This window comes from Belliella aquatica (assembly GCF_014637795.1).
Lineage (GTDB): Bacteria > Bacteroidota > Bacteroidia > Cytophagales > Cyclobacteriaceae > Belliella > Belliella aquatica.
This window is the reverse complement of sequence record NZ_BMFD01000011.1, coordinates 57672-115342: the sequence shown is the minus strand read 5'-3', so window position 1 is coordinate 115342 and position 57671 is coordinate 57672. Positions and strand designations below refer to the sequence as shown.

Here is a 57671-nt window from a genome sequence, read left to right as displayed (position 1 = left end):
AGGATCCGTAGATTTTTGTAAATTTTCAAATGTATCCTCTGAGTAATTTTTCCCATCGATCAGCATGATGACCCGATTTGAGGTGATTCGGATACAATTCATATCGTGGGAAATGATTATCGAGGATGCATTATATTTCTTTTGTACTGTGACCATCAACTCCGATATTTCTCTTGATGTAATCGGATCTAGACCAGTCGTGGGTTCATCGTAGAGAATTACCCTAGGTTTCAAAATCAATGACCTCGCCAAAGCGACTCTCTTTTTCATTCCGCCTGAGAGTTCTGAGGGCATCATATCGATCGTATGTGCTAATCCCACATCAGTCAAAGCTTCAATAACAGCATGCTCCGCTCCCATTTTCCGCTGTTCCCTACTCCAATGCCTTCTCAAGGGAAATTCAAGATTTTCTCTTACTGTCATGGAGTCATAGAGGGCATTACTTTGAAATAGAAATCCTATTTGTGCCCTTAACTTGTCCACCTCGTCTTCATCCATGTCTTGTATGGATTGATCCAAGATTTTGATGTCCCCTCGATCTGCTTCTATCAAATTGATGATGCACTTGATTAATACTGATTTTCCCGAACCTGATTTCCCTAAAACCACCATATTTTCTCCAGCTTTTACTGACATAGAGAAATCCTTTAGCACGTGATTACTCCCAAAGGATTTATAGAGATTCTTAACTTCGACGATTGAGTTATTTCCCATAATTCTCTATGTTAAGCCTAATAAATCAGTCACTTGAACAGCGATCAAATCAATGATAAATACCAAAAGAGAAGCGACTATTACTGCTGTGGTGGCAGATCGGCCGACACCCTCAGTTCCTTTTTTGGAGAAATAACCCATGTAGCATCCAATTATACCAATGGCAAAGCCAAAGAAGAAGGTTTTGATCATAGAAGGTATAATATCTCCGAAACTCATGGCATCAAACACTTGAAACCAATACAAGTCCCAACTGACGCTTCCTCGGATATTGACCCCTAAATAGCCGCCATACAAGGAAATAGCATTAGCCAAACTGCTCAAAACTGGAACCATCAATGTAGCAGCCATTACTCTGGTCACGACCAAGTATTTGAATGGATTAGTACCAGAGACTTCCATAGCATCAATTTGCTCCGTTACGCGCATGGAACCTAGCTCTGCTCCTATTCCAGAACCAATTTTTCCTGCACAAATCAAGGCTGTAATTACCGGCGCAATTTCTCTGATTAAGGATACTGACACCATCGCAGGAAGCATAGATTCTGCACCAAATTCCACTAAGGTTGGCCTCGACTGTATAGTCAATACTAAGCCCATAATAAACGCTGTAATGCCAACCAGAGTCAAGGTTTTGAATCCTATCCAATAACATTGATTGAGAAATTCCCTGTATTCTTGTTTTGGCTTGATCACCTCTCGAAAAAACCTTCCCGCAAACTTGGAAATGTTCCCAATTTCAATCAGAAAATTGCTTTCTTCTATTTTGAATACTTTATACATCAGTTTTTTTACTTGAACCTAAAGATCAATAGATTAGATGGTAAATTTAAAAGCTGAAATCAGCTAAAAATATGATGTTTGTCATTTTTGTATTTACTGTCCGAAAAAATACGATTTGCTGTTCGAATTAGAACAGTAAGATCAACATAAAATTTATAAGATATTGATTTTAGGGTCTTTAAACATTTGGTCTTTAACTTGTACTCAATCGTTTAAACTGTAAATTTTGCGCTATGCTCACTTTCTTACTTTGGTTGATTTTATTTATCATTTGTTGGCCGATTGCGATTTTGGCTTTGTTTCTTTATCCCATCGTTTGGCTATTGTTGCTTCCCTTTAGATTATTGGGATTTGCGATAAACCTTTCCTTTGATTTAGTAAAAAACATTTTTTTATTACCCTTCAGGATTCTCGGAGTGCGATAGATCAAAATTTTTACCACCAAAGGAATTCTGGATCTGAATTTTATAATTTTTTTGTAGATTAAGCCAATAAAACTTAATCACTATGAAAAAGCATTACGGTATCATTTTGCTGCTACTCTTTTTTGGTTCTTTGGTCACAAAAGCACAGCAGCTTGATCAGACATACAATCAAAAAATCAAAGATTTCACCACTGATAAGAGATTTTTACCTCAATCACTTCTGGATGTAGCCGACCACCCTAGCATTCCTTCACCCTTGAAGCATTTTGGACATATCATTGGAGCTGAGGGACAGGTTCATGGCACGGAGGAGATCTACGCTTATTACAAAAAACTTGCTGAAACCTCTTCCATGGTTCACATGCAGGAAATGGGCAAGACTGAAGAAGGAAGAATATTCTATCTGATCGTGATTGGAGAAGAAAATGCGATAGCTAATTTGGATCGATATAAAGCGCAAACAGCCTTATTGGCAGATGCTCGAAAAACAAGTCCGGAACAAGCTGAGAAAATTATCGCAGATGCCAAACCAATCTACTACCTCAGTGCGGGAATGCATGCAACTGAGATGGGTGCTCCTGAAATGTTGATGGAATTAGCTTACAGGCTGGTGACATCAGAAGCTGAACAAATCAAAGATATTAGAGAAAATATCATTACAGTAATCAACCCGATCTCCGAACCGGATGGCTGGGATAAACAAGTGGATTGGTACTATAGATTTACCAAGGGAAGGGAATTGTATGATGATGGCTTCCCAAGATCAGTCCCTTATTGGGGTAAATATGTTTTCCATGACAATAATAGAGATGGCCTACAAGTATCTCAAGCCATCACCAAATCTATTTTTAAGGGGTTTTTTGAATTTCACCCAACGGTTATGTTGGATTTGCATGAATCAGTTCCATTGCTCTATATTTCTACAGGTACAGGACCTTACAATGATTTTGTAGACCCAATTACACAAAGTGAATGGCAAGTAATGGGAAATCATGATGTTGCAGAAGTCGCCGCACAAGGCATGCCGGGAGCATTTACTTGGGCATTCTATGATGGATGGTGGCCTGGTTATGGGATTTGGGTAGCAAATAATCACAATTCCAATGGCAGATTCTATGAAACTTATGGCAACGCAGGTGCAGATACTTATTTAAGAGACCTTTCCACTTCTAGCTTTGCGGGGGATTTGGCTACTTCCAAAGAATGGTACAGACCCGATCCTGCAACTCCGCAAGTTCTTTGGTCTTTTAGAAATAATATCAACTACACCCAAACAGGTGTTATTGCTTCACTTTCCTATGCTGCATCAAACGGCAAGCAACTTTTGAGAAATTTCTACAAGAAAGGTTTCAATAGTGTCGAAAAAGGAAAAACAGAAGGGCCAAGAGCATTTACAATTCTTAAAGAACAACGCGACCCAGCTATGGCTGCGTATCTCGCAAATCAGCTGATGATCCAAGGTATAGAGGTTCATGAATCTGAAAAGGACTATTTAATCCTTTCAGAGCAGCCTTATCGAAATCTCTTAGTTTCTTTGATGACACCTCAATCCTACCCGAAAGATGCGAAATTCCCTCCTTATGATGCGATTGCATGGACACTCCCCAACCTTTATGGTGTTGAAGTAAGTTCTTTAGATGATGTGTCAACATTAGAGTTGTCTGCATATAATCTTCTATCTGAAGAAACAAAATATATAGGGAAAATAGAGGGTAGCGGAAATACTTACATTTTACCCTATCATGCTCAAAATACTGTTCTTCCTGCTTTATATGCATTGAAACAAGATAATAAAAATGCGGAAATAGCAGTTTTGAAAAAATCAGAAGAAATCAATGGTAAATCCTATCCTGCAGGTTCTATTATCATCACAAAAAGTAATTCCAATCAAATCAAGAAAATATCTGAGAAGTTTGGGCTTGATTTTGAATGCAGTTCAGCTAATTTCTCGGTATTTGACCAAAAGTCAGTAAATCTTCCTCGCGTAGCCATATACCATACTTGGTACAATACTCAGGACGAGGGATGGTCAAGATATACTTTTGAGCAGCGAGGAATTCCATATACTTCGATTGACAAAGATGATCTCAAATCTGGCAATTTGAAATCAAAATTTGACGTGATTTTGGTGCCAAGGGTGAGAGGAAATGCCAAATCTTTTGTCAACGGTGTGGATAGCAAATTCGGTCCTATGCCTTACACCAAAACTGCAGAATTCCCTAGCCACGGTTTCCCATCGGCTACAAATGATATGACTGGAGGACCAGGATTTGGTGGAATTGAAAATTTGAGAAAATTCGTCCAAGAAGGAGGTCTTTTGATCGCTTTAGAAAATAGTGCATCCATTATGGCTGAACTTGGATTAGCTCCAGAATTGAGTCCTGCGAGTTCAGGAAGTTTATTTCATCCCGGCTCTATTGTGATGGCAAAAATCAGAAGATCAGACTCTCCGATTGTCAATGGCTATCCCGAAGAGTTCTCCATCTTTAGAGGAAATGGTCCGCTCTTGCAGACGAATAAATATAACAGAGACCTGATGTTGATACAGTATGGTTTCAAACCACTGAAGGACGAAATTCCCTATGATGGACCAATCATGGGAATGCCAGATAAACCTAAGGTAGACAAGGATGAAAAAAGCGATGGGAAAACAAAACCCTATGTCGTGGCAGGAATGGTCAGAAACGAGCAGGACATAATCGGACATGGTTCTGTTTTCAATGTCCCTGTTGGCAAGGGAAATGTACTAGCATTTACATTCGATCCACTTCACAGATATTTAAATCACCACGATGCACCCATGGTTTGGAATACCTTGATCAACTGGGATGGACTGAGATAAGATTTTGAAATGATAATCAGTTAATTGGTTTTGTATTAGATTAAGAAAAATGCCTAGCAAGTAATATCAGCTGGGCATTTTCTTTATAAAAAAGTTACCAGTCTACATTTCCTCTATTCTGTTTCTTTTGGGCATTAACTTTTTTGGCTTTGATACGGCTTTCAATAGCACCTTTGCTTGGTTTTGTAGCTTTTCGGATTTTCTTTTTCTCAAATGCTTTCAATAAAGCATCATAAAATTTCCGGATTGCGAGTTCCTTATTCTGAAGTTGAGAGCGCTTTTCTTGACTCTGAAACATGATTTTGCCTTCATTATCAAGCTTATTTTCCCATTTGCTGAGCAGGATAGATTTCTCTTCCTCACTGAGCACTTGCGAATTATGAACATCAAAAAATAACTGAATTTTTGAATTTACTTTATTCACATTTTGACCTCCTGGCCCTCCGCTTCTGGAAGCCTGAATTTCAAACTCTGAATCAAACAAACGTGATTTAATTTTCTTATTGATATGCATATTAATTCTTAATCTCTCTTCTTTAAAGTTCAAAAAGCCAAATAAAGTTACATTTTTGTAGAAATAAGCTGAAATTCACTCAAAAATTTGATTTGTATTACACCAAATGTCCTAGGTCAATTTTCAATTGATCAAATTTGAATTTAGCTTTAGCCTAAGAAATAAGCATCATTTAAATTTTAGCCTTTTCCATTCATGATCAAGATTATTACTGCTACAAAAGACCAGCTTATTGAGGTTCAAAAAATAGCGCATATCACCTGGCCAAAGACATTTTCTGATACCTTGACTCCGAGTCAGATTGACTATATGCTAGAGTGGATGTATGATTTGGAAGCTTTGGAAGCGCAAGTCACAGATAAAAATCATGTTTTCTTACTTGCTGAAGAAGAAGGGAAATATGTTGGTTTTTGCTCCTATGAACTGAATAGTGCTAACACCGGAAAGGTTAAGATCCATAAGCTCTACCTACTTCCTGATGTCCAAAGAAAAGGAATTGGTAGACAATTGATTGCCGAAGTCGGGCTGATAGCTCAAAAGCATGCTTACGAATTTATCTATCTGAATGTCAATCGATTCAATTTAAAAGCTATTCAGGCATACTTAGCCATTGGTTTTTATGAATCCAAAAGAGAAGTAATTGATATAGGAAATGGTTTTATAATGGATGATATTGTGATGGAAATGAAACTTTAAAAAATTAAAATGCAAAATTATAAAAATCATGCTCAGTATTACCCATTACATCATTTTGTGATGGCACCCTTAACATTGGGTTTATTTATTTGGTCTATCGTTCGGTTATTTTCGGCATTTGGAACAGATGAAATTAGCATAGCCCTCTTTCACTTTTTGATTGCCTTGATATTATTGATACTTCCCCTGTTGGCAAGACTATATGCACTGAAGAATCAAGATAGAATCATCCGAATGGAAATGAGACAGCGGTACTTTGAACTGACTGGCAAACCACTGAGGGTTCTTGAGGAAAAGCTAAGACTTTCGCAGATAATCGCTTTGAGATTCGCTTCTGACGAAGAGTTAATGGGTTTAATTGACGAAACGATTTCCAAAGATCTAAGAGCAAAAGAGATCAAAATGAAGATCAAAAACTGGCAAGAGGATAAAAGGCGAGTTTAATAAAAAACAGCTCCAATCTAACACAGGTTGGAGCTGAATAATAATTAACCCTAAATATTTATTTTTTAAACTCCACTGTAGGCACTGAAACCTCCATCTATCGGAACCACAATTCCAGTAACAAAAGAAGATTCGTCTGAAACAAGCCAAAGTAAACTTGAGACCAAATCTTCTGGTTTCCCAAATCTCCCAAGAGGCGTGTGTTCTATGACTTGAGTTCCTCTAGCAGTCAGACTTCCATCTTCATTGGTGAGTAAGCTTCTATTTTGTTCTGTAAGGAAAAATCCAGGAGCAAGTGCATTGACTCTAATTCCCATTTTGGAAAAATGTACAGCTAGCCATTGAGTAAAGTTGGAAATAGCAGCTTTGGCACCACTATACGCGGGGATTTTAGTGAGTGGAGTAAATGCGTTCATTGAGGAAATATTGATGATTGAGCATCCATTTTTCCCTACCATATCTTTCGCAAATATCTGAGTTGGTAAAAGAGATCCTATAAAATTAAGATCAAACACAAACTTGATTCCTTCTGTGTCCAAATCAAAAAACGTCTTTAAGTCTTCATTTTCCAAATCACCTTCTTCTAAAAATGGCTTTGCAGTAGTTCCCATAGGATGGTTTCCTCCCGCTCCATTGACCAAAATATCACATGCGCCAAGTTTATCCAAAACAATTTGATGTGCTTCAATCAAGCTGGTTTTTTGCAGAACATTTGCTTCAACCCCAATTGCCTCACCACCTTGTTTTTTTATTTTTTCTGCAACTTCTACAGCTCTATCTGTATTCAAATCTAGAATAGCAACTTTAGCTCCCTCCTTTGCTAAGGCGTATGCTAAAACCTCACAAAGAACTCCTCCGCCTCCAGTGATTACGGCAACTTTTCCTTTTAAACTTTGATTCGATTTTTCCATATTCTCTCAAATTTCTATGTGCAAATAGTATAAAAATGATGCTGAGGGCAATTGGAAATGGAATATTGTACGGAATCGATTTCACAAAATGGATTGTGTCGATGTCCATAAATGACAAAAACTCGCAATCGATTTCGTAACTTAGAACTGAAAAGTGAATATTTTAGAAGACTATTGGCAATATTGAGTATTTAAACCTTATGAACTCAAAATAGAAAGATGAAAAAATTAAAAACAATGGCACTTTTGATTGTTACAAGTGTCTTCCTTTTCTCTTGTAATGGAAGTGAAAGTAATCAGACTTCTGATAATTGGAGAGATTTATTCGATGGAGAGACTTTAGATGGCTGGAAATCAGTCATGGGAGATGCTACATTTGAAATTAAAGATGGAGTAATTGTTGGTACCGCAGTGGCCAATACTCCCAATACCTTTTTAATCACAGAGGAAATTTTTGGTGACTATATTCTGGAAGTTGACATCATGATCAATCACGAATCTTCAAACTCAGGTATCATGACTCGCGGTCAATTCGATCCAAGTGCGCGAAACGGAGAAGGATTGGTTTATGGTTATCAGATCGAATCAGACCCAACAGAGAGGGCTTGGTCTGGTGGACTTTATGATGAAGCAAGACGAGGTTGGCTCTATCCATTAGATCTGAATCCAAATGCCAAAACAGCATTCAAAATGGGCGAATGGAATACTTACAGAATAGAAGCTATTGGAAATGAAATCAAGTCATGGATAAATGGACAAGAAGTAGCATACGTCGTCGATGATATGGACTCAAAGGGATTTATCGGGCTTCAAGTTCATGCTATCTATGATGAAGCACATGCAGGTGAAAAAACTTCTTTTCGAAATATCAGAATTCAAACAGAAAACCTCGAACCAAAAGCTTTTAAAGGTGATGTTTTTGTGGTCAATACTGGTTTGAATGAATTGACTGAATTAGAAAAGCAAAATGGTTGGAAATTACTTTTTGACGGTCAAAGTTCTGATGGATGGGTTGGTGCATACAAGAATACTTTCCCGGAAGAAGGTTGGAATATCAAGGATGGCATTTTAACAATCGAAGGAACTGATGGTTCGGAATCTACAAATTTTGGAGATATAGTAACAACTGATTCATTCAGTGCATTTGATTTAGCATTTGATTTTAAAATAACCGAAGGGGCCAATAGTGGAGTGAAGTATTTTGTGACTTTATCCGAAGGGAATACTGGATCAGCGATTGGTTTAGAGTATCAAATATTGGATGATGAAAGACATCCTGATGCCAAGATGGGAAAAGATGGGAATAGAACTTTGGCTTCTCTTTATGATCTTAAAACAGCAAATAAGCAACCTAGATTTGTTCGCAAACCTGGAGAATGGAATCAAGGACGAGTTGTGGTACACCCAGACAATAAAGTGGAACATTTTATCAATGGAGTAAAAGTATTGGAATATGTTAGAGGTTCTGAAGAATTCCGACAATTAGTGAAAAACAGCAAATACCATGTGTGGGAAAACTTTGGAGAAGCAGTCGAGGGTAAAATTCTTCTTCAGGATCATGGCAATGAAGTCAGCTTCAAAAACATTAAAATCAAAACCCTAAAATAACCTATTCAAACATGAGTAATAAATCATCATCCCGTAGAGATTTTATAAAAAAAACCACCCTCCTATCTGCAGGCATTTCCTCTTTAGGGTCATTGGGTTTTTCCGCCAAGAGTTATGGAAATATTCTAGGAGCTAATGATAGAATAAACGTGGCGATTATTGGACTTGGTAGAAGACTTGAGGCATTTATTCCACCTTTAAGCGACGAGAAAAGTAATATCAATTTGAGTTATCTCTGCGACGTGATGAAATCACAAAGAGAAAATGCTGGTAGCATTTTCTCCAAAAGGCTCAATTACTCACCCAAGCTAGAAAACAGCTTTTTTAAGGTTATTGAAGACAAAAGTGTAGATGCTATTATCAATGCTACTCCAGATCATTGGCATGCGCCTGGTACTTGGTTAGCATTAGAAGCTGGCAAAAATGTCTATGTAGAAAAGCCATGTAGTCACAATCCCCGTGAAGGTGAATTGCTCGTAGAGTATCAAAAAAAATATGGAAAGGTAGTTCAAATGGGTAATCAACAACGCTCCTCTGACCATACTATTGAAATTATTAAAGAAATTCATAATGGAGTGATTGGCAATCCCTATACAGCCACGGCTTTTTATAGTAACGGAAGAAAAGAAGTTCCTATTCCTACTCCAGCATCTCCTCCTGAGGGATTAGATTGGGAATTATACCAAGGTCCATCTCCAAGAAAAGGCTATATGCATGATACTTGGGATTACAATTGGCATTGGTATGGATGGGATTTTGGTACAGCAGAGACGGGTAATAATGCCACCCATGAACTTGATGTTGCTAGATGGGCACTTCAAGTTGACTTCCCTAATCATGTTGCAGTAGATTCTGGAAAATATCACTTTTCAGAAGACGGATGGGAAATGTACGATACTATGCTTGCTACATTTAAATTTGATGATAATAAAACCATCATGTGGGATGGAAAAAGCAGAAATAATTACAACATGTACGGCTCAGACCGGGGAACAATAATCTTTGGTACCAAAGGTTCTGTCTTTGTAAATAGAGGACTCTACAGATTATTTGATGTTGATGGAAAGTTAATTAAAGAAGTCAAATCTACAGGAAAAGAAGGAAGCACAGGTTTAGGCGGTGGTGGAGATATGAGTTCCCAGCATGTGATCAATTTCTTGGACAGTATAAGAGGAAAAGTGACTCAACGATCACCAATTGATGAAGGGGCAAAAAGTACTTTACTTTGTCATTTAGCAAATATATCTTCTAGAATCGGTGAGAATTTCGATTGTAATACAAGTAATGGACACATTTACAATCGAAAAGGAATGGCTTTGTGGTCAAGAGAATATGAAAAAGGTTGGGAGCCGAAAATATAAAGCTTTAGATTTTCCGCATTGACACTAGGATGTAATTTTATCACAAATAATCTTAAGGATAGTTGTCAACTAGGCACACATGTGTCGACAGCTAAGTATCCACAGTACTTCAAATATAGGAACTAGATTATTTTTAATGGCAACTAGTTTAAAAATGGATATACATTTAAAACTTTATATACTTTTTATAACCTTGACGCTTTTAGAAAAAGTGTCAAGGTTTTTTTATTATTTTGAACTTTCCCTTTCAGTAAAAACTGATGGAATCGTCACAATTTTATCCTCAAGATCCGGCTGATTCTTTTTTGTTAATTTTTTAATCAAGAGTTTCGCACATTCTTCACCAATTTCATAAGCAGGCTGAGAGATTGTAGTCAAAGGAGGATGAAGTAAGTCCGCAATTTTCATATTAGAAAAACTCACCACTCGAACTTGCTCAGGAATTTTAATGTGGGTTCTAGACAAAGCTCGGTAAGTTGCCAAGGCCAATTTCTCCACTGATGCAAGTACACCGTCGGGTCGGTCAAGCTTATAAAATATACTTTCTAAGAGTGCAATATTTTTTTCATCAGAATGGCTGCATTCTATGACCCAATTTGCTTCAAAAGTTATATTTTTCTTTTTAAGTGCATCCTTAAATCCTCTTAATCTTTCTATACCGTTTGAGTTTTCATTAGAGAGCATTAAGAATAAGATTTTTTTACACCCTTTTTCGATCAAATGGACTGTACCCTGATAGCCTACTTCATAATCATTGGTAATGAATTTTGTGGTAGGGAAATTGGTGGAAATTCTATCAAAAAATACAACAGGCGTATTTCTTTTCTTTAACTTATCTATATGATCTGACTTTTGGTCAAATCTAGAAATTGACATTACAATAGCATCAACTCTCCCACCTATTAGCAAGGAAAGAATGTTTTTTTCTTGTTCGGTATCTTCATTTGAATTGTAAACAAGTAAATGATATCCATAAGCTCGAGTGACGGATTCCATTCCATCAATGACTTGACTGAAAAAATTATTGATCCGCTCAGGAATAATGACACCTATAGTTTTACTTTTTTGTTCTCTGAGACTTCGTGCATATGGATTAGGTTGAAAATTCAATTCCTCTGCTAAAGCCAATACCTTCATTTTGGTAGCATCACTAATTTCATGACTGTCATTCAAGGCTCTAGAAACTGTAGAAGGAGCTAGATTCAGTTTTTGAGCCAAGTATTTGATTGTGATTTCAGCCATTTCGTTTTAATATTTAAGCAATAAAGGATTCAAATATGATTAATTTTTCGGAAACGATTGCACATAAAAATATTAAACTGTAGCTATTTAAGGCCTTTTTTTGCGTAAAATTAAATGTTAATAATTTGAAACACAAAGACTCAAAATACCAAAAGCAACTTGATAAAATGAAGAAAGAAATATACAAAATGGAGCAAACTATGCGCTGGTATGGTTCTAATGATCCTGTAAGCCTGTGGGATATACGGCAAGCTGGTGCCACTGGCGTTGTTTCTGCCTTACACCATATACCAAATGGTGAGGTTTGGAGTAGAGAGGAAATAAAAACTAGAAAAAATGAAATTGAAGCTGTTGGTCTCAATTGGTCAGTTGTTGAGTCTATTCCAGTACATGAAAATATAAAAACCAGAAGTGGGAATTTCAAAGTCTATATAGAAAATTATAAGCAAAGTATTCAGAATCTGGCTGCTGAAGGAATTCATACGGTCTGTTATAATTTTATGCCGATTCTCGACTGGACAAGAACCAATCTCTTTTTTGAACTACCAAACAAAGCGAAGGCGTTAAGATTTGAGAAAAATGCGATCGTTGCTTTTGATGTTTATATTTTGAAAAGGCCAGGTTCTGAAAGTGATTATTCGGATGATGAATTATCAAGAGCACTTCAATATTTCAAAAATATTAGCGAAGGTGAAAAAGAAGAGCTCATTGCAAATATATTGAAAGGTCTTCCTGGTTCAGAGATAGGTTTTACATTAGGACAGTTTCAAGACGCATTGGATACGTATAGCGGCATTGGGAGAAAAGAACTAGAAGAGAATTTAAAGTTATTTCTTAATAATATTGTTCCAACTGCGGAAGAAAATAAAGTTTTTTTAGCGATACATCCTGATGATCCTCCTTTCGATGTTTTCGGATTACCACGTGTGATGAGCACCTCTAGAGACATAAGAAGACTCATATCAGGCAATCCAAGTGCATACAATGGTATTACATTTTGTACAGGTTCTTATGGAGTATTAGCCGAAAATGACTTGCCCACTATGGTGAAAGAATTTGGAGATCGCATTCATTTTATTCACCTCAGAAGTACTAAAAGAGATGATTTAGGTAATTTTCACGAAGAAAATCACCTAGATGGAGATGTGCCAATGGCAAGCGTTATTGCTGAATTGATTGTTGTTCAGCAAAAACGTCAGAAGTCATTGCCTATGCGTCCTGACCATGGTCACCAAATGCTTGATGATCTCAAAAAAACCACAAATCCTGGCTATTCAGCAATAGGAAGATTAAAGGGCTTAGCAGAAATAAGAGGTGTGGAAGAGGGAATTCTGTTTTGTAAATATTAGAATTTATACCGCTCACAAAGAATTAATTCAGATGCGAGAAATTTCTAAGTACCTTACTTTTCCAAACCTAAAACCAAATTAACCTTGAAAAGAAGAGATTTTATGAAAGCTGGAGCTGTGCTTGGTTTAAGTACAGCAATTCCTGCTTTTTCCATTCATCAACACTTAAAAAAGAATTATAAAGTAGGAATACTCGGCTATGGCGATCGAGGTTCGGGCCTGCATGGCGTATTATCTCAGATGCCCGATCAATTTACTGTAACAGCTATTTGTGAAACTTTAGATTTCAGGGTTCAAAATGCAAGAAAAAAGGGCTTGGATTCTAAGATTAAGGTTTTCAAGGACCATAGAGAAATGGCCGATTATAAAAATGTAGATGTCATAATGATAGCTACACCGCTTTCCATGCATTTTGAACATGCAAAAACTGCTTTACAAGCTGGTAAACATATTTACCTAGAGAAAGCCATGACCCATACAGCTGAACAAGCTCTAGAACTTCAAAAAATTCACCAACAGCTTCCAAAGCAAGTTATTCAAGTGGGACATCAATACCGATATTCACCACTCTATTTTAAAGTGAAAGATTACATCCAATCCGGCTATCTTGGAGAAGTTACACAAGTAGAGGCAAGATGGGACAGAAATCACAATTGGAGGCGTCATGTGCCAAGCCCTGAGTTGGAAAGGCAAGTCAATTGGAGAATGTATGAGGAGTACTCAGGAGGTTTGGTTGCAGAACTCCTCTCCCATCAAATGGACTTCGTTCATTGGGCTTTTGACACAGTCCCAAGCAGTATTTATGCAACGGGCGGTATTGATCATTTTAAAGATGGTCGAGAAACTTTTGATAATGTCCAAGCGACAGTTAGGTATAATGATGCAGGTATAATTGGCAATTATGGAGCTACATGCAGCAATCAATACGAAGGATATATTTTTAAAATTAAGGGAAATAAAGGAACAATTTCGCTTTTGATGAATGACGGATATTTCTATCCTGAGCCAGAGCATTTAAAAGAGTTGCAACAAGTAGATGGCGTATCTGGCGCAACTAAGTTAGAATGGTCAGATAATCGAAAAGGTATAAAATTAGTGACAGAACCTCTCAAAGATGGTACTTTTTACGCACTTCAAGACTTATTTGAATGTTTGGAAACTGGACGTATTCCGTACTCAAATGTAATGAATGGTGGTAATACAGCAATAGCTGTAGCAATGGCAAATAAATCTTTGAAAGATGGTCTCCCTCAAAGATGGGTTTGATTTGAATGTTCTAAAAGTAAAAAAACTTTTCAAAGTAAAAAGGAGGAGTAAAAACTCCTCCTTTTTTATAAAATTTAATTTCCTGAATACTGATCCCAGCTTAATTCTGCTTGAGGATGAGGAAACTGCATAAATATTGTCCCACTATCATAAGAAGTAGGGATTTCGTCTAACTTGTCATATCTTCTTGCATCAATCCAGCGATGTCCCCAAGGTTCTGCCCACAAGGAATATCTTCTTTGATAAAGGATTTCATCAATCAAAGCAGCTCTTGTGGTAAGTCCAGTGTAAGGACCGATTCCAGCTGCATTTCTGATAATATTGATCGCTGCAACAGCATCTGCGAATTGATCAAGGTTAGCATGTGCTTCTGCTTTCAGTAATATCAATTCTTCATTTTTAATGAAAGTAATTGACGTTGTATTGCTAGGCCATCTTGCATCTTGATGTGTTCCAGTCAAAGTACCTGCATCAGTAGAAACAGTTACAGGATTTGTTCTCAGAAAGAATTTAGCTAATCTATTATCATTCGGAGTAGCATCATCTAAAACTGAAGGGTGCACAACAATAATTGTGTTTGTAGCAGCATTTGGCACATAGAATAGTGGGTTAAATGCATCTGGTGGACCTACATATGGATGTGCTGGTCCAGCAGTTAAGCTTCCATTGAGATTCATGAACGAAGCGTTTAAAGCAGTTAAAACACCAGGCCAGTCTTTTCTATATGCATTAGCTCTTGCCAAAATAGCATTATTTACTTGGCGTAATCCTGCTATTGTGTTGAATTGTGCAAATCCAGGAGTCAATTTAAAAGGGAAATTCCCTGTTCCCGCAGCCGCGAAATCAAGTTCAGCAGCATCAAGTACATTTTTGACATGATCCATAGCTTCATTATAAGGCACAAATGGTCCCGGATTCAATGGATCTGTTACATCAATTCTAATTCCATTTTCATAAACAAAATTTGCAGGAATCATAAATTGGTATCCTTGAATCATTTTAGCAAATCCACTTACAGCTCTTCTTTCCGATTCTGTCAAGATAGATGCATTTGCAGCAGCAGATATCAAAACGTTAGCTTGATTTATAGCTTGATATGGCGCCGCATAGGAACCACCACCTGTATTTCCAAAACCAAAGTAAGAATTATCAGGAACTCTTCCATTCTGACCAAGCCAGTCGGTCTGAAATCTTGGATCAGATCCATTCAAATACCAAATTTCTCTTCCAAAAGTATTCCATGCCTGTGAGACGTTTGTAACATATCCTCTATGTCTAGATTCAAGTCCAGTAAGAACAAATTGAATCTGAGGTTTTGTGGCATTATTAGATACACTCGATACAGATGGGTTGTTTGGATCTTCAATATCATCCAACTGCAAAGGATTACATCCCCAAACACCCATTCCTATGAGTATTGCAAGGGTCATATATAAATTAAACTTTTTCATTTTTCTTCTATTTTGAGATTAAAAATCAAGTGTCACATGGAAGAAAATTCTTCTAGGAGTAGGATAAGGAGCTATATCCACATTGTTTGCAACAGATTGAGCACCGAATGTTGATGTTTCTGGATCATAGCCTTCATATTTTGTGAATAAGAATACATTATTTGCCGAAACGCCCAATTTGATATTTTCTAAAGAACCTCCGAAAGTACTTGCTACTGTTGCCTTAGGAACAGTATAGTAAATACCAATTTCTCTAACTTTCACAAAAGATGCGTCTTGAACCCATCTTGCAGCATTGTTATGTGGAGCAGGTGCTCTTTGTCTTCCATTTGGAATGCCATCACCATTGTCATCATCAAACCAGCCATTTGTAGTACCTCCACCATCAGACAAGAAAGAGGTTAAGTTGATATTGTCTCCACCTTGTCTCCAATCCAAAAGGAATGAAACTTCAAGATTCTTCTGAATACTAAATGTATTGTAGAACGACATATTGAATTTTGGTTGGGCATTTCCCCAAACGGTAAATCCTCCTGGAACACTTGGGTCAGCGGGTGTTCCCACGATGGTAGTTGGTGCAAAGCCTTCTGCATATAAGAAAGTACCTAGACCAGCACCAAAAGCTCCTGCAGTATATGTTGGAATTCCTAATCTAGTAAGAAGTACTCTATTCTGCCAGTATAGAACTCTTGAGAACCATCTAAAATTTGACTTGTCTACTACAGTTCCAGAGATCCCTAATTCAAAACCTTTATTCTGTAATTCAGCTTCGTTGCTAGGTGTTGTATTGACACCTGCGGCAGGAGATAAATTCAAGTTTTGGATGTTGTTCTGTGTGTTTTTGACGTAATAGGTAGCCTCAATACCGATTCTATTATTGAAGAATCCAGCATCTACACCAAACTCCAATTCTGTCGCAGTCTCAGGAAATATCCCTTCGTTTCCAAATTGAGTAGAAACTACAGAGCCTAGTAAGCCCCCAATATTGGCACCTATCAATGGTGTATAAATACTTCCAAAAGCTACTGGGCCAGCCGTCTCTCCATATGCAATTCTTGGCTTTAACTGATTCACAAAGCTTGAACTGAAGAAATCAAAATTGGCAAGATTTATTGCTAAGGAAGCTCTTGGGAATGCATAAAACTTATTTGCATCACCATTTAAAGTAGACTTATCCCATCTGATACCTAATGTACCGATCACTTTATCATCCCAATTTGCTTCTTGTTGTAAAAACACACCTGCTTCTTGGATTTCACTAACAAAGTTTTCATTGATTTCTTGGACATTCGCTTGTCTTAAATTAGTTTGACCAGGAACTAAGCCTCTACCTCTATTGAAAAGAGAGCTATTGTTGAAGTCTAATCTTACTAAACCAGCTTGAGAGTTCATATTCACACTACCCAAATTCCAATTGTAGATTAAGGCTGCTTGGAAGTTTGTATTGAAACTTTCTTGCTTGCCGATCAAAACATCTCCAGGATTTGCTGAAGCTGCTTGAGATTGTAAAAACTCTGGTAAATACACCATGGTAGAGTTTTGTAAAAAATCTAACCCACCTGCAATGTTTGCTTTCAAAAAGCTTTTGCTTGTTTTCAATAAATCAATATCCAAGTTAAAAGCCTGAACAAATCTGTTGACTTCTGAAGTGTTCACAGCATTATCTGTCAAAGCAACTGGATTTTCAGCGAAATATGGGTTATTAGGATACACACCATTCACCGGTCTCAAATCGAAGTAATTCGGAACATATGCAATACTATATCCTATACTTGCCCCTGAATTGTTTTGATTTCCTGTAAAACCTCTATCTGTTTGTGATTTGATGTAGTTTGAAGAAACACCCAATCGAATATTGTTAGATATTTTGTGATCAATATTTGCTCTTATTGAGTATCGGTCAAAACCTGTGTTTTTTACTGTACCATCCTCTGATGTAATATTACCTGAGACAAAGAACTTTGTTTTATCGGTTCCTCCTGTTACCGTCAACCTTGTATTACTCAAGAGTGCAGTATTATTATAGAAATAATCCTCGTAATCAATTTTATCTCCTTGTCTAAATCTTTCTAACTCAATTTCTCTTCTGTTATTAGTAGCAGGAAAGAAAAAATTGATTTTCTCTTCGTTCCAATCATCAACACCTAACAACCTTAATGGCTGAGCAAATCCAATGTCTTGAGAGAGGGAAACTTTGGTTTTACCTTCTGTTCCTCTTTTTGTAGTGATAATGATTACCCCAGCATTAGCTCTAGTTCCGTAGATAGCTGCGGCTGAAGGCCCTTTCAAAACCTCAATGGATTCAATATCTGCTGGGTTAAGATCTGCAAGTCTATTCGAACCATCATCTTGATTTGCTCCACCTGCACCAGTGACAGCAGCTCGGCCAGTTCTTTGGAAAGAATTATTGATATAAACACCATCTAAAATTATTAAAGGTTGTGAAGCTCCTGACAAACTTGAAATTCCTCTCAATTGAATAGAAAGTCCACCACCTGGAGCACCACCATTGGAACGGATAGTTGCACCTGCAATTTTACCATACAAAGCACCGTCTGTTGTTTGAATAGTTGTCGTTCCCGTCAATTCTTTTGCGGAAACTGAAGAAACAGCATTTGCCAAGTTGGACCTTTTCACAGAAGATGCCAACCCAGTGATAACGACTTCTTCGAGGTTAGTAGCATCTTCTTTTAGTTCTACTTGTAAAGTGTTGTTTGAAGGACTTACTGTAAATGTTTGACTAAGATAGCCCAAAGAAGAAATTACCAAAACAGTCTCGTTGTTACTGTTAAGGTTGAGTGTAAACCGACCGTCAAGATCAGCTACTGTACCTGTTGTGGTATTTCTTACCAAAATGTTTGCCCCAATTAGAGGCTCTCCTGTTCGGCTATCAGTAACGATTCCTGTAACCGTGTACTGAGCAAATGACCACCCAACCGAAAGGAAGAGCAAGACAATTGCCGCCGAGAGTTTGTAAGTTTTTCTCATAAGTTATTGGTTAAAATTTAAAATGATAGTAAATATATCAAAAATGCTGTTCATAAAAATTTCAAATGAAAAAATTATATGAATGAAAAAAACCTCTAGAAACATTTGACTAAGTGATCAAACTAAAAATACTTATTCATAAGTGATATATTAATAAAAATATGCGTTTTTTATAAAAAAGTATACTTAATATTGATCAAATGATAATTTGAATAAAGGTTATTATTACTAAAAATATATATATGCGCTTCTGTAAAAAAAAATATTATGAAATAGAATAAGTTATTTTTACCTAAAGAATGTTACCGTTGGTAGTCGATAACCAATTCCAATATACCATTCAGAAATCCTATGAATTATCTAATATTGAATAACTCACATCATCTATCAAGTTTCATTTAGATAGATTATGATAACTCTTATCTCTTCAAAAAATCAAATCTTTTTGAAAACCAAACAAGTCCTATTAGGAAGGTAAATTTGAATGTTACCCTTTTTATCGGTAGGATAATTCATCGACTTATCGATTCTTTTGAATCCCCCAAATTCCGTATCGTCAGAATTAAGTATAATTTGGTATTCTCCTGCCTTTGGTAATGCTATTTCATAACCAAAGAATGATTCAGAAATATTGAAACTGAAAACAAAAATTAAATCTCCTCTCTCAAAAGCAAGGACTTTCTTCTCAGCATCTAAAAATATCTGTTTGGCACGATCAGATTTCAACACCTGATATTCATCTATAAGTTGAATCATCTTCTTATCCCATAATCCAAGTTGGCCGTATTTCAAAGATTCATTATCTGCTAATGACCATTGACGACGAGCATATTGGTAACTCCAATTATTTCCTTCTCTTGGGAAATCGACCCATTCGGGATGGCCAAATTCATTCCCAATGAAATTAAGATACCCTTCACCTCCCAAACTAATGGTAATGAGTCTTATCATTTTATGTAGTGCAATCCCTCGATCGACAACAAGGTTTTTGTCATCAATTCCCATATTGAAATACATTTCCTTATCCATCAGCCAAAAAGCAAGCGACTTATCCCCCACCAAAGCTTGATCGTGAGACTCTGCATAGGCAATAGTCTTTTCTTTTTTAGGGCGATTGGTCAATTCATGCCACATCTCAAACATGTCCCAATGTTCATCTGGCTTATGCTTGAGGGTTTTTATCCAAAAATCAGGAATACCCATCGCTAATCGAAAATCAAATCCTATACCACCATCTTCACATGTTCGGCACAAACCTGGCATTCCACTTACTTCCTCAGCAATTGAAATCTTATTTTCTGAAAATCCATGAATCAGGGTATTTGCAAGCTGTAAATAAAGCAAAGCGTCTTCATCTACACCTTCGTTGAAATATTTATCAGGGTGATCAAAATCGGTATGTCCATGATGGAGATAAATCACAGATGTAACCCCGTCAAATCTAAATCCATCAAAATGAAACTCTTCCATCCAATAGCGGATATTAGAAAGTAGAAATTGCTGTACTTCTATCTTTCCATAATCGAAAAGTTTGGAATCCCATCCTTCATGATATCCTTTTGGGCCCGAATGGAAGTATTGATTTTCAGATCCATCAAATTCGTTGAGACCTTCATTAATATTCTTTACGGCATGAGAATGGACAATATCCATTATTACCGCAATACCCATTTCATGGGCTTTGTTGACTAAGAATTTTAAATCTTCTGGAGTCCCAAATCTTGATGTTGGTGCAAAGAAGTTCGAAACATGATATCCAAATGATCCATAATAAGGATGCTCCATGATTGCCATCATTTGAATAGTATTGTAGCCAGCAGCTTTGATTCGCGGAAGAATATTTTCAGCGAATTCTAAATAGGTTCCTACTCCCTCTTTTTCTTGGGCCATCCCTACATGACACTCATAAATTAAAGGATGCAGTTTGTTTTTTTCGGGCGAAAAAGTCTGATCACTCCATTTAAAATCAACTTCTGGAAACCATAATTGACCCGCAAAATCATGATTTTCTGGGTTTTGATCAACTTTTCTGATGTAAGCTGGGATTCTATCGTATGCGCCATTATTTGCTTCTACATGGACTTTAATTTTGCTGCCATGTATAAAAGAATTTTTGTATTCTTCAAAAGGTAAAAATACTTCCCAATCTCCTCTGTAATTTCTTTTCATGGGATGGCTATACCGATTCCAATGATTGAAATCACCCATCAAAAATAAATTATGTGCCTGAGGTGCCCATTCTCTATAAATCCAACCATTCCTGATTTTTTCAAAATGAATCCCATAGTATTCGTGAGACCTAGCAAATTCTAGAATATTTCCACTGTGAGCATTGATATCTTGAATAGCTGACTGATAGGTTTTGAATCTTTCGTAAATGGCTCCTGCGTGAGATTCGAGCCAAGATTCGTCTTGGATTAAAGGTAGTTTTTTAGCGTCTTTCACAAAAAATTGGGTTTGTTTGAAATCTAATTTAGATAAAATTGAATTTCTAACAACATAAAATTTCTCATTCCTTCAAAAATTCTAAGTAATTATCAAATAAAAAAATAGATCATTGCAGAAGCACAGATGTAGCCAAACAAAAAACATAAAAATATAGAACCTCCTAGTGCAAACTTTCGATGCTCTGGCTCTTGCTTGTGATGAAATACATGACTAAGCTTTTTGATGTACCTGTCAGGAACAATTGACAGGAAAGCTAAACCGTACACTACGGTTAATAGCGAGAGTGAAAATAGGGTTTCCATACGTTGATTACTAGGGATAAAGCAAAGTTAACATTTATAACCAATTGAAAAAGAAAAGAGTATAATATTTGCTAAAAGTAAAAATTTAGGTAATTAAAAGATGAATGCCTTTGCTTTTTGAAATAAAAAACTAAAATATATAAACTAAGTTCATTATTTAAAATGAAACATTTCATACCATTAATAGGTCTACTTATATTCCTTTTTAAGTCAATCATCTTTTTCTAAAGAATTAAGCTTTTGACAAAGTGGTAGATTCTCGGATGACTAACTCAGTTTTTATTTCAACGGTCTTCAAATTTTCTACATCATGATTGCCAATCATTTCTATAAGCAGGTTTGTAGCATCTACACCCATCTGAAACCCGTGCTGTTCGACGGTGCTGAGCTGAGGGGTAGAAACTCTTGATAGCATCCAGTTACTGAAGCCAATCAAACCCACATCTTTTGGAATATGATACCCTTTTTCTTTTAAATACCGAAGTACGCCAAGCGCAACCAAGTCTGTAATACAAAAAATAGCGTTTGGCGGGTTTTTACTTTCCATTAGCTCTTTTGCAAAATCATAACCCTCTTGATCAGAGATTTTTCTACATACTTTTACCCAATCAGGATCTGATTCTAAGTTATGGTCCTGAATTGCTTTTAAATAGCCAGCACATCTCTCTGAAGAATTTTTCACATCCTCTCTTCCTCGTATGTGTGCTATTCTAGTATAGCCCTCGTCGATTAAATGTTTAACGGCCGAATATGCGCCATCGAAATCATCTACTATGACTTTTGGGGTTGGTAAATAATCAGTGATTTTATCAAACTGCACAACAGGCTTGCCTTCATTCAAAAATTCTCTTAAATGATCTCCTTCCACTGTTTCATTTGAAATGGAAATCAGGAGTCCATCTACACTGCTATTTAGCATAGCTCTGCTAGCAAGAATTTCGTCTTTCAATATATCATTTGATTGAGAGACTAATAAGTTATACCCTTGTCTATTCGCTTCTGATATGGCTCCACTAATCACTGTAGAAAAAAAATGGTGAACTAATTCAGGCACGATCAAGCCGATATTAAATGTTTTATTTTTTCTGAAATTTACCGCTAAAAAATTTGGCACATAGTTATGAGTCTCTGCATATTCTTTAACTAATTTGATGGTCTCTTCAGCAATATCAGGATGCGCCTTTAATGCTCTTGAAACTGTAGAAACTGATATGCCTAATTCCCTACCTATATCCTTTAAGGTTAATTTCTTTTTGTCATTCATCATTTTGAGTCTTGTAAGACTATAATATTATTAATTTATGAATTATGATCCAAGGAGTATTTTTACTATCAAGAAATATTCTAAATAGCATCCCTGCAATGGTTTGTGCAAACGATTGCGAAAATGCAGCATTTGTTAAATAACAATTTATTCATTTTCTTTTCATGCCTTTTGTTCTGAGTTGTAATATTTATTCTAAAAGGCATAAAATTACACTCTTTCAAATTCATTCATAAACCAATTAAAAGCTAATTTAATGAATACAGACTTAATTAGTAATCTTGATTTTCTTATCATGATTGTTTACTTAGTTGGAATGATTTTCTATGGATTGTACCATTCCAAAAGAAGTAATTCTGAAGATTATTTCCTTGCCGGCAGAAGTATGACTTGGCCTATAGTTGGTATTTCACTTTTTGCAGCGAATATATCAAGTACCACATTGATTGGTTTGGCAGGTGATGCATACAGCACAGGTATCTCTGTTTATAATTATGAATGGATGGCTGCGGTAATTTTGGTTTTCTTTAGCATATTTTTCTTACCATTTTATCTTCGATCAGGAGTATACACCATGCCTGAATTTTTAGAAAGAAGGTATGACAGAAGAAGTAGATATTATTTTTCATTTATCACCTTAATTGGAAATATTTTAATAGAAACTGCTGCAGGTCTTTATGCGGGTAGTTTGATTTTGAAATTAGTATTTCCAGAAGTTAGTATGACCGTTATCATTTTGATATTGGCATTTGCTGCAGCTGCTTATACTATTCCTGGTGGACTTTCTTCCGTTGTTCATACTGAAGTTATTCAAGCGATATTGTTATTTATTGGATCATTAATCTTAACCTATGTAACCTATCAGGCTGTGGGAGGATGGGAAAACGTCATGGCAGTCACGCCATCAGAAATGGTGAGCTTAATTCGGCCTATCGATGACCCATCTGTTCCATGGACTGGTTTACTATTTGGTGTTCCTCTTTTGGGATTCTATTTCTGGGCAAACAACCAATTTATGGTTCAGCGTGTCCTGACAGCTAAGGATTTAAATCACGGCAGATGGGGTGCTTTATTTGCGGGTTTATTGAAATTGCCGGTTTTATTCTTCATGGTATTTCCAGGAACTATGGCTAGGGTCCTCTATCCTAACTTAGAGAATCCTGACACTGTATTTCCCACTTTGGTTTTTGACCTATTGCCATCAGGCTTGATCGGACTATTGATGGCGGGTTTGTTGGCTGCTATGTCCTCTAGTATAAGTGCAACTTTGAACTCTGCTTCTACTCTAATCACTATGGATTTTGTGAAAAATCTTAATCCAGGCTTAAGCAGTAAGCAATTGGTTCGTGTGGGACAATTCGCTACCGTCATTTTGGTACTCCTGGCAGCCGCATGGACTCCACAGATCGAGAAGTTTGATTCCCTATTCAAATACCTTCAAATGGTTGTCGGATTGATTGCTCCTCCTGTAGTTGTTGTGTTTATCTGGGGTATGTTTTGGAAAAAAGGCAATGCAGATGGCTCTTTTTACAGCTTATTGTCGGGTTTTGTTGTAGCTGTTGTTTTGATTTTATTAAAAGTCTTTATGCCTGAAATTGGAATTAGCCAATGGCATTTCTTACATACAGCGCCAATGTTATTTGTGTTTTGCTCTGTTGTATATGTGATTGCAAGCATGCGAGGTACTCCTCCAAGCGAAGAGGCTATTAGAGATTATACTTGGAATAATAAAATTTATACAGATGAAACAGCTTCACTGCAAGCACTTCCTTGGTATAAGAACTATAGAATTTTGTCCGTTTTCTTATTGATCATCACATTTATCATTGTATGGATTTACAGATAGCCAACGAAAAAGCATTAGAAATTCTAAGAAAGTCCTCTCATCCAAAAGGTTTTCTTGCTTCTGCTTTGGCCAAAGACAACTATCAAAGAGTTTGGGCTAGAGATGGGGTGATTACTGGCCTTGCTGCACTTTCTACTCGGGAAGAAGATTTGATTGAAACCTTCCGCCAAACTCTAATCACCCTCGGTGAACATATCAGTCCACAAGGCCATGTGCCTTCTAACGTTGGTTTGGAATCAGGGGAAGTAAGTTATGGTGGATTGGCAGGGCGAGCAGACACAGGAAGTTGGTGGATCATTGGTCTTTGCCTCTATTCAAAAATTACTGGAGACAAGTCCCTTCTTGAAAAGTATGGGCAAGAGATAAGCAAGATTCATGCATTGTACCATGCCTGGGAGTACAACAACAAAGAGTTGATTTATGTCCCTTTGGCAGGAGATTGGGCAGATGAGTACATTCTAAGTGGCTATGTATTATATGATCAGGTTTTGAGATATGCTGCGCTAAAACTTTCAGCAGAGATGTATGGTACTGAAGAATGGAAAGAAAAAGCAGATAAAGTAAAACATGCTATTCATCAAAACTTTATTTTATCTGAAGAATGGAAAAATACTGGAATTCACCCTATTGCAAAAAAGTATCTAATCAATTCCCATCATGATAAACCCTATTTCCCTGCATCTTTTAATCCTGCTGGATATCAGGACTATTTTGATGCGTTTGGAAATGCCTTAGCGATAATATTCAAAATTCATCCCAATCCAGAATCTTGTATTCAATGGACTTCACAAAATATTGGAACCCTCGTGCCAGCATTTCATCCTGCTATCGGAGAAGCTGATTCTGACTTTTCACTATTGAAACAAAATTATCGGTTTGAGTTCAGAAATTATCCTCACGAATTCCACAATGGAGGAATTTGGCCTATGGTCAATGGTTTTTGGGGGTTGGCGAATTTTATTTCCTTGAGTAAAAATGAAGCTGAAGTTATTTTAGATGATTTAATCACCCTGAATGCAAAAGATGATTGGGGATTTAACGAGTGCTTTCATGGGCAGACCTTGCAACCCTGTGGTGTACATGCCTGCACTTGGAGTGCAGCAGGTCAATTGTTGTTGAGTAATAGTTTAAGTAAAGGGTTTTACCTATTAGATTGAGATGAATAAAGAATTTGATATTGTAGTAGTTGGAGAACTTTTGGTAGACCTTATCGGTCACGAAATCCGAGATGAAATCTTTAGAACACATTCTTTCAGAAGATTCCAAGGTGGTAGCCCAGCAAATTTGGGAGCAAATATGACCCGATTAGGAAAGAAAGTCATGCTAATCTCAAGTGTGGGAAAAGATGGGATGGGTGAATATTTGATTCACGAATTGGAAAATCTTGGGCTATCGATTAGCAACATAAAGGAAAGAGATTCGCATCCTACCAGTCTAGTATTGCTGTCACGATCTCATGGAACTCCTGATTTTATTGCTTACAGAGAAGCAGACCGACTTATCCACTCAGAGGATATACAAGATGAAATGCTCTCAAAAGCTAAACTCTTTCATACCACTTGTTTTGCTTTGAGTAAGGAACCTGCACAGTCTTCAATACTCGATGGAGCTGATAGGGCGTATAAGCTTGGTGTTCAGTTGAGTATAGATTTGAATTATGCACCAAGCATTTGGCCTGATCATGCAGAAGCGCTCCGCGTTGTAAAGCAATATTGTAGCCTTTCTCCTTTTGTAAAAGTGAGTCAGGATGACTGTAATAGAATTTTTCAAAGAGAAATCCCTGAGCAAGAAGCGATCGAAATAATTAAGTCTTGGGGAGCAAAACTCATTTGTTTTACCAAAGGAAAAGAAGGAAGCCATCTCAGTTTGGAAGATAACCGAAGCATCATTGTTCCTGCTGATGAAGTAAAAGTCATGGGTGACGCTACTGGTGCCGGCGATGCTTATTGGGCTGGATTTCTTTCCGCTTGGCTTGAAAAGAAGGACTGGGTTTCTTGTGTAAAAGCCGCTTCAAAAATGGCTGCTTTCAAATTGTCAACAGATGGACCATTACCTGAAAAAGTTATATTAGATTAGCTTTTCCTTGTTGAATCCGTTTATCTTTGATTTGATGAGTGGGAAAACTATGGCAATGGATATCAATTGTGATTTAGGTGAAGGAATGCCTGATGATGCTTTATTGATGCCTTTTTTGGCAAGTTGCAATATTGCATGTGGGGGACATTTTGGAGATAGGATGACGATGCAAACAGCCATCCTTTTAGCCAAAGAACACAATGTGAATGTTGGTGCCCATCCCTCCTATCCTGACAAGGAAAATTTCGGTCGCAAGAGTCTAAATCTAGAATTTGAATTTCTTGAAGATTCCTTGATTAGTCAAATCCATGATTTTCAAGAAGTCTGCCTTTCTCAAAATGTAGATTTTCACCATATCAAGCCCCATGGTGCACTTTATAATGATCTGGCAAAGGACGAAAAGCTTGCAACTTTTTTCCTAAAATTGATACAAAAGTATTTCCAAGATATTCCTCTGTACTGCCCACCAAATTCAAAGATTGCAACACTAGCTCCAAACTATGGTGTTAAGACAATTTTGGAAGTATTTGCTGACAGAAGCTACAATGATAATCTTACCTTGGTCGCTCGGTCACATCCAAAAGCTCTTTTGACCAGTATAGAAGAAGTGGAAGAGCATCTACTTCCTATGATTTTTGAGAAAAAAATACGGACGATATCAGGCCAACTGATTTCAGTTGAAGCTCAAACAGTATGTGTTCATGGGGACAATCCTTCGGCTTTGGCTATCCTGAGAATGATTCGCTCAAATTTCACTTCTTGACCAGATGAAGAAATCCTATTTTCAAATCTCACCCAATTTGATAGAAATCCGATGGCCAAAGGAAATTTCTGATGCTATCCTGTTGGAGCAGTTAACATGGAGAACTTTTTTAAAGAAAAATCATGCTGATAGAATTCTTGAAATCAGAATTGGGTTCAATACGCTTTCTATTCTTTTCGATAAAAATATAAGTATCACTGAATGGGCTGATCTCTATAATGTTTTACAGAATTTAGAATTAAATCAAACTATATTATCTCAGAGTATTTGGAAAATCCCAGTGTGCTACGGTGGTGAATATGGTTATGACTTAGAAAATTTGTCAAGAGAAAAGGATATTTCTGAAAAAGACTTGATCCAATTACATCAAGCAAAAACATACAGACTTCATTTTTATGGGTTTTTGCCAGGATTTATGTATTTGGGTGGTTTAGACCCCAAATTAGAAAGTCCAAGGAAATCTATTCCAGATAGAAATATTCCCACGGGTTCGGTTGCTATTGGAGGAAATCAAACAGGAATATATCCCATGGAAAGTCCCGGAGGCTGGCATGTAATTGGGAGAACACCTCTCCGATTATTTGATGTAGAAGGTGAAGAACAAGTAATTCCAAAACAAGGAGATTTAATTATTTTTGAAGAGATAGATCAAGCCGATTTTAATAGAATTGAGCAACTTGTTCAACATGGTCAATATCAATGGAAAAATGCTTAAAACGCCTTCATATATACACTTTGTAAAGTCAGCGGGCTATTGTTCTGTTCAAGATCAAGGTAGGTTTGGATTTGCTGACTTAGGGGTTCCATATTCAGGCGCGATGGATCAGTTTTCCTATACCCTCGCCAACAAGCTATTGAGAAACACCGAAGATTCGGCTGTTTTGGAAATTGCGATTGCTGGGCCAACCATGGTATTTGAAATGGCAACTAGAATTGTATTTACTGGGGCTCAGGCCGATATTTTTCACAATGGAAATCCCATTCAGTTAGGACAAATCATCTCCTTGAATGCGGAAGATGAAATAATGGTTGGCAAAATTATCCGTGGACAATGGCTTTATATGGGAATCGAAGGAGGCTTGGAAACCCCAATTTTTATGGAGAGTAGAAGTTGGTATGCAGGTATCAGCACTTTCTCAAAAATTCAAAAGGGTGATACAGTCTGTTATCTTTCAGAAGAAAAATTCAAGGGGAATACCCTTTCACATCCCAAATTAACGAGCACATGGTTTGAAGAAGAAAAAATTAACGTTTACAAAGGTCCTGAATGGGAATCACTACCCGATAGACTCAAAACACAAATCCTATTTACAGCTTTTGAAATTTCTCGAAACTCCAATCGCATGGGAATCCAACTTGAAGAATTTATACCCAATCAATTGGATCAATTACTGACATCGCCCGTCTATCCAGGAACAGTTCAGCTTACTCCTGCTGGAAAATTGATCGTCTTGATGCGGGACGCACAAGTTACGGGCGGTTACCCCCGGATTTTCCAACTCTCCGATGACTCTGTAAATATAATTGCGCAAAAAAGTTTTGGTCAAAAAGTAAAGTTTAGTATTATCGATTCTTAATAATTTAATTGTTTAAATTGAGATTATAAATTGATATAGAAACTCCCACTTTTAAACTTTTCAATAATTGCAGTATGAAAGTATTAATTAAAAATGAAATTGATTTTTTGAGATCATTACCACAGACAAAAAGAATCAGATATTTTAGAGGTTCAAAAATTCAAAAAATTATTTTAGTACTATTATTCTATCTAGTCCTAGATTTTTTAATTGCATTACCACTTGCTTATTTTTTGGATTTAATATTTCCAAATCTAGAAGATGCTTATTTGTTAGATATTGATTTAGACATAAGTGGATTTTTCTTGATAGTAATTTTCGCTCCAATTTTAGAGGAGTTGATTTTCAGGCTCCCACTTAAACTTTCCTTATGGAGGTTTCATTTTTTTCTTCTAGTAGTTGCACTCAGTTGCTTTATCATTGATCCTTACTTTGGTTTTGCAATGTTAATATTCTGGGCTATTTCAATTAATTTATTTTTGAGTAAAAAGTATTTTAACTTTATTAAGCTTAAGTGGCTCAAGTACAGAGTAGCGATATTTTATTTTTTCTCGTTTCTCTTTGGAATTGTACATGCTTTTAATTTTGATCCTGAGTTTTTGCCCTATTACGCATTTTCAATCATCTTTCTTCCTCAATTGATTGGAGGAGTTCTGTTGGCTGTAATAAGGCTTAGATTTGGTTTTTTTTATGCGCTTCTTTTACATTCAACTTTCAATGGAATCTTAATGCTTGTAGAATTTCTTACTGAAACCTAATATTATTTTCCAATACCAAAATCAATCTTTATATTGATCATTATAAAACCTAAAAACCTGAATATGAATTCTCAACTAGAAAAACAGATTGTGGAACAAGGGATGTCCCTTGAGAATGTAAAAGAACAAATTCACAATTTTAAGAACGGTTTCCCATATTTACCGATCGTTTCTGCTGCTAAAATTGGTGATGGTATAAAAGTTTTAAGTGCTGCTGAAATTCAAGCTTTTCAAGAAATCTATCCAGCAAAAGCTGCTCAAATTGAGGTGGTGAAATTTGTTCCTGCGAGTGGGGCCGCTTCAAGAATGTTCAAGGATCTTTTTGCTTTCTTAGATGGAGATGGAGACTTGTCCAAAAGTACTTTTACGCAAAAATTCATAGACAAGCTTTCCAATTTTGCATTCTATTCAGATTTGGATGAAGTGTTGAAGCAAAATGGCAGCAGCATCAAGGAAGCACTTGAGAAGAAAGATTACAAAGCTATTGTTAGTGCTTTGCTGAATGATGATGGTTTAGCTTACGGAATTTTGCCAAAGGGATTGCTGAAATTTCATCATTATGAAGATCATGATCGCACTCCCACTTACGAGCATTTCATAGAAGGAATACAATATGCCATAGGTGAAGATAATTATGTGAGATTACATTTTACAGTTTCTCCAGAACATGAGTCAAAATTCAAGGAAGAAGTACTCAAAATCAAAAGACCTCTTGAAAAGGAGTTCAATGTAAAATTTGAAGTGACGTATTCTCAGCAGAAAAAGTCAACAGACACCATTGCTGTGAATATGGATAATACACCATTTTTGGAAGAAGATGGAAGCATCCTTTTCCGTCCAGCAGGCCATGGAGCATTATTAGAAAACCTGAATGAAATCGATGGAGACCTTATTTTCATCAAAAATATTGATAATGTAGTTCCAGATCGACTCAAAGAAGAAACCAAGAAATATAAAATCGCTGTTGGTGGTTTGTTGTTAGAAATTCAAGAAAAAGTTTTCGATGCTTTAGAAAGACTTGAAAATAGTTACTCAGAAGCCGATTTGAAATTTGCTGAAACAGTGATTGCTCAAGATCTTGATGGTAAATTGAGAGAAGATTATGAAAGTCTTGAGGCAAAAGAGAAAGGGAAATACTTATTCCAAAAACTAAACAGACCTATCCGTATCTGTGGGATGGTCAAAAATACGGGGGAACCTGGAGGTGGACCTTTTTGGGTCAAAGAAGATGATGGATCGCTGACCTTACAAATTGCAGAAACAGCACAAATCAACCTAGATGATGAAGCACAGAGAGAAATCATGCAGTCTTCTACCCATTTTAACCCTGTAGATTTGGTGTGCTCTATAAAAGACTACAAAGGCAAAAAATTTGATTTGCTGGCTTTTCGAGATATGCGAACAGGTTTTGTAACAGAAAAATCCAAAGGTGGTAGAGATCTAAAAGCGCAAGAATTGCCAGGCTTATGGAATGGTGCGATGGCAGGTTGGAATACAGTGTTCGTTGAAGTTCCCCTGATCACATTCAATCCTGTAAAAACAGTGAATGATCTTCTTAGAGATGAGCATCAATAGATTTATAAAAACTTAATTAACCTCAAGTCAATAGTGGGTTTACTAATTGACTTGAGGTTTATAGTTATTAGTGATCTTCGATTTGGGATTAGTACACAAAAAGATAAAAAATATCATTTTTTATGTGAAGAAGATATTACTTAACTTATCTTCAATTACTTGAGGCAAGATTGAGTTTATAAAAAGTCACAAAATCCTCTTCAACTTCGAAATAATCTTGATTTTTCAAGGCTAGGATTTCACCTTTATTATTAACTACAGAAGACCAAATCAATCCTTTTGGTAAAAGGATATCCTTTTGAACAAGCTGATGGTCATTGTCAAATACAGCTGCGTATCGAGGAATATTATATATAAAATCCATCCATTCAGTTCTGTTTTCAGGATCATAGTTTCTTGAAATTTCTTCTTCTACACCTTTAGTGTAAATGACAATTACATCATTTTTTCTTCTATAGAGTTTTTCTACTTTACCAAAAATGATATTCCCTTTTTGTTCGTACCATTCATGATAATCTTTCATTGGAACTCCGGGCATTGGAATGGCATCTTCAATATTTAGGTTTACCTCTTTGACAAATTCAATCTCCCCTTCTCTTTCTTGATAGACAAAGTATTTCATCTCGGCTAGAAAGAATACTATCCATTCATCTTTTGACTTGATTATTGTCGGAGGAATTAGATTAAAGTAAAGCCCCTTATCATAAACCGTGTTTTTTGGGAAATTCATCGTATTTCTAACTTCCACCGAAACCGGATCAAACACTTCTATAAGTGGACTTTTATAGTTGTGTTCCAATAAGTCAATAAGATCGTCCCAATCGATTTCCTCTCTTTCAGGTCGACTATAAGCATAAGAATTCCCAATTTTGTAGGCTGGAAAATTGAGCCCGTTAAAAAAGTAATAATTTTCAGGAATTGAAATTCGGTTTTCAATTTCACCATCATTTGAGAATTGTATCAATCCTTTTTGTTGTTCCATGATAGTGAATTTACCATCTAAAAAACCAATTCCCATTGCCCAGTTAATCGCATTTGGACCCTCTGTTGGCATTTTAAATTTATTATGGATTGTCCCTAAATCATCAAAAAGCACATAATCATCATTGGAATTCCATCTTCCCAAATACAATCCAACATCTGAATTATAATCAAACAAGAAGAGGTTACCTAAATAATCAACTCGTATGGAATCAATAATTGCTAATTGCAGTTCTGCATCCTCAATGCCTTTTTCGTTTTTGGATTTACAGGCAAAAACAAATAACAGTAGCAAGAAAAGTAAGTATTGATTTTTCATATTGGAAAAGTACTTCATACCACTAAAAATAAAAACATAATAAATCTTAAAATCTAAATCAGTAAAGTCTCTGATTACTAAAACCTAGTCTTCTTAATTTGACTTTGCAAATATTCCTTCAGCTCACCTCCTTCTATCACTTGAATTTCCCCAGGTAAACCAAGGATAAATCGTGCGATTCCAGGAAGTTGTGGAATATCACCTTCGAAGAAATATTGATTTCTGTTTTTAGTCTGAATGTAAGGTTTAGCGTCAGGATATTCCTCCATCATCAATTGATAAGCCCTTTTGCTTAAACTCAAATGAATATGGAAATTATTCTTGCCAGAAAAGCCAAATAAACCCTGCTCTAAATGTTCATGTTTTTCTGTAAATCCAAAATTGCTTGTTGTCAGCTGAACATCACCAATTCTCTCTATTTTAAAAACTTTCATCATCTGACTTTCAATTTCATAAGCATGAATAGAGTCGAAATTTTTGCTAAAAGAAACGGGTTCTACAAGTCTATCCATAATGGAATCACTACTTGGTGAATAGTAATCTTTCAATATCACCTGCTGTTTGTTTTTAATGGCATCTACCAAAAGGTCCACAAAACGGCCTAAATTGGCATTAAAAAGTTGATTAATACTCTGCTGAAAATCTGATCGAATGGTGATTTTCTGAAGAATCGAGTCTTTCAAAAGGTTTTTCTTAGGCTGCTTTTTAATCAAATTTGCAACGAAACTGATTTCTTCCTCCGAGAATGTGCCGAAATTATATTCATCAGGATTTTCTATTCTATCGACGATTTTGAATTTGGAGTGTTCCTTGACTACATCAAAGCCTAGAGCCTCCAAAAGTTTGAAGTAACGGTAAATAGTCCTCGTATCAGTTCCCAAAGTTTCAGCTAACTTATGAACTGGCTTACCAATATTACTTCTTAGTAAGTTTATTAACTTAAATATCCTGAGAATTTTTTGTTGCTCTACTTGTGATGCCTCTGCCATAATTTCTATTTAAGTCCAAAATATACAGCTTTCCAAAAGAACATATATAAAAATGACACTATATGTCAAACAAAATGATGTGATAAACACATCATTTTTAACTACACATAAACCCACTAATTAAAATCTATTTTTTTCTTCTTCCAGTCGCAAAGACACGGTTCACATTAAAACCAATTCTAAATTCTTCACCAATTCTTCCGTTATTGGATGCTAATAAATATTGTTCATTTAGTGCTTGCGAGGTTACAAAGTACATTTGAAACACATGACCACCTGCTTCTATATCTATACCTACACCCACATTACTTCTCAAATCACTATTAAGGTTTGGGATATACTGAAAAGTCAAGGATGACTTTCCTGTTATTTTGTACTTACCACTCAAACCCAATGCTAAGTATAAATTTTGATCACCATCTATCAAGTAGATAGGATTTGGATCATTAAAATAAGCCATCATTGGTGAAACTTGTAAACTTATTTTATCTGAGAATTTTCTAGCAATCATTATTTGAGCAGCATAACTTGTTCTATCAGTGAAATTAGGATTAGCTTCTTGTAAAAAAGTATAATCAGAAGTATTCACACCAGCTCCCCCCATCAATGAAAGTGAAAATGGTATTTTATTATCTTGTGTTTGCGTCAATAAATGATAACGACCATAAAGATTGTAAAATTTATCTCTACTAGAGCGAGAAGCTGCGAGAGAGAATTTGTCACTCAAAGCATACTCAAAGCTGAACTGTATGTTTGCACCATTGTCTAGACCATATAAATTTTGAATTCCGCCATTCAATGGACCAAAAGTGTGCATGATAGCAAAATGCAGCGTTTTTTTATCTAGGGGTTCCACAGTCAACAAATTGATGTGTCTAGGTGCATGAAAAATTAGTTCTACTTCTTGAGTTTCTGAAGCTAATTTTCTTTCCAATTGAGCAAAGGCAGGTTGCGCAAGGAGTAGTACAAGGGCAATAAATCTAAATTTCATGGATTATTTTTTAAGGTTTACTGAAAGGGTGACAGTTTGTTCTTCTGCTAATTCATAGAATACTACCTTAGGAATATCAATATTGTAATCTGAAAGTAATACTTTGAATTGTGCATCTAACTTAACTTCATTGACAGATAGAGCTGTTAATTTACCTGGAACACTTATTTCTCTTTCGACACCATGAATTTTGAATTTTCCAACTGCTGTTACATTTTGACTCTCTCCTGGCTTTAAAGAAACTACTTCTTTAATCTTTCCAACAAATTCTGCAAATGGATATTTTTTTGTTTCGAGATAATTTTCACGCATGTGTCTATCTCTCAAACCAATTCCTGTTTTAAGTGTGTTGAGATCAATGAAAAAATCCAAAACGTTTTTTTCAAGATCAATCAATCCATTCAATTTTGCTGATTCTCCAGTAAACTCATTCAAGGAAGCCTTTGACAAGAACTCCACATTACCTACCTCTGTCTTATACACTTGTGCAAAAGCATTCCTTGAAATTGTTAGAATGAAAAGGAATAAGAAAAAAACGATTAAATTTTTCATTATGACCTATTTATTGTTAAAATATCACCTGATCTACTGGTATCAAAAGAAGCTAAAGGTCTATTCGCCGGACCTTGTACAACTGCACCACTGGTTGTAAACCTTGAACCATGGCAAGAACATACAAATTCATTATTATTCAATGACCAATTCCTATCACATTGAGAATGTGTACAAACAGAGGTTAAAGCATTAAAACCATTACCTGTGTTTACTACTAGCATCTGTGCAGATATAACTAAGACCCATCCCCCTGCATTATTTAAGGAAGTTGCTTGAGTTAGATCGATTACTACAGAATTATTATTCACAGTAATACCTGTTGATGCAGCCGGCGGATTATTTGGTGCCGGATTTGAAGGATTTGTATCTTCATCACTCGCACATGATGTAAAAAAGCTTACACCAAACATAGACATCACTGCAAGTGAGCCTGTTTTCTTGAGGAATTCCCTTCTTTCTTTCGACAGATTTCCTGATTTGTTAGTAATAATTTGTTCCATACCCACAATTACGATGTTAAAGTTTCTTTTGGATTGAAACTTTAACAAAAAATTATTGTGGAATGTTTAAGATAAAAGATTAAACAAATTTAAAAGTGCTTTCTATTTAAAATTTCAGATAAAATAATCGCATCTTTAACGGATCTTGGATCAGATAGTATTCTCTGATATCTATTATTTTTAGCTTTTTTTCGTTGTCCTCCTCTTGTTTCACTTACTCCAAGTCCTGTCAATGAGGAACTTAAGCTAACTTGCTCGTCTAATGTTTGTAATTTTGGAGTTTTAAGGCTGGAATCAGAACCTGTGTATTGATTGTATTTACTATTTTCTAAATCTCTTTTTTCGAGTTTATCAGAACTAGTTTGGTATTTTTCAGGCTCAAGCTTTGGAGTTTTTACAACACGTTTTCTTGACTCAATAACAGTACCCTGACCTGATTGCTCTAAATCTCTTTCTCTCTCTTGCTGACCACCTCTGATTTCCTTGAGCAAATCTTCAAAAGAAGGTGGTCTTTGACCTGTCTCTGACTCCTGCTCTCGATCAGGTTGATTGATATCTTCACTCTTCTTACCCTTCTTAATTGCGGTATAGATGAAGTAAATAATCACTGCTACTATATAAATTATATTTCCTGCGTCCACGTTTTTTCTTTTTGATGATTCTAATATAGTTATAATTTTGTTTCTTGTTCAAGAATTAATCCGAATAAAGCATGCTACTAAGTAAGCTAGAGATAAAAGGCTTCAAAAGTTTTGGTGATAGAATGGTCATTCATTTTGACAAAGGAATCACCGGTGTCGTTGGTCCTAATGGATGTGGTAAATCCAACGTGGTAGATGCAATTAGATGGGTACTAGGTGAACAAAAGTCTAGAATGCTCCGCTCTGATAAAATGGAGAATGTGATTTTTAATGGGACTAAAACAAGAAAACCTACCAATTTGGCAGAGGTTTCTCTGACTTTTGAAAATACAAGGAATTTACTTCCTACAGAATATACCCACGTAACCATCACAAGAAGATATTATAGAAGTGGTGAAAGTGAATATTTACTTAATGGCATTGCTTGTAGATTAAAGGATATCACCAATTTATTTATGGATACCGGAATCAACTCCAATAGTTACGCTATTATTGAGTTGAAGATGATCGAAGAATTGCTCAATGATAAGAATAACTCTAGGAGAGATTTGTTCGAAGAGGCTGCCGGTATTTCGAAATTTAAAGCAAGAAAAAAAGAAACGCTTCGCAAGCTTGAAGATACAGATGGAGATCTGGATCGTGTAGAAGATGTGCTTTTTGAAATTGAAAAAAATCTCAAGAGCTTAGAAAAACAAGCCAAGCAAACAGCAAAGTATTTTGAAATCAAGCAAGAATACAAGGAAGCTAGTATCAATCTAGCCAAGAAATCTGTAGCCAAAAACAGTGAAGCATTGGTTCAGTTGAGTAAGAAAATCGAGACTGAGAATGACAATAAAGTCATGATCAATGCAAAGGTTGCCGAAAAAGAAGCCTTTCTTGAATTTAGTAAGACTGATCTGATTCAAAAGGAAAAGCTACTTTCTTCTAGACAAAAGACGCTCAATGATCATGTGAATAAAATTCGTCAGTTTGAATCTGACAAGAAAATAAAGAATGAAAGATTGAGGTTTTTGGAAGACAGGGCTCAAAAACTCAGAGAACAAATCGACACTGACCGGAAGTCAAATGATCGTGCTGGATTTAGTATCAGATCACTTGAGCAAGAATTAGAAAGTGCTAATAAAATGCTTTCTGAAAAAGAAATCATCGTCGAGCAACTTCGAGAAGCATACGATAATCAAAAGTCATCCCAGACTGAAATCCAGGAAAAACAGAAAGAAATAAGCAAAGAGTTTGCCCTCAAAAAAGATACTGTATACCAACTTTCCAAGGATCAGGAAATCAAACAAATCCAGCTTTCTACACTCAAACAGGAATTAGAAAAAACAGCTACTGATGACAATAGTCAAGAAGCTAATCTGGCAGATTTTGAAGATAAATTGCATTTGATCAAAGGAGAATTGGATCAAAAAACTTCCGAATTATCTCAAATCAAAGCCAAGGAAGAAGATCAAAATCAAAAGATCGAAGAGCATACTAAAGTCATAGAGATGATAAGGGAGGAAGTCACCCAAACCTCTCGTAAACTAGATGCAAAGCAAAACGAATTTAATCTTACCAAATCTTTGGTAGAAAATCTTGAGGGTTTCCCTGAGGCGATCAAGTTCCTTAAGAAAAATTCAAATTGGGGTAAGGATACTCCCCTGCTTTCAGATATCCTCACCACTGATGAAAGATATCGCGTAACGATTGAAAATTACTTGGAAGGCTACATGAATTATTATGTAGTAGACACCCAAGACCAAGCTATTATGGCTGTTAACTTGTTGAGTGATTCAGCTCGCGGAAAAGCCAATTTCTTTGTTCTAGAACATTTTGATAAGTTCCAAGCCTCACAAAACAAGCTGTTTTCAAATGCGATTGCAGCTACCGAGATCATTGAATTTGACGAAAAATATTCCAAACTAATTAGTTTTATTTTGGATGACGTCTATATCGTCAAAGGTGAATACCATGATTTTCCTATAGATTCAAATGCTATTTTTATTACAGAAAGTGGGAAATTTACCAAACGAAAGTTTAGTATTTCTGGTGGTTCTGTAGGTCTATTTGAAGGCAAAAGAATCGGTAGGGCAAAGAATCTTGAAAAACTCGAAAAAGATATCAAAGAACTGAATAAAAAAGTCAGTTCTACTAGGTCCAACTTGGATAAAAAAATTAGTGATTTACTCAAAATCAAAGAAGTAAGTTACAAAAGCAAGATTGAGCTACTTCAACAAGAGATTAGTGAAATCAATCAGGAGTACGTATCTGTTCGTACAAAAAAAGAGCAACTCAGCGAGATGCTTTCTTCCAATGCCAATAAGAGGGAGGATATTTTGGAGAGGATCGAAGAACTTCAAGAAAGTCTTTCACATATTGTTCCTCAGTTGGAAAATGAAAGAGCAAAGTTTGAATATCTAGAAATAGAAGTAGAAACTCTAACCGAACAGCTTCAAGGTGAGTCTGAAAGTTTATCTCAAAAATCCGCTGCTTTCAATCAAGAAAATATACTCTACCATCAGCATTTGAATCGTGTCAGCAGCCTCGAGCAAGAAATTGACTTCAAGAAAAGTGCTTTTGACGCAAGTAAAGAGAGAATAGAAAAATCACAACTTGAACACAGTTCAATAGATCAGGAAATAAAGTCTTTGTTGGATAATAATGAAATCAAAGATGATGAGTTGATTGAATTGTACACGGAGAAAGAAACGATTGAGAAAGGTGTCAACGAAGCTGAAAAAGAGTATTATGCTGCTCGTGGAGAAATAGATACAGCAGATAAGCAAATCAGAGAATTGCAGAAAAGTAAGGAGGGCATTGACAGTATCATACAAGAATTGCTCAACGCTCTCAATGAAGTCAAACTCAAACTCAACAGTATGAAAGAGCGCTTGAGTGTAGAATTTGAAATTGATTTAGATAGTTTGATGGAAGAAAATCCTGAGGTTGATGAAGCATATGTCGACTTGGACGATTCAGAAATCAGACAAACCGTACAAAAATGTAAGGAAAGACTGGAGAAAATCGGACCAATCAATCCTATGGCCATGGAAGCCTATGATGAAATTAAGGAAAGACATACTTTCATTACGGTACAAAAAGAAGACTTGGTAAAAGCTAAAAACTCTTTGTTAGAAACCATCAATGAAATAGATCAAGTTGCGAAAGATACCTTCCTTGATGCCTTTGGTAAGATTAAAGAAAACTTTGTTAAAGTATTCAGATCACTATTTACCGAGGAAGATGATTGCGATTTGAAATTGGTCGATCCAGATAATCCTTTGGAAAGCCCGATTGAAATTATGGCTAAGCCAAAAGGCAAGCGACCATTAACGATTAATCAACTTTCTGGAGGTGAGAAAACGCTTACTGCCACTTCACTCCTCTTTGCCATCTATCTATTGAAACCTGCTCCTTTCTGTATTTTTGACGAAGTGGATGCGCCTTTGGATGATGCCAATATTGACAAATTCAACAATATCATTCAGACTTTCTCAAAAGAATCTCAATTCATCATCGTAACGCACAACAAAAGGACAATGGCAAGCACAGATATTATTTATGGGATTACCATGATAGAGGCAGGTGTTTCTAGAGTTGTTCCTGTTGATTTGAGGGAATTAGCCTAGTTTATATTATTTTGATTTTAGCTTATTTTTCAATAGAATTTATATTTTCGGTATGTTAAAATAAAGGATTTATTATGATTTTTAAGTATTGATAACTAAATTTTAGCATTAATATTTATAATTTAAACTCCTCTAACATGAAACATGCTTCAATTTTATGGACTTTCTTGGCTTTTTTAATCATCAGCTGTGGAAAGCAAGAAACTTTTGATCCAAAAATTATCATTGCAGGAAAGCTTGATAATTCGGATGCCAAAGAGATCAATATTTATTTAGAACAAGAGATTGCCGTTGGATCTGTGGCTGATGACGGGAGCTTTCAAGTTGATTTTGAATCTGAGTCAGCAGAAAACTACAATGTGCGCATTGGCCGAGAAGGATTCACTTTATTCTTAAATCCAGGAGACAGTATTTTTGTGGAAGTTGATGTCAATGAGTTTAACGAATCTTTGACATTTCATGGAGACAAAGTGCCGGAGAACACCTATCAGTTTGAGAGGGACAAATTGTATAGAGAAAGTGGGATAGGCAATATGATGGAATTGATGGGAATGGAAAAAGATGCTTATTTTTCTAAAAAAGATGAATATTTTAAAATTCTCAAATCAAGACTCGATGAATTAAAATTGCAAGAAGGGGTTGACAAAGAGTTTGTGAAGTTAGAGGAAGCTTATAATGAATATCAACCGATACTTATGGATAGTCAATATCCAATGTATAATGCTTACATAAACAAAATCCCACAAGATTCTGTAGATTTTCCTAAAGAGGAAGTAAAAGAGAGGCTTGCAGGTTTAGATCTCAGCAGAGAAGATTTACTCAACTCAGGATCATACAAAGCCCTTATTGATAGAAGAATAGGAGATGTGGTTAGTGAAATCATGAAAGAAGACACTACACTAAGAGGAACTTCTGATGGATATGAAAAGGCCAGGTTTATGGCTATGGATAGAATATTGACAAATCAGGCAGTTAAGGATCAATTCCTTTTCGATTTTATTAAATCTAATTTGGAGTACAGAGGTCCAGCACATGTAAAAACCTCTTATGACAAATTTATGGCTGAAAATCAAAGCCCAAAACTACAGGCTAAGATGGAAAAAATTAAAGAAAAATGGGACCCAATCATGCCGGGTAAAGAAGTTCCTGATTTTTCATTTGTTAATATTGAAGGAGAAGAAGTAAAGCTGAGTGACCTCAGAGGTACGCTTGTTTACATTGATATTTGGGCGACATGGTGTGGACCATGTATTGCAGAACATCCACATTGGGATAAAATGAAAGAAGAATATAATGATAAAGATGTTTCTTTCTTAACAGTTTCAATTGATGACAGCAAAGAACCATGGGTGAAAATGGTAAATGACAAAAAAATGGACGGCTTACAATGGTTTGCTGCAAATGCTTGGAAATCAGAATTAGCACAACACTTTATGGTAAATGCCATCCCGAGATTTTTGCTTTTAGACAAAGAAGGTAAAATCATTGATCCTTCTGCAGACAGGCCTTCCGGAAATATCAGAGAAACGGTAGATAAATACCTATAAAAGATACGCACAGATTGATAAAGAGTGGATCATTTTTGGTTCACTCTTTTATTTTTGCCATTAAGCAGCTAATGTTGTATTCTTATTTCAGTTTCATTGAGCACCTTCACAAAAACCAAAACTATAATGAAGAAATGTTTACTTCTTTTATTTATTCTGCTTGTTAGTTTTCAATCCTACAGTCAAGAAGCCATTCAATTCAAAAAAGGATACATAGGAATTAGTTTAGGCCCATCATTTTATACTGGTTCGGAGTTGGAAAACACCTTTCAAAATCAAGGTGCTCTAACCTCGCCTACTGACCCGACAATTCAACAAGGTCAGATCGGCTTCAATATCAGTATGATCGATGCAGGATATACTTTTACTAAAAATTGGGGAGTTGTTTTCAAACTTCAAGGTGGGAATTATGTGGGTAAATCTGATGGTAAAATTTTAAAATCCACTTATGGAACAGTTATGATTGGTCCCATGTATTCCATTCAGATTTTTGACAATATGGTTTTGGATATGAAAATTAAAGGAGGTAGATTTTTCAACGTTTTATCTTTCAATGATGATTTAGGAAGTTCATTTGCTAAAAGTAATTTCAATTTTGGAATGGAGGCAGGTATAACACTTCGTTATCATTTATCACCACAATTTTCTTGGATCAATAATTTGGAAAGTCAACAGCAGTTTTCACCAGAAGACGGAAAACTAAGTAGAATCAACATTTTAACTGGAATAGCATTTAGATTTTAAACCTTGATCGAATTCGTGTTAAACATTATCTTATCTCTCCAAGCTGTCCAAAATCATGTTTGAATCCCTTGATAGCAGCATATTAAATTTTAATCAGGATTCCCTCCTGCTGCTGAATATTTCATTGGCAATTATCATGTTTGGGGTAGCATTAGATTTAAGAATGTCTGACTTTACTGCTGTAGCCAAAAACCCAAAAGCTTTTCTTGCAGGTATTATCAGTCAATTTATCTTTTTACCATTTCTGACATGGATATTTGTTTTAATAATCTCTCCGCCCCCATCGGTAGCTTTAGGAATGTTCTTAGTAGCGGCATGTCCTGGAGGAAATATTTCAAATTTCATCAGTCATTTAGCAAAAGGAAATGCAGCTCTATCCGTAAGTTTAACCGGTTTTTCAACTCTTTTCTCAATTTTCCTAACCCCTTTCAACTTTGCACTTTGGGTGAGTTTTTATACACCCTCTGCAAACCTAATGCGAACCATCAGCTTGGATTATTCTGAAGTTTTTCAGACTGTTGCCTTGATTCTTGGAGTTCCATTGATTCTTGGAATTATCATTAATAACAAATTCCCAACCTTGAGTCAAAAGGCTACCAAAATCCTAAAACCTTTAAGTATATTGATTTTTGCAGCATTCGTAGCCATCGCATTTGTTGGGAATTATAAACTCTTTACACAATTCATTGGATTGATATTTCTTTGGGTATTGGGTCATAATTTTATGGCACTCTTCTCTGGGTTTTCATTGGCTAAGGTATTTAGACTTAATCTTGCTGATACCAAGACTTTGACCATCGAAACAGGTATTCAAAATTCAGGTTTAGGCTTGGTTTTGATATTTACCTATTTTGATGGTTTGGGAGGAATGGCTATAATTGCAGCATGGTGGGGTATTTGGCACATCATTTCTGGAATGAGTTTAGCTTTCTTCTGGAAGAAATTTGTTTAAAAATCTAGTCCTTTCCTCTCAGCATTCAAAAATGAAGTATATAGTAAACGAATTTCTTCGATTTATAGTAAAACTAGCCCTTAAGGTTTTTTATAAGAAAATAATCATTGTAGGCAAAGAAAATATACCAAAAGACAAATCAATTTTGATGGTCAGTAATCACCAAAATGCATTGATTGATCCACTTTTATTGGCTACACTTTCTGGACTGAAACCATATTATCTCACCCGCGCATCTGCATTTAAACATCCATTTGTAGCGAAGCTGCTCAACTATATCCAAATGATACCCATCTATCGCGTTCGGGATGGGGTAAAGAATATGGAGAAAAATCAGGAGACTTTTGATAAAAGTGTTCGGGTACTTTTAAATGGGGGCTCAATGTTGATTTTTGGGGAAGGGAGTCACAGTACTAGGAGAAATTTGAGACCCATGAAAAAAGGTTTTTCTAGAATTGCAATTCAGGCTTTAGAAGAAAATCCCGAGTTAGATTTGGTAATCCTACCTGTAGCTATCAACTACAGTAATCACAATCATTCCGGATCAAAAGCAAGAATTACCTTCGGTGAAGTTATAGATCCCAAAATCCATGTTGCAAACTTTGAAAGCATGATTTCTGCAACTTACAGTGCTCTTTTACCTTTGGTCGTTGATATTCCAGAAGAGAGATATGACTATGATTTACAATTGCTTATCGATCACAATATAGATTTGACATCAACCACAGAAGTAAAGCGATTTTTAGAAAACAGACCTGCCAAAAATGTACAATTTAAAAAACCTTACTTGCGAAATAAATTGATGAAGCTGTTCCATCTTCCAATTTACTGGATCTGGCTTTGGTTTGCTCCAAAAGTCAAAGATGAAGCCTTTATAGCAACATTTAAATTTGTGATTGGTCTTGTTGGTCTGCCGCTTTGGTATTTTTCCTTGTACTTTGTTTTGAGTACAGTTGGTCAATCAACTTGGGCTCTTTCTTTTCTTTTCCTTGCGATCATTTTTCTTTTCACTAATAAAAATGGGCAGAAATAGATTGTTTAAAGGATGTAATTTGATCTAAGATTTCAATTTGAAAATTATGATTTTCTCTTTTCTTAGATCTTATATCTAACGCTTTCCACTTCCCCCTTCCTAATTAGTATATTTTTGTATCTTTGAATTTCGAAGTTATAAACCCAAATTATAAAGCATAATGGAACAAGATTTTCTCCCGTTATTAGGGACAGATTACGTAGAATTATATGTTGGCAATGCCAAACAATCAGCACTTTATTATCAATACGCATTCGGATACGAGCTTATCGCTTATGCAGGTCCTGAGACAGGAATCAAAGACAGAGCCTCTTATGTCTTAAAGCAAGACAAAATCAGATTGGTTTTGACTACTCCCCTTCATGAAAATCATCCAATAGCAGATCACATCAAAAAGCATGGCGACGGTGTGAAGGTTTTGGCACTTTGGGTAGAAGATGCAGAGATGTCTTGGAAAGAAACTACTTCAAGAGGTGCTGAATCACATGAAGAGCCAAAAATTATTTCAGATGAAAACGGCGAAGTGAAAGTAGCTTCTATCAAAACTTATGGTGATACCATTCATACATTTGTTGAAAGAAAAAATTATAAAGGTATATTCCTCCCTGGCTACAAGCCAAGAAAAAGTGAATACAAACCAACTTCAATTGGATTAAAATATATTGATCACTGTGTTGGAAATGTAGGTTGGGGTGAAATGAACAAGTGGGTAAAGTTCTATGAAGATGTAATGGGATTCAAATTGTTAATCACATTTGATGACAAAGATATTTCAACAGAATACTCGGCATTGATGTCCAAAGTAGTTTCTAATGGAAATGGCTACATCAAATTCCCAATTAACGAACCTGCTGAAGGAAAGAAAAAGTCTCAAATTGAGGAGTATCTAGACTTTTATAACGGGTCTGGGGTACAACATATGGCAATAGCTACAGACGATATTGTTCATACTGTCGCTGAATTGAGAAAAAGAGGTGTAGAATTTCTCGAAGTACCTTCCTCCTACTATGATGATTTGTTAGATAGAGTGGGAAATATTGACGAAGACTTACAGCCTTTGAAGGATCTCAATATCCTTGTAGATAGAGATGATGAAGGATATTTGCTTCAAATTTTCACCAAGCCAATCCAAGATAGACCGACACTTTTCTTCGAAATCATTCAAAGGAAAGGTGCTAAATCTTTCGGAAAAGGTAATTTTAAAGCTTTGTTTGAAGCTATTGAAAGAGAACAAGAACTGAGAGGTAATTTATAAAGAATGATGAACTCCGAGGATTAATTTTCTCGGAGTTTTTTTATTTATTTTTTAATCTATCCATTCATCCTTCCTCCTTTCAACAACTATTTCCATTCAATTCTTTCACATTAGAGTCATAATTTATAAATTGAAAATTCATTCAAACTTTTTACAAAATGACCAATGTAGATCCAATAATTACCTCCAAGGCAGAGTCTTGGTTGAAGAGTAACATAGACGAAAAAAGTAAATCCGAGATAAGGAATTTGCTTGCTTCAGAAGACAAAACAGAACTAATCGATTCCTTCTACCGTGATCTTGAATTTGGCACAGGTGGATTGAGAGGAATTATGGGGGTCGGCTCCAATCGAATGAATGTTTACACGATTGGAATGGCCACGCAAGGTTTAGCCAATTATCTGTTGAAAAGTTTTCCTGGAGAACAAATCTCCGTAGCAATCACCCACGATTGTCGAATCAACAATACACTTTTTGCAGATACTACTGCAAATGTCTTCACTGCAAACGGAATTAAGGTATTTTATTACCGTGAAATGCGTCCCACACCAATGCTTTCTTTTGCCATTAGGCACTTTGGTTGTAAAAGTGGTGTAATGGTAACAGCCTCACACAATCCCAAAGAATATAATGGCTACAAGGCCTATTGGGAAGATGGAGGACAGGTAGTTGCTCCTCATGATGTGAATATCATTACTGAAGTTCAGAAAATCACTTCTATTGATGAAATGAATTGGAATAAAAACGATGCTTTGATCGAATATATCGAAGCTGATTTTGATTTGATTTATCTCAATGAAGTCAAAAAATTGAGTTTATCACCTAATGAAATTATGCTTCAAAAGGATATGCCAATTGTTTTTTCTCCGATTCATGGAGCTTCTGGAAAAACAGTTCCTGCCGTTTTGAAGATTTATGGATTTGAAAATATTCATATTGTAAAAGAGCAAGCAGAGCCAGATGGTACTTTTCCAACGGTAATTTATCCTAACCCTGAAGAGAAAGAAGCACTAACTATGGCCATTGAATTGGGTAAAAAAGTGAATGCAGAATTGGTTCTTGCTTGTGATCCAGATGGAGATCGCTATGCGGCCTGTGTTCCCGATGGCAAGGGAGGTTTTGAATTGCTCAATGGAAATCAAGGTGGCTCTCTAATTACATATTATTTACTAAGCAAATGGAGAGAACATGGTATGCTTACTGGTGATCAGTTTATGGTCAATACCATTGTAACTACCGAGTTGATCAATGCCATTTGTGCTGGATTCAATGTGACTTGTTATAATGTGCTAACTGGATTCAAAAACATAGCAGCAATTATCAAACAACTTGAAGGTAAAAAGCAGTACATCGCTGGTGGTGAAGAAAGTTACGGCTATATGGTTGGTGATTTTGTGAGGGATAAAGACGCGAATTCTGCTGCAGCAATTTTTGCTGAATTGGTTGCTTATTACAAGACAAAAGGTCAATCTGTACAGGATGTCTTAGCAGAAATATACATGCAATATGGGTTCTACAAGGAACATCTTATCTCTGTGACCAAAAAGGGAAAAGATGGAGCTGAGCAAATCCAAGCGCTGATGGCTGGCTTCAGAAATGACAAACCTTCTGAAATCAATGGAATCAAAGTAGTTAAAATAATTGACGTTAAAGAAAGTAAGGTCTTTGATTTGGTGAATGATAAGGAAGAAAAATTGGATATGGACAAATCTAATGTGATCCAATTTTATCTGGAAGATGGAAGTAAAATTTCAGCAAGACCTTCTGGGACCGAACCTAAGATCAAATACTACTTTTCTGTAAATGAGAAATTACCAAACCGAGAAGCTTATAGAACAGTAGAAGCTTCATTAGATAAAAGAATTGAAGGTTTACAAAGTTTCTTTAGCTAATAAAACTTGAAATACGAAGATTGAAAAACTGGACGAATGTTATTCATTCATCTCGGTTTTTCAATCTTTATTTTTTTCATTTTCAATTTCTCCTCCTTCCTCGTCTGTTTCAATTTCACGCAATTCCACCCGTACTGCTTGAGCCAAAGGAATAATTCCTTTACCAACTTTTTCAGCAATGTAATAAGTTATCTGAGCTCCAAAGAGGAAAATGACTACCGAATAATAGACCCATATCAGAAGTACAACCAATGAACCTGCAGTTCCATATGCAGAACCAAGATTTGAATTACCCATATAAATACTAATAAGGTACTTTCCTAGGGCAAATAAAAGCATGGTAACAAAGGCACCTGTCCAAGTATCTTTCCATCGAACCTTGGCATCGGGTAGAATTTTGTACATCAATGCGAATACAGCAATTAAAATCCCCTGTCCAATTACCAAATGCCCTATTGACGCCACAATTACTGCTATTGATTCTAAATATTGATCAAAGTAATTGAATATCACGACAATCAAGGCATCCAAAACCAAAGAAACGAGAAGTATAAAGCCAATTGACGCGACCATTGAGAAACTTAAAAGTCTATTGATGACAAACTTCAAGATACCTTTTTCGGGTTTTGCCTTGATGTGCCAAATATGATTAATTGCGTTCTGTAAGCTGACAAAGACAGTCGATGCACTAAAAGCTAATATTCCAAATGCAATGAAACTTGATATCACGCCTTCCGATTCCATAGAAAAATTATCCATGATATCTGTAAGTTTAGCAGCGCTTTCTTTTCCCGCAAGATTTTCAACCTGAACGATAATTTCATCCTTGATTTCTGATTCTTGATAGAATGTAGTTCCGATATTCAAAATAATTATCAATAGAGCAGGCATACTAAAGATCGTATAAAAGGCCGTGCTAGCAGCAAAACTCATAGAGTCGCTACTTCCAAAGTCTTTTACACTGTCAATAATAATCTGAAAAAATGTGAGTTTTTTTAATTTTTTAATCATAACAAAAAAGGTTATTTAATTTTTATGCATATCCGCTTTCATGGCAGTTGCTATCCAAAATAATGTAATTATCAGATTTAGATCATCAGTTGACCGTTATCCGAGTACTGTTGACAATTATCCACAGAACACAAGTATGTGATTTTATCACAAATAATCTTGAGGATAACCGATATCAGTAAATTCCTTATCATCGCATCTATTGATTTGATTTACAATAATTTGCATGGATACTGATGTAAAAGCAGATATGCAGATGATTTTTAACTTATTTTTATTAAGCCAAAATCAATCCAAAATTATAACTCCCATAAATCACTTAATTGATAAGGACTATGGGATCCAGTGAAGAATGTACCATCTATGAAACGATATTGCTTTTCAATTTTTAGTAACTGATCCATATCCTCCTTTTTCAATTCAACTTCGGTAGCAGCTAGATTCTGTTTGATCCTTTCTTGATTTACTGATTTTGGAATAACTGCTATTCCTCTATGTATCGAAAATGAAATTAAAACCTGAGCAGGAGTGATACTATATTTCTCTGCTAATTTTTTGATAACCACATCTTCAAATAAATTAGGTTCATCATCTTTTTTGATTGATGAAGATCGATCTCCTGATCCTAATGGTGAATAGGCTGTCATCAAAATTCCATTAGATTGACAAAAGTCTACAAGACATTCCTGCCTCAAATAAGGATGCATTTCTACCTGATTCATTTCAGGACCATTCCCTCCTACTGCGATAACTTCTTTTAATTTTGCAATATTGAAGTTTGACATCCCAATATGTTTTACTAGACCTTCAGATTTCACACCTTGCATTCCTTGCCAAGTCTGACCGATCGGCACATCTGAATAGGTATAGAATTGCTCTCTACTTTCTGCAAAGCCAACTCCTTTTTTGAAACTTATAGGCCAATGAATCAAATAGAGATCTAAATATTCTAATTGAAGATCTTTCAAAGATTTTAAAAGTCCTTTTTTGACATCTTCTTTTCTATGACAATCATTCCACAACTTCGACGTAATAAATAAATCTTCACGCTTTACCAATCCATCTGAAAAGGCTTTATTCAACGCTTTACCTACTTCAGTTTCATTATTGTAAATAGCAGCGCAGTCAATATGCCTGTATCCCGCTTCAATTGCCCACAAAACTGCTTGGTAAACTTCCCCTGGTTTTGACTTCCAAGTTCCAAGTCCTAAAATTGGCATTACATCGCCATTACTAAAAGTTAAATTTTTCATATTATTTAAATACTATTCAGGTTTATGCATCTAATTTACGAAATCTTTAATGGTATAGATGGTTTCTGTTACTCTTTAAATTTCTCAAGATACTTTTTGAAATTATTCATCACAAATAGATGTGCCCTCGCTTGCGTATTCACATAAACGTACCAAGGCAATCGAGGAACAAATTCATGAATTGCAGAGATCATATACTTGCCATTCATGACTTCTCTAAACTCAAGCCATCCATAATCATAGCGCTTCACCAACCAACCACCTGTGATATAAAACAGCTGACGCTTGATGTCGCTTCTGTCCGGAATCCAAGTGAGTTGTAACATAGGTTTTTTCGAATTTAATAAATGGAAACCTATATCTCCATTTTCATTTGCCTTTGCCTTAATTATAAATTTGAAAAAAAACGGGAGCCAAACTTTATATCTATTTGCAATCCATAAGGCACTATGATGCCTCGTATTTGGTAATCTTTGAATACTTCTAACAGTATTCTCTACAAGTTGTAGCTTTTTAAATTTAGGCAAAGGAGGAAGAGTTACTTGTGGGTCAATAGCAATAGCTACACTTTCACGGTAACTCAAATAATCGATTTTCTTAATGTTAAATTCTAGTTTTTTATCAACAGTCAATGTATGCTTCAAACTTTCTACCAAAGGATAGACCAGCGTTTTTGGACTTTTACCAAAGTAGCTGACCCATAATTTTGAAAACCCAACAGAAAAGACAGGAACTGAAAATACAAGTCGCTTTAGGCCCATCATCTCTGCCGTTTGCTCGATCATTTTCTTATAAGTCAGCATTTCAGGATTGCCTATTTCATAGGATTTCCCATACACCTCTTCATTTCCCACGCAAGTTTCAATGATGGTCAAGGTGTCTCGCAATGATATTGCTTGAGTATTGGATAATGTCCATTTTGGACAAACTAATATGGGCAGCTTTTTTACTAAATTGTAGATCATTTCAAAAGATGATCCTCCAGGACCGACAATAATACCAGCTCTCAAAGCCGTAACTGGCACACCTCGATTACCAAGGGTATTTTCTACTTCTAGTCTACTTCTGAGGTGCTTAGACATTTCTATCTCTTCGACCTCCTTAGGGAGAATTCCTCCCATGTAGATAATTTGCTTTACATTATTGGCTTCAGCTGCACGCGAAAAGTTATCAGCCAATAGCAAATCTGTATCCTCAAAACTCCCTTGATTCATCCTAGTGGATGCACTCATAGAGTGAATTAGATATATGGCATAGTCCACATCTTTCAACGCTTCTATAGTAGATGTAATGGAAAATAACTCTACCATTCTCCACTCTACAGCCGGGTCAGAATTATCTACTGCTTCCCTTCGACTTAGAGCAACGATGTTATACTTATCTTTAAGTTGATCGATGCACCAGCGTCCAACATAACCTCCAGCACCAGCAATAGCTATAGTCTTTTTCAAAATTAATGGGGTTCTTGAATTGTAAGTAATAAAGCTTCTACTGCTTTTCTTCCAGATGTCATGGCTGCATTAAAAGAACCATTCAAAAGATAATCTCCCGCTAAGAAAATATGATCATGAATTTTAGTATTTGTAAAAGCTAAATCTGCCTTCATTTCTTCTACATCAGGTAATGCTTCCTTAATTTCGTAGGTTTTGACATGTTTAAAGAATTCTGCTTTTATTCCTGAAATTGCTTCCAACTCTAATGCTACAAGTTTCTCTAAATTTTCTGGAGTTTCGACATCCCTTACTACTGAAACAGAAAGCAATGCTTTTCCTTTTTTGGAATAAGTTTTACTTACATCAGTCATAAATACAATATTGTTAATCAGAAATTTATCATCAGGAACCAACCCGATCATTGGCCTAGCTAAAAATGATTTTTCTAAAGAAAAATACAAATTGAAAACAGAGTGATATGGGTTGATTTGCCCTTTCAATTGCTGCAATAAATGATCTGGCTTGCCGGTGATGATAATCTTATCTGCCTGCAAAATTTCTCTATTTTTCAAAAACACCTGATGACCCTCGACTTTGGTTACAGGAGTATTCAATCTTAATTCCGTATGTTCTAATTTTGATTTCAAATAGTCGGGAATGGCTTGCATTCCATTTTCCGGAACTGCTGCAAATCCCTCTCCAAACATTTTGAATACGAATTGAAACATTCTCGCAGAAGTTTTCAATTCATTTTCAAGAAAAATCCCTTTAAAGAAGGGTTTAAAGAAGTTTGTTATAATCTTCTCACTAAAACCATAATCTCTCAAAAACTGAATTGTACTGATATTTGGAGAGTTGAAAATGTCATCAATCTGTTTCTTTTGAAGAGCTTTTGTAAGCTTATAAATTTTCAATTTATCAAATAAAGAGCCTACAGGTGAGAATACCATTCCAAAAACCTCAGAAGGATTTCTCAATGGATCAGAAATGGCAAAAGATCCGCCAGGTTTTAAAATCAATGCGCCAGGGTAGAATTTCTTAAGCTTCAAAACTTCAAAATCCAAATACCTACGTGCTTCAGGATAAGCTGTTAATAGAACCTGAAACCCCCGATCCAATAAAAAACCATCAACTTCGTCTGTGGCAACTCTCCCTCCTACACGATCAGAGGCTTCTAATAAAATTGGCTTAATACCGGCACGTTCCAATTCATAAGCTGCAATCAGCCCCGAAATTCCTGCACCTATAACTACTACATTCATATATTTTTTTGTGCTGTTTCTTAACAAATAGACCAATTTGGACTCAAATTGTTTTCTCTAAATTAACAAATTTGTCGGTCTTGATGGTAAATAAATCTAGAAAAGGATTGAGACCTGTTCAAATAAAAATACTTTGATAACAAATCAAAAGCCTGTATTTTTCATTCAGATATTAAAAAACACCCAATGAAAGCTAGTCTACAATTAATTGCAATTTTAATCTTTTGTTCAAATGCCTTGATGGCTCAGTCCCGATATTTTCCTGCTATGGGCAACTGGGAAAAGAAAGAGGCTGCCGAATTGAAAGTAAATGCGCCTAAACTTCAAGAAGTGATTGATTTTGCGATAGCAACAGAAAGTAATGCTGATAAAAATCTAAAAATGGCCCATTATCTTAGTGCTTTTGGTCGAGAGCCTTTTGGATTTCCAATAGGACCGATGAAAGACAGAGGGCCTGCAACAGGATTAGTCATTTATAAAGGTTATGTCATTGCTGAGTGGGGAGATCCATATCGCGTTGACCTTACCTTTAGTGTTGCGAAGAGTATTTTATCAACTACGGTTGGATTAGCTGTTGATCAAGGCCTGATCAATAGCGAAAAGGATCTTGTGTATCCTTATATGGCTCCAATCATTCCCTATGATCCATATAGAATACAGATGAACAAATCAGATCATCTTAATCAAGAAGATGTCATTGAGCTATTTGCAACAGACCACAATAAGAAAATCACTTGGGAACATCTATTAAGACAAACTTCAGATTGGGAAGGAACACTCTGGGGAAAACCTGATTGGGGTGATCGTCCACAAGGAAATTCTTCCACTTGGTTACAAAGAGAGAGAAATGAACCCGGTTCTGTGTACAAATACAATGACACAAGAGTCAATGTGCTGGCTTTAGCGGCTATGAATGTATGGAGAAAACCACTTCCAGTTGTTTTTAAGGAAAATGTAATGGATAAAATTGGTGGAAGTCCAACTTGGAGATGGACTGGTTATGAAAATTCCTTTGTAATCATTGATGGCCAAATCATGCAGGCTGTTTCTGGTGGTTCACACTGGGGTGGTGGGATGTTCATTTCGGCTTACGATCAAGCAAGATTTGGCTATTTGACACTCAATAAAGGGAGATGGAATGGACAACAGATTATTTCCGAAGCATGGATCAACAAATCGCTCAGTCCTACTCCCGTTCAGACCAATTATGGATTCATGAATTATTTTCTGAATACCGACAAAAAAGAAATACCCGCTGCTCCAGAATCAGCTTTTTTCCATCTTGGTGCAGGAACAAACATGATTTATGTTGACCCAGAAAATGACCTAGTAATCGTTAGTAGATGGATAGATAACAACAAAAAAGCAGAATTGGTAGAAAAGGTGTTGCAGGCGATTGGGAAATAAATTCTATATTAAATAAATAAATGGAAATTTAATCCCTCAATTTCTCAACAACATTCCTAACGATTCTAATAACTTTATCAATTTCTTCCTCTGTTATCATTCTACCCAAACTGAATCTTACAGAAGCTCGACCTAGGTCGGCTTCTATGCCCATAGCAGCAAGAACATGGGAAGGTTTGGGCGAAATGCTCGTACAGGCAGAACCCGAGCTCACAGCTACTTCACGATTAATTTCTCGGAGTAAGTTTTCTCCCTCAATTCCTTGAAATGAGATATTTGATACATGATCTAATCTTTGACTTTGACCAGCATTTAATATAGTCCCTTCGATTTCTAAAATTCCAATTTCCAATTTATCTCGAAGGCTTTTTAACCTTTTTGACTCTTTATTCAAGCTAGATTTTGCTATCTCAGCGGCTTTCCCTAATCCCACAATTCCAGGAACATTGATTGTTCCACTTCGGAAACCCTTTTCATGTCCACCACCATCTATTTGTGAAATAGGCTTTGGAAGTTCATGATTATGTCTGATGTAAAGAACACCTACTCCTTTTGGACCGTAAAATTTGTGTGCAGATAATGCCATCAAATGGATTCCATTTACATCAATAGGGATTTTACCAACAGCTTGGACTGCATCAGTAAAAAAGATGATATCGTGCTTTGCTGCTATTTGAGCGATTTTTTCAACAGGATAAATCACCCCTGTTTCATTATTCGCCCACATTAGACAGATCATTTTGGTTTCAGGACGTATGCTTGACTCCAATTCAAGAGGATCAATTTGTCCATGACTGTTTACAGGAAGCAGGGTGATTTCTGCACCTTTTTCTTCAATTTTCTTTAATGTATCAAGAACCGCTTTATGTTCAGTCTGACATGAAATATAATGTTGCTTCTCTTTTCCATACCTTTCAAAAGTACCTTTGATTGCAATATTGATAGCTTCAGTAGCCCCTGAGGTAAAAATAATTTCCTTAGGATTTGCACCTATCAAACTCGCAACATTTTCCCTAGCCATTTCCACTGCATTTTCTGCCATCCAACCAAAAGGATGACTCTTGCTAGCTGCATTTCCGAAATGCTCCGTAAAATAGGGTAACATCGCTTCTACAACTTCAGGAGCGCAAGGAGTTGTAGCATTATAATCTAGGTAAATGGGGTAATTCATTTGAATAGGTTATTATTTGGTTGATTGAGTACAGCGGATTGATTATTGGTGAATTTGATGTTAGTCGAATTTCAGTGAAAACTACCTTTTAAATATTGATAAATAAATTTGTTTCTTGAAATAGTAAAGTTTTCTTCCAACATAATATTTCAATCTTATTTCTACTATATTTCTATCATATTTCAAACCTATCCAGATCCAAACATGCAAGAAACTTGGCTCTTCAAAATAGAACAAAATCATTCTTCACTAGAGAATCTTATTCAAGATGTTTTGGAAAAGGAACGGAAAGATCTTGGGATTTTCCTTTCTTATTATTTCAAAAGAGAAGGTGCAGTCACTGAAAACGTGGCTTTAAGAGGAGAAATCGACTTTACTTCTGAGTTACAAGGCAATTTTATCTTAGATTTTGATCTAGTACATTTCAATGCCTGCCTGAATATTCATGATACCAAACGAGACGAAATCAAGGTTGATTTTGAGCTATCGATAGATATGAAAGAACTCAAACTCATTGGCCCCTATTTTCCTGAAAGAGGAATGGACGAGATTTGAGATGCATTATTTTAAAATACAAATAACCCCGCTTTTCACACGGGGCTATAAAAATTTATTCTGTTTAATGCATCCTTTTCTTGTATATTGTCTCTTGTTTCTTGAATCTAACTTCTCACCTACCCTCTTTTTATCTCTAAATTTATATCTGAGAATTCTTTTTGCTCTACAAATGGCTGACTTCTTAGCCTTCTTCCAGTAGCTGCAAATATTGCATTGGCGATAGCTCCTCCAGTTGGTGGTAATGCCGGTTCTCCCAAACCAGTAGGATCAAAACCACTATCCAAGTAATGAACTTCCACTTCTGGAACTTCCTTCATTCTAATCAGACGGTAAGAATCAAAATTCTTTTGCTTTGGAAGTCCGTTTTCAAATGTCAGATTCCCATACATAGCATGGCCCATACCATCTACTATTCCACCACGAACCTGATGATTTGCACCAGTTGGATTTACTACAATGCCACAGTCTGTACTTGCGATAATTTTCTTCAGGACAGGTTGATTGTTTTCCATTTCAATATTGGCCACTTGTGCCACATAGGATCTATGGGAGAAATAAACAGAGAATCCTTGCTTCACATTGCCGTCTTTGCCCCAATTTGATTTTTCAGCTGCATCCTTGATTACACCAATCATCCGATCTACATCATAATTCACAGATCCAACTGGAGATGTTTTGGCTTTTTCCAAAAGCTCAAGTCTAAATTGAACTGGATCTTTTTGAGCTTCCAAAGCCACTTCATCCAAAAAGGACTGCTCTGCATAAGCCAAGAAATTGGTAATTGGTGCTCTCCAAGCATTTGTTGTGATGGAAGATGCGTAATTGACATTCTCGATCAATACGTTTTCTACAGCACCTGAAGGGAAATTATCTTGTCTTACAGAATTCCCCGCATTCATGCCAACTCCCCTCAATTTATAACCAATCATATTTCCAGCTTCATCTAAAGCTGCCGAGAATCTGTATCTTACTGCTGGTCTGTACGCTCCACCGGTCATGTCATCTTCTCTACTCCAAGTGACTTTCACTGGGGCATTCATTCTTTTGGAAATTTCTACAGCCTCCAATACATAATCTGCTCGAAGTCTTCTTCCGAATCCCCCTCCTAGCCTTGTGATTTCTACACTGATATTTTCTTTAGGAATTCCTAACAAATTAGCTGTTTGAACTCGAGCTGAATCAGGAGTTTGTGTTGGGCCGATTAATTCCACTTGATCTTCTTTCACATGGGCGAAGAAGTTCATTGGTTCCATCGGAGAATGTGATAAGAATGGACATTGATATTCGCTTGTGACGATTTTTGCTGCATTTTTGAAAGCTGTATCTACATCTCCATCTTCGCGCATTGCTCGGGCATCTTTGCTATCTAGCAATTCCTTGAATATACGATCGTGATCAAAACTGCTTTCTACTTTACCATCAGGTTCATAAGAAACATTCAACCTTCTTTTCGCCTTCATCAATGGCCAAGTGGAATTGCCTACTATTGCAACATTATTATCATAGACAATTACATCTTGAATACCAGGAATAGCTCGAGCTGAAGCATCATCCACGGATTTGATTTTCATTCCAAAAGGTGGTCTTTGAACCATTGCATGAAGCATACCTTCTCGATAAAAATCCAATCCAAAAAGTGGCTTTCCAGTAAATATATCTTCATTATCAACATTCTTAACAGGGGTTCCAATGATTTTAAAATCCTTTGGATCTTTGAAAATCACTTCATCAGGAGCTTCTAACTGTGCTGCATCCAATACAACTTCTCCATAACCCAGTTTTTTACCACTGTCTTTATGATATATTATTCCCTTTTCTGTGGTCAAAGAATTCCTATCCACTTCCAATCGTGTAGCTGCTGCTGATATCAAGAGGTGTCTAGCTGTTGCTCCTGCTTTTCTCAGTCTTTCCCAAGAATGCGGCATAGCGCCTGAACCACCAGTTAGTTGTCTTTCATACTTTTCAGTATCTAAATTCGCTTGTAAAACTCTTACGCGTGACCAATCTGCATCCAATTCCTCAGCAACAACCATCGGGAAAGATGTTTTGATATTTTGCCCTAACTCTGGATTTGGAGAATAAATAACAATGTCTCCATCAGGAGTTATAGAGAGGAAACTATTGAAGTCTGTCGCTTTAGATAGAATTTCTTCTGTGCTGAGCACTTGCATCTTAGGCGAGTCACATCCTGACCAATAAAAGCCAATAAACAATCCTCCTGTTGCTGTAGCAGCTATTTTGAGGAAATCTCTTCTGTTCGTTTTGGTTATATTTGCCATGATTATTTGGTTTTTGCAGCTAAGGCTACAGCTTCACGAATTTTATGATAAGTACCACATCTGCAGAGATTTCTATTCATTGCA

At 36.1% G+C, this 57671-nt stretch carries 46 protein-coding genes (2 of these 46 cut by a window edge); 24 read left to right on the top strand and 22 right to left on the bottom strand.

Annotated elements, in window-relative coordinates:
• Both IEV57_RS14415 and IEV57_RS14410 read right to left on the bottom strand, forming a co-directional pair.
• Positions 1-714: the 5' portion of an ABC transporter ATP-binding protein gene (locus IEV57_RS14415; RefSeq protein ID WP_188443749.1), read on the bottom strand. 24 nt of this gene lie to the left of the window's left edge; only the first 714 of its 738 coding nucleotides appear in the window; the start codon lies at positions 712-714; its stop codon lies off the left edge, out of view.
• A gap of 6 nt (positions 715-720) precedes the next feature.
• Positions 721-1497 (bottom strand): MlaE family ABC transporter permease, encoded by a 777-nt coding sequence (locus tag IEV57_RS14410; protein ID WP_188443748.1) that lies wholly within the window; start codon positions 1495-1497, stop codon positions 721-723.
• A gap of 507 nt (positions 1498-2004) precedes the next feature.
• On the opposite strand from IEV57_RS14410, the gene IEV57_RS14405 reads away from it, so the two are divergent.
• Complete coding sequence (locus tag IEV57_RS14405) at positions 2005-4764, top strand: M14 family zinc carboxypeptidase (protein ID WP_188443747.1); 2760 nt, start codon at positions 2005-2007, stop codon at positions 4762-4764.
• A gap of 94 nt (positions 4765-4858) precedes the next feature.
• Here the strand turns inward: IEV57_RS14405 and arfB are convergent, their stop codons facing one another.
• Positions 4859-5278 carry an alternative ribosome rescue aminoacyl-tRNA hydrolase ArfB gene (gene arfB, locus IEV57_RS14400; RefSeq protein WP_188443746.1) on the bottom strand — a complete coding sequence of 140 codons (420 nt, stop codon included), beginning with the start codon at positions 5276-5278 and terminating at the stop codon, positions 4859-4861.
• A 195-nt stretch (positions 5279-5473) separates the two neighbouring features.
• On the opposite strand from arfB, the gene IEV57_RS14395 reads away from it, so the two are divergent.
• Both IEV57_RS14395 and IEV57_RS14390 read left to right on the top strand, forming a co-directional pair.
• The gene (locus IEV57_RS14395) at positions 5474-5974 is read left to right on the top strand and encodes a GNAT family N-acetyltransferase (protein ID WP_188443745.1); all 501 of its coding nucleotides are present in this window, start codon (positions 5474-5476) and stop codon (positions 5972-5974) included.
• 9 nt (positions 5975-5983) lie between these two features.
• The gene (locus IEV57_RS14390; RefSeq protein WP_188443744.1) at positions 5984-6418 is read left to right on the top strand and encodes a DUF6526 family protein; all 435 of its coding nucleotides are present in this window, start codon (positions 5984-5986) and stop codon (positions 6416-6418) included.
• Positions 6419-6483: 65 nt separating this feature from the next.
• On the opposite strand, the gene IEV57_RS14385 is transcribed toward IEV57_RS14390, so the two are convergent.
• Positions 6484-7329, bottom strand: a complete 846-nt coding sequence (locus IEV57_RS14385) for an SDR family oxidoreductase (RefSeq protein ID WP_188443743.1) — start codon at positions 7327-7329, stop codon at positions 6484-6486.
• 219 nt (positions 7330-7548) lie between these two features.
• On the opposite strand from IEV57_RS14385, the gene IEV57_RS14380 reads away from it, so the two are divergent.
• Complete coding sequence (locus IEV57_RS14380; RefSeq protein WP_188443742.1) at positions 7549-8937, top strand: 3-keto-disaccharide hydrolase; 1389 nt, start codon at positions 7549-7551, stop codon at positions 8935-8937.
• An 11-nt stretch (positions 8938-8948) separates the two neighbouring features.
• Positions 8949-10298, top strand: a complete 1350-nt coding sequence (locus IEV57_RS14375) for a Gfo/Idh/MocA family protein (protein WP_188443741.1) — start codon at positions 8949-8951, stop codon at positions 10296-10298.
• A 228-nt stretch (positions 10299-10526) separates the two neighbouring features.
• On the opposite strand, the gene IEV57_RS14370 is transcribed toward IEV57_RS14375, so the two are convergent.
• Entirely contained in the window at positions 10527-11540 is a 1014-nt protein-coding gene (locus tag IEV57_RS14370; RefSeq protein ID WP_188443740.1) for a LacI family DNA-binding transcriptional regulator, read from the bottom strand.
• Positions 11541-11707: 167 nt separating this feature from the next.
• On the opposite strand from IEV57_RS14370, the gene uxuA reads away from it, so the two are divergent.
• Positions 11708-12889, top strand: coding sequence for a mannonate dehydratase (uxuA, locus tag IEV57_RS14365; RefSeq protein ID WP_229744510.1), 1182 nt, complete (start codon positions 11708-11710; stop codon positions 12887-12889).
• 84 nt (positions 12890-12973) lie between these two features.
• Positions 12974-14155 (top strand): Gfo/Idh/MocA family oxidoreductase, encoded by a 1182-nt coding sequence (locus tag IEV57_RS14360; protein WP_188443739.1) that lies wholly within the window; start codon positions 12974-12976, stop codon positions 14153-14155.
• A gap of 74 nt (positions 14156-14229) precedes the next feature.
• Here IEV57_RS14360 and IEV57_RS14355 read toward each other — a convergent pair whose 3' ends face one another.
• The 4 genes from IEV57_RS14355 to IEV57_RS14340 form a co-directional block, all read right to left on the bottom strand.
• Positions 14230-15606, bottom strand: coding sequence for a RagB/SusD family nutrient uptake outer membrane protein (locus IEV57_RS14355; protein WP_188443738.1), 1377 nt, complete (start codon positions 15604-15606; stop codon positions 14230-14232).
• 18 nt (positions 15607-15624) lie between these two features.
• Positions 15625-18594 carry a SusC/RagA family TonB-linked outer membrane protein gene (locus IEV57_RS14350; protein ID WP_188443737.1) on the bottom strand — a complete coding sequence of 990 codons (2970 nt, stop codon included), beginning with the start codon at positions 18592-18594 and terminating at the stop codon, positions 15625-15627.
• Between the two features lie 435 nt (positions 18595-19029).
• The gene (locus tag IEV57_RS14345; protein ID WP_188443736.1) at positions 19030-21039 is read right to left on the bottom strand and encodes an alpha amylase C-terminal domain-containing protein; all 2010 of its coding nucleotides are present in this window, start codon (positions 21037-21039) and stop codon (positions 19030-19032) included.
• A 537-nt stretch (positions 21040-21576) separates the two neighbouring features.
• A complete protein-coding gene (locus tag IEV57_RS14340; RefSeq protein ID WP_229744505.1) occupies positions 21577-22611 on the bottom strand; it encodes a LacI family DNA-binding transcriptional regulator in 1035 nt (344 codons plus the stop codon).
• 253 nt (positions 22612-22864) lie between these two features.
• Here IEV57_RS14340 and IEV57_RS14335 point away from each other — a divergent pair, with 253 nt between their 5' ends.
• The 8 genes from IEV57_RS14335 (at position 22865) to IEV57_RS14300 (ending at position 31203) form a co-directional block, all read left to right on the top strand.
• On the top strand, positions 22865-24454 hold the full coding sequence (locus IEV57_RS14335; RefSeq protein ID WP_188443735.1) for a sodium:solute symporter: 1590 nt from the start codon (positions 22865-22867) through the stop codon (positions 24452-24454).
• Positions 24439-25611 carry an amylo-alpha-1,6-glucosidase gene (locus tag IEV57_RS14330; RefSeq protein ID WP_188443734.1) on the top strand — a complete coding sequence of 391 codons (1173 nt, stop codon included), beginning with the start codon at positions 24439-24441 and terminating at the stop codon, positions 25609-25611. The genes IEV57_RS14335 and IEV57_RS14330 overlap by 16 nt, the downstream gene beginning before the upstream one ends.
• A 1-nt stretch (position 25612) precedes the next feature.
• Positions 25613-26530 (top strand): carbohydrate kinase family protein, encoded by a 918-nt coding sequence (locus IEV57_RS14325; protein WP_188443733.1) that lies wholly within the window; start codon positions 25613-25615, stop codon positions 26528-26530.
• 34 nt (positions 26531-26564) lie between these two features.
• Positions 26565-27293: a 5-oxoprolinase subunit PxpA gene (gene pxpA, locus IEV57_RS14320; RefSeq protein WP_229744503.1), complete on the top strand. Its 729-nt coding sequence runs from the start codon at positions 26565-26567 to the stop codon at positions 27291-27293.
• A 4-nt stretch (positions 27294-27297) separates the two neighbouring features.
• A complete protein-coding gene (gene pxpB, locus IEV57_RS14315; RefSeq protein ID WP_188443731.1) occupies positions 27298-28008 on the top strand; it encodes a 5-oxoprolinase subunit PxpB in 711 nt (236 codons plus the stop codon).
• Complete coding sequence (locus IEV57_RS14310; protein ID WP_229744496.1) at positions 27980-28870, top strand: 5-oxoprolinase subunit C family protein; 891 nt, start codon at positions 27980-27982, stop codon at positions 28868-28870. The genes pxpB and IEV57_RS14310 overlap by 29 nt, the downstream gene beginning before the upstream one ends.
• Before the next feature lie 74 nt (positions 28871-28944).
• Positions 28945-29628, top strand: coding sequence for a CPBP family glutamic-type intramembrane protease (locus IEV57_RS14305; protein ID WP_188443730.1), 684 nt, complete (start codon positions 28945-28947; stop codon positions 29626-29628).
• 63 nt (positions 29629-29691) lie between these two features.
• Positions 29692-31203: a DUF4301 family protein gene (locus IEV57_RS14300; RefSeq protein WP_188443729.1), complete on the top strand. Its 1512-nt coding sequence runs from the start codon at positions 29692-29694 to the stop codon at positions 31201-31203.
• A gap of 151 nt (positions 31204-31354) precedes the next feature.
• Here IEV57_RS14300 and IEV57_RS14295 read toward each other — a convergent pair whose 3' ends face one another.
• The 6 genes from IEV57_RS14295 to IEV57_RS14270 all read right to left on the bottom strand — a co-directional run bounded on the left by IEV57_RS14295 (position 31355) and on the right by IEV57_RS14270 (position 36179).
• Complete coding sequence (locus IEV57_RS14295) at positions 31355-32503, bottom strand: hypothetical protein (protein ID WP_188443728.1); 1149 nt, start codon at positions 32501-32503, stop codon at positions 31355-31357.
• A gap of 77 nt (positions 32504-32580) precedes the next feature.
• Positions 32581-33492, bottom strand: a complete 912-nt coding sequence (locus IEV57_RS14290; protein WP_188443727.1) for a helix-turn-helix transcriptional regulator — start codon at positions 33490-33492, stop codon at positions 32581-32583.
• A 127-nt stretch (positions 33493-33619) separates the two neighbouring features.
• Positions 33620-34483 carry a DUF5777 family beta-barrel protein gene (locus IEV57_RS14285; RefSeq protein ID WP_188443726.1) on the bottom strand — a complete coding sequence of 288 codons (864 nt, stop codon included), beginning with the start codon at positions 34481-34483 and terminating at the stop codon, positions 33620-33622.
• Positions 34484-34486: 3 nt separating this feature from the next.
• Positions 34487-35035 carry a YceI family protein gene (locus tag IEV57_RS14280; protein ID WP_188443725.1) on the bottom strand — a complete coding sequence of 183 codons (549 nt, stop codon included), beginning with the start codon at positions 35033-35035 and terminating at the stop codon, positions 34487-34489.
• Positions 35035-35538 carry a QcrA and Rieske domain-containing protein gene (locus IEV57_RS14275; RefSeq protein ID WP_188443724.1) on the bottom strand — a complete coding sequence of 168 codons (504 nt, stop codon included), beginning with the start codon at positions 35536-35538 and terminating at the stop codon, positions 35035-35037. Before IEV57_RS14275 ends, IEV57_RS14280 begins: the two co-directional genes overlap by 1 nt.
• Positions 35539-35627: 89 nt before the next feature.
• On the bottom strand, positions 35628-36179 hold the full coding sequence (locus tag IEV57_RS14270) for a hypothetical protein (protein ID WP_188443723.1): 552 nt from the start codon (positions 36177-36179) through the stop codon (positions 35628-35630).
• A 71-nt stretch (positions 36180-36250) separates the two neighbouring features.
• On the opposite strand from IEV57_RS14270, the gene smc reads away from it, so the two are divergent.
• The 7 genes from smc to IEV57_RS14235 all read left to right on the top strand — a co-directional run bounded on the left by smc (position 36251) and on the right by IEV57_RS14235 (position 47213).
• Positions 36251-39790 carry a chromosome segregation protein SMC gene (gene smc / locus IEV57_RS14265; RefSeq protein WP_188443722.1) on the top strand — a complete coding sequence of 1180 codons (3540 nt, stop codon included), beginning with the start codon at positions 36251-36253 and terminating at the stop codon, positions 39788-39790.
• Positions 39791-39927: 137 nt separating this feature from the next.
• Positions 39928-41337, top strand: a complete 1410-nt coding sequence (locus IEV57_RS14260) for a TlpA family protein disulfide reductase (RefSeq protein WP_188443721.1) — start codon at positions 39928-39930, stop codon at positions 41335-41337.
• A gap of 126 nt (positions 41338-41463) precedes the next feature.
• Positions 41464-42081 carry an outer membrane beta-barrel protein gene (locus IEV57_RS14255; protein WP_188443720.1) on the top strand — a complete coding sequence of 206 codons (618 nt, stop codon included), beginning with the start codon at positions 41464-41466 and terminating at the stop codon, positions 42079-42081.
• 55 nt (positions 42082-42136) lie between these two features.
• Positions 42137-43033, top strand: a complete 897-nt coding sequence (locus IEV57_RS14250) for a bile acid:sodium symporter family protein (RefSeq protein ID WP_188443719.1) — start codon at positions 42137-42139, stop codon at positions 43031-43033.
• Between the two features lie 31 nt (positions 43034-43064).
• Positions 43065-44066: a lysophospholipid acyltransferase family protein gene (locus tag IEV57_RS14245; protein ID WP_188443718.1), complete on the top strand. Its 1002-nt coding sequence runs from the start codon at positions 43065-43067 to the stop codon at positions 44064-44066.
• A gap of 160 nt (positions 44067-44226) precedes the next feature.
• Positions 44227-45321, top strand: coding sequence for a 4-hydroxyphenylpyruvate dioxygenase (gene hppD, locus IEV57_RS14240; RefSeq protein ID WP_188443717.1), 1095 nt, complete (start codon positions 44227-44229; stop codon positions 45319-45321).
• Between the two features lie 158 nt (positions 45322-45479).
• Positions 45480-47213 carry a phospho-sugar mutase gene (locus IEV57_RS14235; RefSeq protein WP_188443716.1) on the top strand — a complete coding sequence of 578 codons (1734 nt, stop codon included), beginning with the start codon at positions 45480-45482 and terminating at the stop codon, positions 47211-47213.
• Positions 47214-47273: 60 nt separating this feature from the next.
• Here IEV57_RS14235 and IEV57_RS14230 read toward each other — a convergent pair whose 3' ends face one another.
• The 4 genes from IEV57_RS14230 to IEV57_RS14215 form a co-directional block, all read right to left on the bottom strand.
• On the bottom strand, positions 47274-48224 hold the full coding sequence (locus tag IEV57_RS14230; RefSeq protein WP_188443715.1) for a YihY/virulence factor BrkB family protein: 951 nt from the start codon (positions 48222-48224) through the stop codon (positions 47274-47276).
• Between the two features lie 299 nt (positions 48225-48523).
• Positions 48524-49477 carry an aldo/keto reductase gene (locus tag IEV57_RS14225; RefSeq protein WP_188443714.1) on the bottom strand — a complete coding sequence of 318 codons (954 nt, stop codon included), beginning with the start codon at positions 49475-49477 and terminating at the stop codon, positions 48524-48526.
• A 68-nt stretch (positions 49478-49545) separates the two neighbouring features.
• A complete protein-coding gene (locus tag IEV57_RS14220; protein ID WP_188443713.1) occupies positions 49546-50928 on the bottom strand; it encodes an NAD(P)H-binding protein in 1383 nt (460 codons plus the stop codon).
• A gap of 2 nt (positions 50929-50930) precedes the next feature.
• Positions 50931-52172, bottom strand: a complete 1242-nt coding sequence (locus tag IEV57_RS14215; RefSeq protein WP_188443712.1) for a protoporphyrinogen/coproporphyrinogen oxidase — start codon at positions 52170-52172, stop codon at positions 50931-50933.
• Between the two features lie 186 nt (positions 52173-52358).
• Here IEV57_RS14215 and IEV57_RS14210 point away from each other — a divergent pair, with 186 nt between their 5' ends.
• Complete coding sequence (locus tag IEV57_RS14210; RefSeq protein WP_188443711.1) at positions 52359-53579, top strand: serine hydrolase domain-containing protein; 1221 nt, start codon at positions 52359-52361, stop codon at positions 53577-53579.
• A gap of 28 nt (positions 53580-53607) precedes the next feature.
• Here the strand turns inward: IEV57_RS14210 and IEV57_RS14205 are convergent, their stop codons facing one another.
• On the bottom strand, positions 53608-54750 hold the full coding sequence (locus IEV57_RS14205; protein ID WP_188443710.1) for a cysteine desulfurase family protein: 1143 nt from the start codon (positions 54748-54750) through the stop codon (positions 53608-53610).
• 204 nt (positions 54751-54954) lie between these two features.
• Between IEV57_RS14205 and IEV57_RS14200 the strand changes: the two genes are divergently transcribed.
• Positions 54955-55305, top strand: coding sequence for a hypothetical protein (locus tag IEV57_RS14200; protein WP_188443709.1), 351 nt, complete (start codon positions 54955-54957; stop codon positions 55303-55305).
• Between the two features lie 119 nt (positions 55306-55424).
• Here IEV57_RS14200 and IEV57_RS14195 read toward each other — a convergent pair whose 3' ends face one another.
• Positions 55425-57587, bottom strand: a complete 2163-nt coding sequence (locus IEV57_RS14195) for a xanthine dehydrogenase family protein molybdopterin-binding subunit (protein WP_188443708.1) — start codon at positions 57585-57587, stop codon at positions 55425-55427.
• Positions 57588-57589: 2 nt separating this feature from the next.
• On the bottom strand, positions 57590-57671 hold the final stretch of the coding sequence (locus tag IEV57_RS14190) for a (2Fe-2S)-binding protein (RefSeq protein ID WP_188443707.1). It continues 377 nt past the right edge of the window; the window shows 82 of its 459 coding nt (coding positions 378-459); the start codon falls outside the window, past its right edge; its stop codon occupies positions 57590-57592.

What these genes read in the sequence shown, in the direction of transcription:
- IEV57_RS14410 (WP_188443748.1), bottom strand. Translation starts at nt 1,497, where the DNA reads ATGTATAAAGTATTCAAAATAGAAGAAAGCAATTTTCTGATTGAAATT.
- IEV57_RS14405 (WP_188443747.1), top strand. Translation starts at nt 2,005, where the DNA reads ATGAAAAAGCATTACGGTATCATTTTGCTGCTACTCTTTTTTGGTTCT.
- arfB (WP_188443746.1), bottom strand. Translation starts at nt 5,278, where the DNA reads ATGCATATCAATAAGAAAATTAAATCACGTTTGTTTGATTCAGAGTTT.
- IEV57_RS14395 (WP_188443745.1), top strand. Translation starts at nt 5,474, where the DNA reads ATGATCAAGATTATTACTGCTACAAAAGACCAGCTTATTGAGGTTCAA.
- IEV57_RS14390 (WP_188443744.1), top strand. Translation starts at nt 5,984, where the DNA reads ATGCAAAATTATAAAAATCATGCTCAGTATTACCCATTACATCATTTT.
- IEV57_RS14385 (WP_188443743.1), bottom strand. Translation starts at nt 7,329, where the DNA reads ATGGAAAAATCGAATCAAAGTTTAAAAGGAAAAGTTGCCGTAATCACT.
- IEV57_RS14380 (WP_188443742.1), top strand. Translation starts at nt 7,549, where the DNA reads ATGAAAAAATTAAAAACAATGGCACTTTTGATTGTTACAAGTGTCTTC.
- IEV57_RS14375 (WP_188443741.1), top strand. Translation starts at nt 8,949, where the DNA reads ATGAGTAATAAATCATCATCCCGTAGAGATTTTATAAAAAAAACCACC.
- IEV57_RS14370 (WP_188443740.1), bottom strand. Translation starts at nt 11,540, where the DNA reads ATGGCTGAAATCACAATCAAATACTTGGCTCAAAAACTGAATCTAGCT.
- uxuA (WP_229744510.1), top strand. Translation starts at nt 11,708, where the DNA reads ATGAAGAAAGAAATATACAAAATGGAGCAAACTATGCGCTGGTATGGT.
- IEV57_RS14355 (WP_188443738.1), bottom strand. Translation starts at nt 15,606, where the DNA reads ATGAAAAAGTTTAATTTATATATGACCCTTGCAATACTCATAGGAATG.
- IEV57_RS14350 (WP_188443737.1), bottom strand. Translation starts at nt 18,594, where the DNA reads ATGAGAAAAACTTACAAACTCTCGGCGGCAATTGTCTTGCTCTTCCTT.
- IEV57_RS14340 (WP_229744505.1), bottom strand. Translation starts at nt 22,611, where the DNA reads ATGATGAATGACAAAAAGAAATTAACCTTAAAGGATATAGGTAGGGAA.
- IEV57_RS14335 (WP_188443735.1), top strand. Translation starts at nt 22,865, where the DNA reads ATGAATACAGACTTAATTAGTAATCTTGATTTTCTTATCATGATTGTT.
- IEV57_RS14330 (WP_188443734.1), top strand. Translation starts at nt 24,439, where the DNA reads ATGGATTTACAGATAGCCAACGAAAAAGCATTAGAAATTCTAAGAAAG.
- IEV57_RS14325 (WP_188443733.1), top strand. Translation starts at nt 25,613, where the DNA reads ATGAATAAAGAATTTGATATTGTAGTAGTTGGAGAACTTTTGGTAGAC.
- pxpA (WP_229744503.1), top strand. Translation starts at nt 26,565, where the DNA reads ATGAGTGGGAAAACTATGGCAATGGATATCAATTGTGATTTAGGTGAA.
- pxpB (WP_188443731.1), top strand. Translation starts at nt 27,298, where the DNA reads ATGAAGAAATCCTATTTTCAAATCTCACCCAATTTGATAGAAATCCGA.
- IEV57_RS14310 (WP_229744496.1), top strand. Translation starts at nt 27,980, where the DNA reads ATGGTCAATATCAATGGAAAAATGCTTAAAACGCCTTCATATATACAC.
- IEV57_RS14305 (WP_188443730.1), top strand. Translation starts at nt 28,945, where the DNA reads ATGAAAGTATTAATTAAAAATGAAATTGATTTTTTGAGATCATTACCA.
- IEV57_RS14300 (WP_188443729.1), top strand. Translation starts at nt 29,692, where the DNA reads ATGAATTCTCAACTAGAAAAACAGATTGTGGAACAAGGGATGTCCCTT.
- IEV57_RS14295 (WP_188443728.1), bottom strand. Translation starts at nt 32,503, where the DNA reads ATGAAAAATCAATACTTACTTTTCTTGCTACTGTTATTTGTTTTTGCC.
- IEV57_RS14290 (WP_188443727.1), bottom strand. Translation starts at nt 33,492, where the DNA reads ATGGCAGAGGCATCACAAGTAGAGCAACAAAAAATTCTCAGGATATTT.
- IEV57_RS14285 (WP_188443726.1), bottom strand. Translation starts at nt 34,483, where the DNA reads ATGAAATTTAGATTTATTGCCCTTGTACTACTCCTTGCGCAACCTGCC.
- IEV57_RS14280 (WP_188443725.1), bottom strand. Translation starts at nt 35,035, where the DNA reads ATGAAAAATTTAATCGTTTTTTTCTTATTCCTTTTCATTCTAACAATT.
- IEV57_RS14275 (WP_188443724.1), bottom strand. Translation starts at nt 35,538, where the DNA reads ATGGAACAAATTATTACTAACAAATCAGGAAATCTGTCGAAAGAAAGA.
- smc (WP_188443722.1), top strand. Translation starts at nt 36,251, where the DNA reads ATGCTACTAAGTAAGCTAGAGATAAAAGGCTTCAAAAGTTTTGGTGAT.
- IEV57_RS14260 (WP_188443721.1), top strand. Translation starts at nt 39,928, where the DNA reads ATGAAACATGCTTCAATTTTATGGACTTTCTTGGCTTTTTTAATCATC.
- IEV57_RS14255 (WP_188443720.1), top strand. Translation starts at nt 41,464, where the DNA reads ATGAAGAAATGTTTACTTCTTTTATTTATTCTGCTTGTTAGTTTTCAA.
- IEV57_RS14250 (WP_188443719.1), top strand. Translation starts at nt 42,137, where the DNA reads ATGTTTGAATCCCTTGATAGCAGCATATTAAATTTTAATCAGGATTCC.
- IEV57_RS14245 (WP_188443718.1), top strand. Translation starts at nt 43,065, where the DNA reads ATGAAGTATATAGTAAACGAATTTCTTCGATTTATAGTAAAACTAGCC.
- hppD (WP_188443717.1), top strand. Translation starts at nt 44,227, where the DNA reads ATGGAACAAGATTTTCTCCCGTTATTAGGGACAGATTACGTAGAATTA.
- IEV57_RS14235 (WP_188443716.1), top strand. Translation starts at nt 45,480, where the DNA reads ATGACCAATGTAGATCCAATAATTACCTCCAAGGCAGAGTCTTGGTTG.
- IEV57_RS14230 (WP_188443715.1), bottom strand. Translation starts at nt 48,224, where the DNA reads ATGATTAAAAAATTAAAAAAACTCACATTTTTTCAGATTATTATTGAC.
- IEV57_RS14225 (WP_188443714.1), bottom strand. Translation starts at nt 49,477, where the DNA reads ATGAAAAATTTAACTTTTAGTAATGGCGATGTAATGCCAATTTTAGGA.
- IEV57_RS14215 (WP_188443712.1), bottom strand. Translation starts at nt 52,172, where the DNA reads ATGAATGTAGTAGTTATAGGTGCAGGAATTTCGGGGCTGATTGCAGCT.
- IEV57_RS14210 (WP_188443711.1), top strand. Translation starts at nt 52,359, where the DNA reads ATGAAAGCTAGTCTACAATTAATTGCAATTTTAATCTTTTGTTCAAAT.
- IEV57_RS14205 (WP_188443710.1), bottom strand. Translation starts at nt 54,750, where the DNA reads ATGAATTACCCCATTTACCTAGATTATAATGCTACAACTCCTTGCGCT.
- IEV57_RS14200 (WP_188443709.1), top strand. Translation starts at nt 54,955, where the DNA reads ATGCAAGAAACTTGGCTCTTCAAAATAGAACAAAATCATTCTTCACTA.
- IEV57_RS14195 (WP_188443708.1), bottom strand. Translation starts at nt 57,587, where the DNA reads ATGGCAAATATAACCAAAACGAACAGAAGAGATTTCCTCAAAATAGCT.